At 60.2% G+C, this 57671-nt stretch carries 45 protein-coding genes and 1 other RNA gene (2 of these 46 running past the window's edge); 24 read left to right on the forward strand and 22 right to left on the reverse strand.

Features of this window, described 5'->3' with window-relative positions:
• The 6 genes from ccoG to hemN all read left to right on the forward strand — a co-directional run.
• Positions 1–458, forward strand: partial view of a cytochrome c oxidase accessory protein CcoG gene (gene ccoG / locus HUW52_RS21750; RefSeq protein WP_175554880.1) — the 3' end only. The gene continues 958 nt to the left of window position 1, outside the view; the window shows 458 of its 1416 coding nt (coding positions 959–1416); its start codon lies off the left edge, out of view; its stop codon occupies positions 456–458.
• Between the two features lie 11 nt (positions 459–469).
• A complete protein-coding gene (locus HUW52_RS21755) occupies positions 470–1009 on the forward strand; it encodes a FixH family protein (RefSeq protein ID WP_110719742.1) in 540 nt (179 codons plus the stop codon).
• Between the two features lie 191 nt (positions 1010–1200).
• Positions 1201–3651 (forward strand): heavy metal translocating P-type ATPase, encoded by a 2451-nt coding sequence (locus HUW52_RS21760; RefSeq protein ID WP_175554881.1) that lies wholly within the window; start codon positions 1201–1203, stop codon positions 3649–3651.
• A 24-nt stretch (positions 3652–3675) separates the two neighbouring features.
• Positions 3676–3888, forward strand: a complete 213-nt coding sequence (gene ccoS, locus HUW52_RS21765; RefSeq protein WP_016984738.1) for a cbb3-type cytochrome oxidase assembly protein CcoS — start codon at positions 3676–3678, stop codon at positions 3886–3888.
• Entirely contained in the window at positions 3881–4564 is a 684-nt protein-coding gene (locus HUW52_RS21770) for a sulfite exporter TauE/SafE family protein (protein ID WP_016984739.1), read from the forward strand. Before ccoS ends, HUW52_RS21770 begins: the two co-directional genes overlap by 8 nt.
• Before the next feature lie 197 nt (positions 4565–4761).
• On the forward strand, positions 4762–6144 hold the full coding sequence (gene hemN, locus HUW52_RS21775) for an oxygen-independent coproporphyrinogen III oxidase (RefSeq protein WP_175554882.1): 1383 nt from the start codon (positions 4762–4764) through the stop codon (positions 6142–6144).
• Here hemN and HUW52_RS21780 read toward each other — a convergent pair.
• Complete coding sequence (locus HUW52_RS21780; protein WP_175554883.1) at positions 6141–6623, reverse strand: hypothetical protein; 483 nt, start codon at positions 6621–6623, stop codon at positions 6141–6143. The genes hemN and HUW52_RS21780 overlap by 4 nt on opposite strands.
• Positions 6624–6777: 154 nt before the next feature.
• On the opposite strand from HUW52_RS21780, the gene fnr reads away from it, so the two are divergent.
• Complete coding sequence (gene fnr, locus HUW52_RS21785; RefSeq protein ID WP_016984742.1) at positions 6778–7512, forward strand: fumarate/nitrate reduction transcriptional regulator Fnr; 735 nt, start codon at positions 6778–6780, stop codon at positions 7510–7512.
• A gap of 78 nt (positions 7513–7590) precedes the next feature.
• Positions 7591–8139: an adenine phosphoribosyltransferase gene (locus tag HUW52_RS21790; RefSeq protein ID WP_016984743.1), complete on the forward strand. Its 549-nt coding sequence runs from the start codon at positions 7591–7593 to the stop codon at positions 8137–8139.
• Between the two features lie 110 nt (positions 8140–8249).
• Here the strand turns inward: HUW52_RS21790 and HUW52_RS21795 are convergent, their stop codons facing one another.
• The 5 genes from HUW52_RS21795 to dnaX all read right to left on the reverse strand — a co-directional run bounded on the left by HUW52_RS21795 (position 8250) and on the right by dnaX (position 14025).
• Positions 8250–9398, reverse strand: coding sequence for an acyl-CoA dehydrogenase family protein (locus tag HUW52_RS21795; RefSeq protein WP_016984744.1), 1149 nt, complete (start codon positions 9396–9398; stop codon positions 8250–8252).
• 157 nt (positions 9399–9555) lie between these two features.
• A complete protein-coding gene (recR, locus tag HUW52_RS21800) occupies positions 9556–10158 on the reverse strand; it encodes a recombination mediator RecR (RefSeq protein ID WP_007918335.1) in 603 nt (200 codons plus the stop codon).
• Between the two features lie 66 nt (positions 10159–10224).
• Positions 10225–11259 (reverse strand): NADP-dependent oxidoreductase, encoded by a 1035-nt coding sequence (locus HUW52_RS21805; protein WP_175554884.1) that lies wholly within the window; start codon positions 11257–11259, stop codon positions 10225–10227.
• Between the two features lie 264 nt (positions 11260–11523).
• Entirely contained in the window at positions 11524–11862 is a 339-nt protein-coding gene (locus HUW52_RS21810) for a YbaB/EbfC family nucleoid-associated protein (RefSeq protein WP_016984747.1), read from the reverse strand.
• A gap of 66 nt (positions 11863–11928) precedes the next feature.
• The gene (gene dnaX, locus HUW52_RS21815) at positions 11929–14025 is read right to left on the reverse strand and encodes a DNA polymerase III subunit gamma/tau (protein ID WP_016984748.1); all 2097 of its coding nucleotides are present in this window, start codon (positions 14023–14025) and stop codon (positions 11929–11931) included.
• A gap of 145 nt (positions 14026–14170) precedes the next feature.
• Between dnaX and HUW52_RS21820 the strand changes: the two genes are divergently transcribed.
• Positions 14171–14920: an ABC transporter substrate-binding protein gene (locus HUW52_RS21820; protein WP_175554885.1), complete on the forward strand. Its 750-nt coding sequence runs from the start codon at positions 14171–14173 to the stop codon at positions 14918–14920.
• Positions 14921–15116: 196 nt separating this feature from the next.
• On the opposite strand, the gene ffs is transcribed toward HUW52_RS21820, so the two are convergent.
• The 6 genes from ffs to HUW52_RS21850 form a co-directional block, all read right to left on the reverse strand.
• An RNA gene (gene ffs / locus HUW52_RS21825) (signal recognition particle sRNA small type) lies at positions 15117–15213 on the reverse strand.
• A 134-nt stretch (positions 15214–15347) separates the two neighbouring features.
• Positions 15348–16511 (reverse strand): putative zinc-binding metallopeptidase, encoded by a 1164-nt coding sequence (locus HUW52_RS21830; protein WP_175554886.1) that lies wholly within the window; start codon positions 16509–16511, stop codon positions 15348–15350.
• An 83-nt stretch (positions 16512–16594) separates the two neighbouring features.
• On the reverse strand, positions 16595–18952 hold the full coding sequence (gene ligA, locus HUW52_RS21835; protein ID WP_175554887.1) for an NAD-dependent DNA ligase LigA: 2358 nt from the start codon (positions 18950–18952) through the stop codon (positions 16595–16597).
• 88 nt (positions 18953–19040) lie between these two features.
• Positions 19041–19904 carry a cell division protein ZipA gene (gene zipA / locus HUW52_RS21840; protein ID WP_016985176.1) on the reverse strand — a complete coding sequence of 288 codons (864 nt, stop codon included), beginning with the start codon at positions 19902–19904 and terminating at the stop codon, positions 19041–19043.
• Positions 19905–20163: 259 nt separating this feature from the next.
• Entirely contained in the window at positions 20164–23652 is a 3489-nt protein-coding gene (gene smc, locus HUW52_RS21845; protein ID WP_175554888.1) for a chromosome segregation protein SMC, read from the reverse strand.
• A 2-nt stretch (positions 23653–23654) separates the two neighbouring features.
• Positions 23655–24314, reverse strand: a complete 660-nt coding sequence (locus HUW52_RS21850; RefSeq protein ID WP_016985174.1) for a GntR family transcriptional regulator — start codon at positions 24312–24314, stop codon at positions 23655–23657.
• A 268-nt stretch (positions 24315–24582) separates the two neighbouring features.
• On the opposite strand from HUW52_RS21850, the gene xdhA reads away from it, so the two are divergent.
• From xdhA to guaD, 4 genes are all read left to right on the forward strand, one after another.
• Positions 24583–26037 carry a xanthine dehydrogenase small subunit gene (gene xdhA / locus HUW52_RS21855; RefSeq protein WP_175554889.1) on the forward strand — a complete coding sequence of 485 codons (1455 nt, stop codon included), beginning with the start codon at positions 24583–24585 and terminating at the stop codon, positions 26035–26037.
• Positions 26030–28429, forward strand: a complete 2400-nt coding sequence (xdhB, locus tag HUW52_RS21860; protein WP_175554890.1) for a xanthine dehydrogenase molybdopterin binding subunit — start codon at positions 26030–26032, stop codon at positions 28427–28429. Before xdhA ends, xdhB begins: the two co-directional genes overlap by 8 nt.
• A 118-nt stretch (positions 28430–28547) precedes the next feature.
• Positions 28548–29405 carry a xanthine dehydrogenase accessory protein XdhC gene (xdhC, locus tag HUW52_RS21865; RefSeq protein WP_034152856.1) on the forward strand — a complete coding sequence of 286 codons (858 nt, stop codon included), beginning with the start codon at positions 28548–28550 and terminating at the stop codon, positions 29403–29405.
• A gap of 13 nt (positions 29406–29418) precedes the next feature.
• Positions 29419–30723, forward strand: a complete 1305-nt coding sequence (guaD, locus tag HUW52_RS21870) for a guanine deaminase (RefSeq protein WP_175554891.1) — start codon at positions 29419–29421, stop codon at positions 30721–30723.
• A gap of 158 nt (positions 30724–30881) precedes the next feature.
• On the opposite strand, the gene HUW52_RS21875 is transcribed toward guaD, so the two are convergent.
• Complete coding sequence (locus tag HUW52_RS21875; RefSeq protein ID WP_007918375.1) at positions 30882–31646, reverse strand: GntR family transcriptional regulator; 765 nt, start codon at positions 31644–31646, stop codon at positions 30882–30884.
• 341 nt (positions 31647–31987) lie between these two features.
• On the opposite strand from HUW52_RS21875, the gene HUW52_RS21880 reads away from it, so the two are divergent.
• A complete protein-coding gene (locus HUW52_RS21880) occupies positions 31988–33178 on the forward strand; it encodes a benzoate/H(+) symporter BenE family transporter (protein WP_175554892.1) in 1191 nt (396 codons plus the stop codon).
• Positions 33179–33435: 257 nt separating this feature from the next.
• Here the strand turns inward: HUW52_RS21880 and HUW52_RS21885 are convergent, their stop codons facing one another.
• Positions 33436–33780 carry a YggL family protein gene (locus HUW52_RS21885; RefSeq protein WP_007916365.1) on the reverse strand — a complete coding sequence of 115 codons (345 nt, stop codon included), beginning with the start codon at positions 33778–33780 and terminating at the stop codon, positions 33436–33438.
• 233 nt (positions 33781–34013) lie between these two features.
• Here HUW52_RS21885 and dacB point away from each other — a divergent pair, with 233 nt between their 5' ends.
• Positions 34014–35474, forward strand: a complete 1461-nt coding sequence (dacB, locus tag HUW52_RS21890; protein WP_160057069.1) for a D-alanyl-D-alanine carboxypeptidase/D-alanyl-D-alanine-endopeptidase — start codon at positions 34014–34016, stop codon at positions 35472–35474.
• A 135-nt stretch (positions 35475–35609) separates the two neighbouring features.
• On the opposite strand, the gene HUW52_RS21895 is transcribed toward dacB, so the two are convergent.
• Positions 35610–37991 carry a diguanylate cyclase gene (locus HUW52_RS21895; protein WP_175554893.1) on the reverse strand — a complete coding sequence of 794 codons (2382 nt, stop codon included), beginning with the start codon at positions 37989–37991 and terminating at the stop codon, positions 35610–35612.
• 145 nt (positions 37992–38136) lie between these two features.
• Positions 38137–40407: a bifunctional 23S rRNA (guanine(2069)-N(7))-methyltransferase RlmK/23S rRNA (guanine(2445)-N(2))-methyltransferase RlmL gene (gene rlmKL / locus HUW52_RS21900; protein WP_175554894.1), complete on the reverse strand. Its 2271-nt coding sequence runs from the start codon at positions 40405–40407 to the stop codon at positions 38137–38139.
• 532 nt (positions 40408–40939) lie between these two features.
• Here rlmKL and rmf point away from each other — a divergent pair.
• Complete coding sequence (gene rmf / locus HUW52_RS21905) at positions 40940–41155, forward strand: ribosome modulation factor (protein ID WP_003223300.1); 216 nt, start codon at positions 40940–40942, stop codon at positions 41153–41155.
• A gap of 241 nt (positions 41156–41396) precedes the next feature.
• On the opposite strand, the gene HUW52_RS21910 is transcribed toward rmf, so the two are convergent.
• The gene (locus HUW52_RS21910) at positions 41397–42416 is read right to left on the reverse strand and encodes a quinone-dependent dihydroorotate dehydrogenase (protein ID WP_016985598.1); all 1020 of its coding nucleotides are present in this window, start codon (positions 42414–42416) and stop codon (positions 41397–41399) included.
• A 224-nt stretch (positions 42417–42640) separates the two neighbouring features.
• Between HUW52_RS21910 and HUW52_RS21915 the strand changes: the two genes are divergently transcribed.
• From HUW52_RS21915 to cobA, 8 genes are all read left to right on the forward strand, one after another.
• A complete protein-coding gene (locus tag HUW52_RS21915; RefSeq protein ID WP_175554895.1) occupies positions 42641–43852 on the forward strand; it encodes a CmpA/NrtA family ABC transporter substrate-binding protein in 1212 nt (403 codons plus the stop codon).
• Positions 43853–43867: 15 nt separating this feature from the next.
• Complete coding sequence (locus HUW52_RS21920) at positions 43868–44443, forward strand: ANTAR domain-containing response regulator (RefSeq protein ID WP_007916390.1); 576 nt, start codon at positions 43868–43870, stop codon at positions 44441–44443.
• Between the two features lie 434 nt (positions 44444–44877).
• A complete protein-coding gene (locus tag HUW52_RS21925; RefSeq protein WP_175554896.1) occupies positions 44878–46089 on the forward strand; it encodes a NarK/NasA family nitrate transporter in 1212 nt (403 codons plus the stop codon).
• A 7-nt stretch (positions 46090–46096) separates the two neighbouring features.
• Positions 46097–47755 (forward strand): bifunctional protein-serine/threonine kinase/phosphatase, encoded by a 1659-nt coding sequence (locus HUW52_RS21930; RefSeq protein WP_175554897.1) that lies wholly within the window; start codon positions 46097–46099, stop codon positions 47753–47755.
• 414 nt (positions 47756–48169) lie between these two features.
• Positions 48170–50623, forward strand: a complete 2454-nt coding sequence (gene nirB / locus HUW52_RS21935; protein WP_175554898.1) for a nitrite reductase large subunit NirB — start codon at positions 48170–48172, stop codon at positions 50621–50623.
• Positions 50620–50937 carry a nitrite reductase small subunit NirD gene (gene nirD, locus HUW52_RS21940; RefSeq protein WP_175554899.1) on the forward strand — a complete coding sequence of 106 codons (318 nt, stop codon included), beginning with the start codon at positions 50620–50622 and terminating at the stop codon, positions 50935–50937. Before nirB ends, nirD begins: the two co-directional genes overlap by 4 nt.
• Positions 50937–53651 (forward strand): nitrate reductase, encoded by a 2715-nt coding sequence (locus HUW52_RS21945; RefSeq protein WP_175554900.1) that lies wholly within the window; start codon positions 50937–50939, stop codon positions 53649–53651. Before nirD ends, HUW52_RS21945 begins: the two co-directional genes overlap by 1 nt.
• Before the next feature lie 13 nt (positions 53652–53664).
• Entirely contained in the window at positions 53665–54423 is a 759-nt protein-coding gene (gene cobA, locus HUW52_RS21950; RefSeq protein WP_175554901.1) for a uroporphyrinogen-III C-methyltransferase, read from the forward strand.
• Positions 54424–54493: 70 nt separating this feature from the next.
• Here cobA and HUW52_RS21955 read toward each other — a convergent pair whose 3' ends face one another.
• The 5 genes from HUW52_RS21955 to HUW52_RS21975 form a co-directional block, all read right to left on the reverse strand.
• On the reverse strand, positions 54494–55528 hold the full coding sequence (locus HUW52_RS21955) for an OmpA family protein (protein ID WP_016985589.1): 1035 nt from the start codon (positions 55526–55528) through the stop codon (positions 54494–54496).
• Between the two features lie 107 nt (positions 55529–55635).
• Positions 55636–56226 (reverse strand): RNA polymerase sigma factor SigX, encoded by a 591-nt coding sequence (gene sigX / locus HUW52_RS21960; protein WP_011333251.1) that lies wholly within the window; start codon positions 56224–56226, stop codon positions 55636–55638.
• Positions 56227–56316: 90 nt separating this feature from the next.
• Positions 56317–57141 (reverse strand): mechanosensitive ion channel domain-containing protein, encoded by an 825-nt coding sequence (locus HUW52_RS21965; protein WP_007916401.1) that lies wholly within the window; start codon positions 57139–57141, stop codon positions 56317–56319.
• A 2-nt stretch (positions 57142–57143) separates the two neighbouring features.
• Complete coding sequence (locus HUW52_RS21970) at positions 57144–57392, reverse strand: hypothetical protein (protein WP_008076827.1); 249 nt, start codon at positions 57390–57392, stop codon at positions 57144–57146.
• A 63-nt stretch (positions 57393–57455) separates the two neighbouring features.
• On the reverse strand, positions 57456–57671 hold the 3' end of the coding sequence (locus HUW52_RS21975; protein ID WP_175554902.1) for a zinc transporter ZntB. 780 nt of this gene lie beyond the right edge of the window; the window shows 216 of its 996 coding nt (coding positions 781–996); the start codon falls outside the window, past its right edge; it ends in the stop codon at positions 57456–57458.

A 57671-nucleotide genomic window follows, 5' to 3' on the forward strand; every position in this document is an offset into this window, starting at 1 on the left:
ACACCACCGAGCACAACCTGTCCGGGCAGAAAACCCATAAACTGCGGCCGCGCCTGATCGGTTATGCCGTGGTGCTGCTGGCGATGATCAGCCTGTTGGTCACCGCGTTCGTCATGCGCTCGCTGGTCGGTTTCGACGTCAGCAAGGACCGCGTGCTGTACCGCGAAAACGCCGAAGGCCGGATCGAAAACGTCTACAGCCTGAAAATCATGAACAAGGATCAGCGCGACCACACTTACGTGCTGGAAGCCGCCGGCCTGCCCGACCTGCGCCTGCAAGGCAAACGCGAGATCAAAGTCGCGGCCGGCGACATCGTCAGCATGCCGGTCGAGTTGTCGAGCGCCCCGGAACAACTGCCGTCGAGCACCAACGAGGTGAAATTCATCCTCAAGGATGCCGATGACGACAGCGTCCACGTTGAAGCCAAGAGCCGATTCATCGGCCCACAAATCCGTTGAGAGAACTGAACATGCCCGCAGCAAACGCCGCAAGTCCTTGGTACAAGCACCTTTGGCCTTGGATCATCATCGGGATTCTGGCCTGTTCGGTGACCCTGACCCTGTCGATGGTGACCATCGCGGTGAACAACCCGGACAACCTGGTCAACGACAACTACTACGAGGCGGGCAAAGGCATCAACCGTTCGCTGGACCGTGAATTGTTGGCGCAGAATCTGAAGATGCGTGCGGCTGTGCATCTTGATGGCGTCACTGGCGAGGTCGATCTGCGCTTGAGCGGTGACAGCCAACCGAAGACGCTGGAATTGAACCTGATCTCGCCGACTCAGCCGGAGAAGGATCGCAAGATCGTCCTGACCCGCAGCGAAAGCGAAACCGGCCGTTATATTGGTCAGTTGGGTGACAAGGTTGAAGGCCGTCGTTTTGTTGAACTGCTCGGCAGTCAGGATGACCATGTGTGGCGCATGTTCGAAGAAGAACTGGTCAGCCATGACAAGGATTTGCTGCTGGGTGATGAGCCGCTGCAAGGTGCCGAAGATCTGAAGAAGTAAACAACTTCAAAAGCCCCCTCACCCTAGCCCTCTCCCCCAGGAGAGGGAACTGATCGCGAGCGTTTGCACGTTTTGTGTATGACAGTGAAAATCCAGGCTCACACCGATCGGCTCCCTCTCCCTCCGGGAGAGGGCTGGGGTGAGGGCAAGCGGACAACTCCAATGCAAGGGCTTACCCCCTCAACGATGCCATGACCACCCCACTCCCCTGTTACCACTGCGCCCTGCCCGTCCCGACCGGTAGCCGCTTCACCGCTGTCGTGCTCGGGGAGTCCCGCGAGTTCTGCTGCCCGGGTTGTCAGGCCGTGGCCGAAGCCATCGTTGCCGGCGGACTGGAAAGCTATTACCAACACCGCAGCGAAGCTTCAGCCAATCCGCAAGCGCTGCCGGTGCAACTGACCGACGAACTGGCGCTGTACGACCGCGTCGATGTGCAGCAACCCTTCGTCCGTCACGAAGGCGATCTGGCCGAAACCACCCTGTTGATGGAAGGCATCAGTTGCGCCGCCTGCGGCTGGCTGATCGAGAAACACTTGCGCACGCTGCCCGCCGTGGCCGAAGCGCGACTGAACCTGTCCAACCATCGCTTGCACGTGAGCTGGGCCGACGCGCAATTACCGCTGAGCCAGATCCTCGCCGAACTGCGCCACATCGGTTACGCCGCCCATCCGTATCAGGCGGATCGCGCCAGCGAACAACTGGCCAGCGAAAACCGCCTGGCCCTGCGCCAGCTCGGCGTCGCCGGCCTGCTGTGGTTCCAGGCAATGATGGCGACCATGGCCACCTGGCCGGAATTCAATATCGACCTCAGCCCCGAGCTGCACACGATCCTGCGCTGGGTCGCGCTGTTTCTGACTACGCCGATCGTGTTCTACAGCTGCGCGCCGTTCTTCAAAGGCGCGATGCGCGATCTGCGCACGCGTCACCTGACCATGGATGTCTCGGTGTCGCTGGCGATCGGCAGCGCCTACATCGCCGGGATCTGGACGTCGATCACCGGTGTCGGCGAGTTGTATTTCGATGCGGTCGGGATGTTTGCGCTGTTCCTGCTCGCCGGGCGCTATCTGGAACGCCGCGCCCGCGAACGCACCGCCGCCGCCACGGCCCAGTTAGTGAATCTGTTGCCCGCCTCATGTCTGCGTCTGGACAACAACGGCCAGAGCGAGCGCATCCTGCTCAGCGAATTGCGCCTGGGCGACAAGATTCTGGTGCAAGCCGGATCGATCCTCCCGGCCGACGGCAAAATCATCGACGGCCAGTCGAGCATCGATGAATCGCTGCTCACCGGCGAGTACCTGCCGCAACCGCGCACCCGGGGCGATACGGTCACCGCCGGTACGCTCAACGTCGAAGGCGCATTGACCGTGGAGGTTCAGGCGCTGGGACAAGACACACGCCTGTCGGCCATCGTCCGTCTGCTCGATCGCGCCCAGGCGGAAAAACCGCGCCTGGCGGAAATCGCCGACCGCGCTGCGCAATGGTTCCTCCTGCTGTCGCTGATCGCCGCAGCGGCCATTGGCCTGTTGTGGTGGGAACTGGATTCGTCGCGCGCGTTCTGGATTGTCCTCGCCATGCTCGTTGCGACCTGCCCTTGCGCGCTATCGCTGGCGACGCCGACCGCGCTGACGGCCGCCACCGGCACCCTGCACAAACTCGGGTTGCTGCTGACGCGCGGGCATGTGCTGGAAGGTTTGAATCAGATCGACACAGTGATCTTCGACAAGACCGGCACCCTTACCGAAGGTCGACTGGTGCTGCGCTCGATTCGCCCTCTCGGCGCACAGGACAGCGATCAATGCCTGAGCCTCGCCGCCGCGCTGGAAAACCGTTCGGAACACCCGATTGCCCGTGCCTTTGGCCGTGCGCCGCTGGCTGCCGAAGAAGTCCACAGCACACCGGGGCTTGGCCTCGACGGGCTGGTTGGCGGACAGCGCCTGCGCATCGGCCAGGCGGAATTTGTCTGCGCCCTCAGCGGCACTGCAACACTGTCGATGCCGGATGAGGCCGGCCAATGGCTGCTGCTCGGCGACATTCAAGGGCCACTGGCGTGGTTCGTCCTCGACGACCGCTTGCGTGATGACGCCCCCGCGCTGCTCGCCGCGTGCAAGGCACGTGGCTGGCGTACGTTGCTGCTGTCCGGCGACAGTTCGCCGATGGTCGCCAGCGTCGCCGCCGAACTGGGCATCGACGAGGCCCGTGGCGGCTTGCGCCCGGACGACAAACTGCAAGTGTTGCAACAACTGCACAAGGAAGGCCGCAAGGTGCTGATGCTCGGTGACGGCGTCAACGACGTGCCGGTGCTGGCTGCCGCTGATATCAGCGTGGCCATGGGTTCAGCCACCGATCTGGCGAAAACCAGCGCCGATGCAGTGCTGCTGTCCAATCGCCTCGACGCCCTGGTCCAAGCCTTCTCGCTCGCGCGGCGCACCCGCCGGGTAATCATCGAGAACCTGCTGTGGGCGGCGCTGTACAATGGCCTCATGTTGCCGTTCGCCGCCCTCGGCTGGATCACTCCGGTGTGGGCCGCCGTCGGCATGTCGATCAGTTCGTTGACCGTGGTGCTCAATGCCCTGCGCCTGACTCGCCTGCCGAGTTCGCCGCCCGTCAGCACCCGGTCAGAAACCCGTCCGCTGCCGGCCTGAGCCGCGCGGGCGTCTGGAGTACAGATGCCAGCTCTCTACGTGATGATCCCGGCCGCCCTGCTGATCGTGGCCATCGCCGTTTACATCTTCTTCTGGGCAGTGGACAGCGGCCAGTACGACGACCTCGACGGTCCGGCGCACAGCATCCTCTTCGACGATCAGGATCCGAACCACACCGCAGCGGTGGACGAAGCCAACCCCAACAAACCGGACGACAAGGCCCCACCCCATGCTTGAACTGGCGCCCTTGCTGGTATCGGCATTGATCCTCGGTCTGCTCGGTGGCGGGCATTGTCTGGGCATGTGCGGCGGCTTGATGGGCGCGCTGACCCTGGCGATTCCCAAGGAACAGCGCAGTCGACGCTTTCGTTTGCTGCTGGCGTACAACCTGGGACGGATCCTCAGTTATGCCACCGCCGGATTGCTGATTGGCCTTGCAGGCTGGGCGGTGGCTAACAGTCCAGCCGCATTGTTCATGCGTGTGCTGGCCGGGTTGCTGCTGATCGCCATGGGTTTGTATCTGGCCGGATGGTGGAGCGGGCTGACGCGCATTGAAAGCCTCGGGCGCGGTCTGTGGCGTTACATTCAACCGGTCGCCAACCGCTTGCTGCCGGTGTCGAGTCTGCCTCGGGCGCTATTGCTTGGCGCATTGTGGGGCTGGCTGCCCTGTGGGCTGGTTTACAGCACGTTGCTGTGGTCGGCGAGTCAGGGCAATGCGCTGGACAGTGCATTGTTGATGCTTGCGTTTGGCCTCGGCACCTGGCCGGTGCTGCTCGCCACGGGCCTCGCGGCAGAACGCGTCACCGCCATTTTGCGCAAACGAAGTGTGCGCATGGCCGGTGGGTTGCTGGTAATTCTGTTTGGCATCTGGACATTGCCCGGGCCGCATCAGCATTGGTTGATGGGGCATTAGATCGGCGGCGCGGCCTTCGCGAGCAAGCTCGCTCCCACAGGGGATTTAAGGCGTACACAAAATCTGTGGGAGCGAGCTTGCTCGCGAAGAGGCCTGCATGATCAACACACCTCTCCCCGTTGATGCAAATCAACAGCCCCACCACCGCACCCCGATAGACTCGCTCACACTGCCAGCCTATCCGGGGGAACGCCCGCATGCTCGACGCCATTCGTTGGGACTCTGATCTGATCCGCCGCTACGACCTGGCGGGGCCGCGCTACACCTCTTATCCGACGGCCGTGCAATTCCACAGTCAGGTCGGCACCTTCGACTTGTTCCATGCCCTGCGCGACAGCCGCAAAGCCCTGCGCCCCTTGTCGCTGTACGTGCATGTGCCGTTCTGCGCGAACATTTGCTACTACTGCGCCTGCAACAAAGTCATCACCAAGGATCGCGGCCGCGCGCTGCCGTACTTGCAGCGGCTGGAGCAGGAAATCCAGCTGATCGCCTGTCATCTCGACCCGGCACAGAAAGTCGAACAACTGCACTTTGGTGGCGGCACGCCGACCTTTCTCAGCCACGACGAACTACGGCAGTTGATGGCGCACCTGCGCAAACATTTCAATCTGCTGGATGACGACTCCGGCGACTACGGCATCGAGATCGACCCGCGCGAAGCCGACTGGTCGACCATGGGCCTGCTGCGCGAACTCGGTTTCAACCGGGTCAGCATCGGCCTGCAAGACCTCGATCCGGCGGTGCAGCGCGCGGTCAATCGTCTGCAAAGTCTGGAAGAAACCCGTGCGGTGATCGATGCCGCGCGCACCCTGCAATTTCGTTCAATCAATATCGACTTGATCTACGGCTTGCCCAAACAGACCCCGGAAAACTTCGCCCGCACCGTCGAGGAAGTGATCAGCCTGCAACCGGATCGACTCTCGGTGTTCAACTATGCGCACCTGCCGGAGCGTTTCATGCCGCAGCGGCGGATCAATGGCAATGAGTTGCCGGCGCCGGCGCAGAAGCTGGAAATGCTCGAGCGCACCATCGAACAGCTCACCGCCGCTGGCTATCGTTACATCGGCATGGATCACTTCGCCCTGCCCGATGATGAGCTGGCGATTGCCCAGGAAGAGCAGACCCTGCAACGCAACTTCCAGGGTTACACCACCCACGGTCATTGCGATTTGATTGGTCTGGGGGTGTCGGCCATTAGTCAGATCGGCGACCTTTACTGCCAGAACAGCAGCGACCTCAACGCCTATCAGAACACCCTCGCTGCCGCGCAACTGGCGACCAGCCGGGGTCTGGTGTGCAACGCCGATGATCGCTTGCGGCGTGCGGTGATCCAGCAACTGATCTGCAATTTCAGCCTGGAATTCGCCGAGATCGAGCAGCAGTTCAACATCGATTTTCAGGGTTATTTCGGCGCGCTGTGGCCGCAACTGCAAGGCATGGCCAGCGATGGCCTGATAGAGCTGGATCGCGAACGAATCGAGGTGTTGCCGGCGGGGCGTCTGCTGGTGCGCTCGGTATGCATGGTGTTTGATGCCTACCTTGAGCAGCAGAACCGCCAGCGTTTCTCGCGGGTGATTTAGTTTTTCATCAGCAGCGAGCCGACTTTCATATTCTGATCCGCAGTCAGGCCCGACTGCCCGACCACTTTGGACAGGGCAAGATTGGCCGTGATCAACCCGGTGTTCAACGCGGCAATGGCGCCGCGCAGACTGGCAACCTTGATGATTTTTTCTTCGTTGGAAAGACGCTTGTCGGCCATGATCGCTTCGATAAGCGCCTTTTTCTCGGCGATCTGTTTTTGCAGTTTGCGGATCATCTTCAGCAATTGCTGGATGTTCTCAGGCAATCCGCTATCGTCGATGTCGCTGTTTTCGCCACCGACACTGGCGGCTTTTTCAATCGATGCACCGGACAGCGACACTTTGACGCCCTCGACCAAGGTCGGGGTTGCCTCTTCGGTCGAGCTGGGGTCGTGTGCATTGCCTGACGAAGTTTTAAACGTGTCCGGCACTGCCACAACGTCGCTGTTACCGGGGCCCAGCGTGCCAATGGCGGCCATCGAATCGTTCCTTGTATGCACTTTGTTACCTGTTTATCGGCTGCTGGCCCTGTGGCTTTATGGCTGTAGGGCAAAGTCGCCCCAGACTGGCCTGAATGTCCTCCCGTGGGTTACCCTTACGTCTTATGTGTGTTTTCCCACAAGGATCTAAGAAATGTCCGAGCCAGTTAAACTGCGCGCTCACAACCAGGCCCATTGCAAGGATTGCAGCCTGGCCCCTCTCTGCCTGCCACTTTCTCTGAATCTGGAAGACATGGATGCGCTGGACGAAATCGTTAAACGCGGCCGCCCGCTGAAAAAGGGCGAGTTCCTGTTCCGCCAGGGCGACACGTTCGATTCCGTTTATGCAGTACGCTCCGGCGCCCTGAAGACCTTCAGCCTGAGTGACAGCGGCGAAGAACAGCTCACCGGTTTCCACTTGCCGAGCGAACTGGTCGGCCTGTCCGGCATGGACACCGAGAAACACCCGGTCTCCGCCCAGGCACTGGAAACCACCTCGGTCTGCGAAATCCCTTTTGAACGCCTCGACGAACTGGCCCTGCAATTGCCGCAGCTGCGCCGCCAGTTGATGCGCGTGATGAGCCGGGAAATCCGCGACGACCAGCAAATGATGTTGTTGTTGTCGAAAAAAACTGCAGACGAGCGCATCGCCACCTTTCTGGTCAACCTCTCGGCACGCTTCCGCGCTCGCGGTTTCTCCGCCAATCAGTTCCGCCTGAGCATGTCGCGCAACGAAATCGGCAATTACCTCGGCCTGGCGGTGGAAACCGTGTCCCGCGTCTTCACCCGTTTCCAGCAAAACGAACTGATCGCCGCCGAGGGCAAAGAGATTCATATCCTCGACCCGATCCAGCTCTGCGCACTGGCCGGCGGCTCGATCGACGGCTGATCTCGATCCGCGGTTGAGCGAAGCGTTTCAGCCGCGGGTATACTGCGCCGTTTGCAGCCCTGCCAGGACACCTCGACGATGGTCTTCGACTCCTTCGACATCAAATCGCTTATCCGCCCTGTGATCGACTTCCCGAAACCAGGCGTGATCTTTCGCGACATCACCCCGCTGTTTCAATCGCCCAAGGCCCTGCGCCTGGTGATGGACAGCTTCGCCCACCGCTACGTCGAAGCCGACTTCACCCACATCGGCGCGATGGACGCCCGTGGTTTCCTGATTGGTTCGGTGCTGGCCTATCAGTTGAACAAGCCGCTGGTGCTGTTTCGCAAACAAGGCAAACTGCCGGCGGACGTGCTGGCCGAGGGTTACGCAACCGAGTACGGCGAAGCGTTCCTCGAAGTGCACGCTGACAGCCTGTGTGAAGGCGACTCGGTGGTGATGTTCGATGACTTGATCGCCACGGGCGGCACGCTGATTGCGGCGGCCAACCTGATTCGCCGCATGGGCGCGCGGGTGCATGAGGCGGCGGCGATTATTGACTTGCCGGAGCTGCAAGGTTCGCAGCGCCTGCAGGACATGGGTATCCCTACTTTCTGCCTGACGCAGTTTGCACTGACTGATAAGTAAGCGGCGCCTGTTCCATCGCTTTCGCGAGCAAGCTCGCTCCCACAGGGGAACGCATTCCAACTGTGGGAGCGAGCTTGCTCGCGAAGGGGCCGGCAGCCTCACCGCAAAACCTAAAGCCCCATCTGCTTGCTGATGATCTCGTTCATCACCTCCCGCGTCCCGCCGCCAATCGACAAGATGCGGTTATCCCGATACAGCCGCTCCACCAGACTCTCGCGCATATAACCCAACCCACCAAGAATCTGCACCGCCTCGGTGGTAATCCGGTCGGAAGTATCCGTAGCAAAATTCTTCGCCATCGAAATCTCTTTGATCACGCTCTGCCCCGCCGCCATTTTCGCCGCTTGCCGGTAAGTGAATTCCCGCGAGACCTCCAGCGCGGTCGCCATCTCGGCGAGGCGATGCTTGATCACCTGAAATTTGCCGATCGGCTTGCCGAACGCCTCACGCTCGCGCGCCCATTTCAGGCTCTCTTCCAGTGCAAGCTGTGAGGTCATGTTGGCCATCAATGCCAACGCCAGCCGTTCGCTCTGAAAGTTGCCCATGATGCAGGCGAAGCCCATATTCTCGGCTCCGATCAGGTTGCCTACAGGTACACGACAATCGTCGAAGAACAATTCAGCCGTGTCCGACGCCCACCAGCCCATTTTCTTAAGCTGACGGCCAATGGTGAAGCCCGGCGTGCCCTTCTCGATCAACAACAGGCTGATGCCGCCGAATCCCGGCGCACCGGTACGCACCGCGACGGTGTAGAAATCGGCGCGTACGCCACTGGTGATAAAGGTTTTGCTGCCGCTTACCCGGTAGAACTCGCCGTCACGTACGGCGCGGGTTTGCAGGTTGGCAACGTCGGAGCCACCGCCGGGCTCGGTGACTGCCAAGGCACTGATCTTTTCGCCGCTGAGCACTTGTGGCACGACGCGGTCACGCACGTCGGGGCGAGCCCATTTGACGATCGGTGGCAGGCCGATATCCAGCGAGCCCAGCCCCGCTACCAGGCCGCCAGAGCCACAGCGCATCAATTCCTCACTGGCGGCGACCTTGGCGAACAAATCGCCTGCATGGCTGCCTCCCAGCGCTTCCGGGTAACCGATGCCAAGGATGCCCGCCGCGCCAGCCTTCAGGTACAACTCGCGGGGGAAGCTTTCGGCTTCTTCCCACTGATCGATGTCCGGCAGAATCTCGCGTTCGACGAAACGTCTGACGCTGTCGCGGACCAATTGGTGGCTGGGGTCGAAGTATTCCTGAAAGGCAGGCATGGGAGAGCTCCACGGAAGGGTTCGCCGAACTTAACCGAGCGCTTGCTTGGTTTACAAGATGCAGAAGATCAAAAGATCGCAGCCTTCGGCAGCTCCTACATTGGAAATACGCGTTTCCCTGTAGGAGCTGCCGAAGGCTGCGATCTTTTGATTTTTATCAGAGGGAAATCGGTTTACGCCCGGCAAACGAATGCGCCAGCGTGCCGCCATCAACCAGTTCCAGCTCACCACCCAACGGCACGCCGTGGGCAATCCGCGAAGCGATCAGGCCTTTATTGCTCAACAGCTGAGCAATGTAATGCGCCGTCGCTTCACCTTCCACCGTCGGGTTGGTCGCGAGGATGACTTCGGTAAACGTGCCCGCCTCTTCGATCCGCGTCATCAACTGCGGAATACCGATCGCCTCCGGCCCCAGGCCATCGAGCGGCGACAAATGCCCCTTGAGCACAAAGTAGCGGCCACGGAAACCGGTCTGCTCGACGGCATACACATCCATTGGCCCTTCCACCACACACAACAACGTGTCGTCACGGCGGGTATCGGCGCATTGCGGGCACAGATCGTCTTCGGTCAGCGTACGGCACTGGCGGCAGTGACCGACGCCTTCCATGGCCTGGCTGAGTGCCTGCGCCAGTCGCAAGCCGCCGCTGCGGTCACGCTCGAGCATCTGCAACGCCATGCGCTGGGCGGTCTTCTGACCCACGCCCGGCAAGGTGCGCAGCGCGTCGATCAGTTGGCGAATCAAAGGGCTGAAGCTCATGGGTAAAAAGTCCGACAAAACAACGAGACGCGGTTTATACCCGCGCCTCTGGCCAGCGTCAAATACTCAGTCCTGCGCAACCCGCACCACCAGTTTGCCGAAGTTGCGCCCCTCGAGCAGACCGATAAACGCCTCGGGCGCCTGCTCCAGGCCATCGACCACGTCTTCACGGAATTTCACCTTGCCGTCGCGCACCCACGGCACCATGTGGCTGATGAATTCCGGCTGACGATCACCGTAGTCGTCAAACACGATGAAGCCCTGAATCCGCACGCGTTTGGTCAGCAGCGTGCGTTGCAGCAGCGGCAGACGATCCGGGCCTTGCGGCGCTTCGGAGGCGTTGTAACCGGCGATCAGGCCACACAACGGGATTCGCGCCTTGGCATTAAGCAGCGGCACTACCGCGTCGAACACATGACCACCGACGTTCTCGTAATAGATGTCGATGCCATCGGGGCAGGCCTTGGCCAGTTGCTCGGCGAAATCGGCCGCCTTGTGATCGATGCAGGCGTCAAAGCCCAGTTCCTCAACCACGTATTTGCACTTTTCGGCACCGCCGGCCACGCCGACCGTACGCAGGCCTTTGATCTTCGCCACTTGGCCGACCACCGAGCCCACTGCACCGGATGCAGCGGCTACGACCAGCGTTTCGCCTTCTTTAGGCTGACCGATGTCCATCAAACCCATGTACGCGGTCATGCCCGGCATGCCCAACACACCCAGCGCCATCGACGGGCTCGGTAACCCGGCAGGGATCGGAATGATGTTGCGCCCGTCGCTGATGCTGTGGCTTTGCCAACCGGTGGCGCCGACCACCAGATCGCCTTTGTGGAATTTTGGATGACGCGAATCCTCGACACGGCTGACGGCACCGCCGGTCATCACTTCGCCGATTTGTACCGGCGCAGCGTAGGACGGTGCGTCGCTCATGCGTCCGCGCATGTAGGGATCGAGGGACAGATAGAGGGTTTTCAGCAGTACCTCGCCATCCGCAAGATCCGGCAGCGCTTCGCGTTCGAGGCGGAAGTTTTCCGGGGTCGGCGCGCCGACCGGGCGCGAGGCGAGGACGAAGCGTTGGTTGAGCGTGAGAGGATCGGACATGTCAGCATCTCCTGTGAATAGTGAATTCAGCGGGTATAGGGAGCAGACCGTTGTGGCTTTTGCGCGTTCGATGTTTATTCAGTTGTACTGAGGTGAGTTCATTCGCGGGCAGGCTCGCTCCCACATTTGGGAAGCATTCCCCTGTGGGAGCGAGCCTGCTCGCGAAGGCGGCCTCAAAGACACCGCACCTCCAAGGGCCAGAAACAAAAATGCCAGGCGCAATGCCTGGCATTTTGTGTAGCTCATCTGTCGCCGAATGGCGAATCAGAATGGCAGTTTCATACCCGCTGGCAGGTTCATGCCGGCGGTCATGTTGCCCATTTTGTCCTGGCTGTTCTTTTCAATCTTGCGCACGGCGTCGTTGACGGCGGAGGCGATGACCGCTTCCAGCATTTCTTTGTCATCTTCGCTCATGCCTTCAACCAGGCTCGGGTCAATGCTCACGCTTTTGACGTCGTGACGACCGGTCATCACCACGGTGACCATGTCGCCGCCGGCCTTACCGGTGACTTCGGCGTTGGCCAGTTCTTCCTGCATCTTGGCCATTTTTTCCTGCATCTGCTGCGCCTGCTTCATCAGGCCGGCCATGCCACCTTTCATCATGGGAATCACCTCAAAGTACTTGGATCAAAACAGCGCCCGGCCAATGAAGCCGAGCACCTTCAGTTATTAGCCTTGGGCGACCAAGGCATCGACAGGTTCAATAGTATCGTGTCGCACCACCGCACCGAACTGCTGAACCATCTGCTGGATGAACGGATCGCCGTGGATCGACTCCTCCGCCTCGCGCTGACGGTTGGCACGACGGCGGGACGCGGCCTGGGCCGGGGTTTCCTGCTCGGGCTTGATCAGCTCGATGGTCAGGCTCAGCGTGCGGCCGTGGAACTGGTTCAACGCATCGTTGAGACGTCGCTGCTGCGTGGCGTTGAACAGTGCGCTGTGCGCCGGGTCGAGGTGCATCAGCCAATGATCGCCATCGACCGCAATCAGCGTGCAGTTGGCGGCGATGCTGCCGGTCATGCCGGAGATCGGCAGTTTCGGGAACAGCTCCAGCCATTGCAGCGCAAGACCTGTGGCCGGTGCCGCAGCCGGTTCCGGTTCAGGTTCCGGGGCAGGCTCGGCGGCGTGTTCGCTGGCCAGCTCGTCGAGGTAGCTGTAGGCCGAGTCGATGTCCGGCTCGATGTAATCCTCGTCCAGCGGCGGTTCGTCGTCCATGTCCATGCCCGGGGTAGCGGCATCGACCTCGGCGACCGACGGCTCGGGAATCGGTGCGGCGGCCCATTCTGGCGCCTCCGGAACGACGCTGTCCGGGGTCGGCAACGGCATCGGCGGCAAATCAGGTTGCTCGGCGGTGGTTTCCAGCACCGGTTCGACCGCAGGTTGCTGCGCGGGTTCGGGCTCTGGCTCCGCCTCGGGCTCTACCGGGTCATTCCACGGCAGGTCGACGTCGGCTTCGGCGACGACGGGCGCAGGCTCAGGTTCTGGCGCGGCAACAGGAGCGACCGGCGCGGGCTCGGGAGCCGGTGCTGGTATTGCCACGGGTGCCGGAGCTGGGGCCGGCGCAACCGCCGCAGCGACTACCGGCGCAGGTTTAGGCGCGGCAGCCACTGAGTTTGCGGAATCAACTGTGGCCTGGCTGATCCCCACTGGCTTTAGCGGTTGCCTCGGGGCGTCCGCGGTATCGGCGGGTCTGAAGGCCAGCATCCGCAGCAAGACCATTTCGAAACCACCGCGCGGATCCGGCGCCAGCGGCAAATCGCGGCGGCCGATCAGGCCCATCTGGTAATAGAACTGCACGTCTTCGGCCGGCAAGGCCTGCGCCAGTGCCAACACGCGATCGCGGTCGCCATGCCCGTTGTCGACGCCTTCCGGCAACGCCTGAGCGATAGCCACGCGGTGCAGCACGTTGAGAATTTCCGAGAGCACGCCATTCCAGTCCGGGCCTTGTTCGGCCAAGTGACGCACGGCTTCGAGCAACGCCTTGGCGTCGCCTTCGATCAACGAATGCAGGACGTCATAGACCTGACCGTGATCCAGCGTACCGAGCATCGCCCGCACGTCGGTAGCCAGAACCTTGCCTTCACCGAAGGCAATCGCCTGATCGGTCAGGCTCATGGCGTCCCGCATCGAACCGTCAGCGGCGCGACCGAGCAGCCACAGTGCATCGTCTTCGAACGGCACGTTTTCGGCGGTCAGTACGTGGGTCAAATGCTCGACCACACGTTCCGGCGTCATGTTCTTCAGCGAGAACTGCAGGCAGCGCGACAAAATCGTTGCCGGAAGTTTCTGCGGGTCAGTGGTCGCGAGGATGAACTTGACGTACGGCGGCGGCTCTTCGAGGGTTTTCAGCAGCGCATTGAAGGAATGGCTGGAAAGCATGTGCACTTCGTCGATCAGGTAGACCTTGAAGCGCCCACGGCTTGGCGCGTACTGCACGTTATCGAGCAGTTCGCGGGTGTCTTCGACCTTGGTGCGGCTCGCGGCGTCGATCTCGATCAGGTCGACGAAGCGACCCTCGTCGATTTCCCGACACACCGAGCACTCGCCGCACGGGCTGGACGTGATACCTGTCTCACAGTTCAGGCATTTGGCAATGATCCGCGCAATCGTGGTTTTACCCACCCCGCGCGTACCGGTGAACAGGTACGCGTGGTGCAGCCGCTGGCTGTCCAAGGCATTGATCAGAGCTTTGAGCACATGGGTCTGGCCGACCATTTCGCGGAACGAGCGCGGACGCCATTTACGTGCAAGAACCTGATAACTCATCGAAAACCGTCGCAACGAAGGAAGCTGAAGCGGCTAATGCTAGCGGAGCAAGGGCAAAATTGCATCCGGTGTCCTCGTCTAATATGGCTAAGCTGCATGAGCAGAGGCTTTTATCGGCTCGGGATCGGGAATTACCGGAGCGTTTATGCGGTGGGCCGTGGGGGCGTTGCTGGGAATCAGCCTGAACGTGACGGCAGCGGAAACCCCGTTGCGCTTCGCCATGCCTGACAGCTGGGCGATGCCGATGGTGCAATACGAACGCGGCCGACCGACGCAAGGCATTCTTTACGACCTGATGCTCAGCCTGGCCACGCAGGTCGGCGTACCGGCCGAGTTTCACGTGCTGCCCCGCGCCCGCGTGCAAACGTCGATGGAACATGGAGAGATCGACGTGCGCTGCTATGCCGCGCAGTCGTGGCTGCCGAATCAGTCGGGGGATTACATCTGGAGTCTTCCGCTGCTGTTTCAACGTGATCTGCTGATCAGCCGCAAGGATCAGCCGGCCAGTGCCGATCCCGCTCACCTGCCCCGCCAATCCATCGGCACCGTTCTTGGCTACACCTACCCGACTCTGCAACCGCTGTTCGATGCCGATCACCTGCAACGCGAAGATGCGCGCAATCAGGAGCAGGTGTTGGAGAAACTGCTGGCCGGGCGTTATCGCTATGCGGTGAGCAATCAGTGGACGCTGGACTGGTTCAACCAGCGCCTGCTCCCTGAGCAACAGTTGCAAGGGGTGGCGGTTTTGCAGGAGCAGAAAGTGGGTTGCTATGTGAGGAATGATCCGAAGGTGCCGGTGCAACGGATATTGCGCACGTTGCTGCGGATGAAAATGTCCGGGGAGATTGATGAGATTATCCGGCTCTATACCGGGTCCTCTGAAGCCACCCCATAACCCCTGTAGGAGTGAGCCTGCTCGCGATGGCGTCCTGTCTCCCAAACATGAGTTGACTGACCCACCGCCATCGCGAGCAGGCTCACTCCTACAAGGGATTTGTGCCGACCTGACAAATCGCAGGCACAAAAAAACCGCAGTGGGCGAAACCCATGCAGTTCTGGTTGAAGCGTTCGATTGTTCGTTAAGGTGGTAACCCCACCAGCCACACCCCGGCACACAATGTTCCCGCTGTGGCTGCTGCCTTCCGGCTCTGACCAGGTTCACGGGTAATCGTTGCGGGGGGACCGATGGGGTCACCATAACGACGCTTGCCTGTCGGCGAGCCGCGCCATTGTACCTATCTGAGACGAAGTTACAACCGTTGGTTGCAGATTAAAAATATGAACAAGGTCAAAGACATAAAGATCGCAGCCTGCGGCAGCGCCTACAGGGCCAGCACCTCGTCCGCCCTGCCGCCCGCCTGCTGGATCACCAGATGAATGAAGTGCAGCTTGGCAATCGCTGGGGCCGGCAGCACGAACGGGTAGAAATCCGGTTGGCCCATGCTGCGAGACAGTTCATTGAGCATCCCCGCCAGTTCGATCCACGCATTGACGAACGACAGAAACGCCTCGCCACCGGGATGCTCCGGGTCATACAGCGTGCTGGTCGGAAACGGCTGGTAGTCGAAATCCATTTCCCGCGCGCTCATGCCAAAACCCAGCGCCGTATCCACGGCGTCCATCATGTGCAGGTAATGCGCCCAGGTTTCCGCCCAGTCTTCCCACGGGTGCATGGTTGCGTAGGCGCTGACGTAGTGCTGTGGCCAGTCCAGCGGTGCGCCTTGTTGATAGTGACGATCAAGCGCCTCGGCGTAACTGGCGCGTTCGTCGCCGAACAGGCTGCGGAATGAATCAAGCCAGGGGCCGTTGGCGATCAGGCGATCCCAGTAGTAATGCCCGACCTCATGACGAAAATGCCCGAGCAACGTGCGATAGGGTTCGTGCATCGCCGCCCTCACCTGCTCGCGGTGGGCGTCGTCGGCTTCTTTGATGTCGAGGGTGATCAGGCCGTTGGCGTGGCCGGTCATCGGTGCGTTGCCTTCGAGGTCGACTCCAATGAAGTCGAAGGCCAACCCAGTGTCTTCATCGACGGTTTTCGGGATGACTTGCAGGCCGAGGGTGATCAGTTGCGCGACCAGTCGACGCTTGGCAATTTCGACCTTGCGCCAGCGTTCGGGATTGTCCGGGGCGGACAGGTCGGGGATGGTGCGATTGAGGCTGCAGGCGACGCACAGGCTGTCGTGATCGTTGGCCGGCAGCAGCCAGTTGCACGCGGCAGCGGTGTCGAGGTTGGCGCAACGGCGGAACAGTCCGGCGTCGGGGTCGGCGTCAAGCGCCCAGGTGCCCTCATACGGCCCCGGCTGCAGCGAGGTCAGGCGACTTTCCTCCGGCTGATAACCGAGCAAGGCGTTGCACGCCAGGCACTGACTGTTGCGAAAGAACAGCGACTGGCCGCAGCGGCACGGCCAGACTTTGCTGTTGCGTGAGGATTCGCCCACGAACGGCGCGATGATGCGAGAACTGAGCTGTTCGAAAAAGCGGTGCATGGCGATCTCTCCCTGGGGCTTGCCAAGACTAGATCATTCCCGTGACAACATCGTTCCCGCGCTGTGTTTGCGATCTTTTGATCTTAAACGGCGACGCCGTGAGTTTTGAGGAAGGCGATGAAGGTTTCTTCGTCCATCACTTTCACGCCCAGCTCATTGGCTTTGGTCAATTTGGAACCGGCGCCGGGGCCCGCGACTACGCAATGAGTCTTCGCCGACACCGAACCCGCGACCTTGGCGCCGAGGCTTTCCAGATGTTCCTTGGCAACATCACGGCTCATCAACTCGACCTTGCCGGTCAGCACCCAGGTCTCGCCGGACAGCGGCAAGCCTTCGACGACTTTCCTCTCGCTCTGCCAGTGCATGCCGAAATCACGCAGTTGTTTCTCGGATTCCTTAGCCAGTTGCCAATTGTTCGCCCACTTGAAGAAATCACGCACCGAATTCGCCTGTTTCTCCGGCAAGGCCTGACGCATGTCCAGCCAGTCGGCATTCATCACCGCTTCGAGCGAACCAAACTTGTCCGCCAGTTTCTGCGCGCCACCCGGGCCGACCGAAGGAATGTGCAACTTGTCGAGAAAGCCCCCGAGCGTGGTGCTGGCAGCAAACTCGGCGCCCAACTCACCTTGATCCTGAATCTGCAAACCATGACCCAGCAATTCAGTAATCACCTGCTGGTTATGCGCATCTTCAAAGAAGCTGTGAATCTCGTGCGCCACTTCCAGACCGACATCCGGCAGGTAGGTCAGCACTTGCGGCAGCGCCTGCTGCACGCGCTCCAGCGAACCCAGCGAGCGCGCCAGCACCTTGGCGGTCTCCTCGCCGACATCGGGAATGCCCAGCGCATAGATGAAACGCGCCAGCCCCGGCTTCTTGCTGTCTTCGATGGCCGCGAGCAGCTTGTTGCTCGACACCTCGGCAAAACCTTCCAGATCAACGATGTCGTCAAACTTCAGCGCATACAGATCCGCCGGCGAACTGACCAGACCTTCATCGACCAGTTGCTCAACGCTCTTGTCACCCAGACCTTCGATGTCCATCGCCCGACGCGAGACGAAATGAATGATGGCCTGCTTGAGTTGCGCGCCACAGGCCAGACGTCCGACGCAGCGATACACCGCGCCTTCGCTGACCGTCTCCTTGCCTTTGCTGCGCTTGATCAGTTGCGTACGCTCGACGTGCGAACCGCACACCGGGCAACTCTCGGGAATCTGCACTGCGCGCGCGTTTTCCGGACGGCGATCCATGACCACCTGCACCACTTGCGGAATCACATCACCGGCACGGCGAATGATCACGGTATCGCCGATCATCAGGCCCAGACGCGCGACTTCGTCCATGTTGTGCAGCGTGGCGTTGGCCACGGTGACACCGGCAACCTTGACCGGTTTCAGACGCGCCACTGGCGTCACGGCGCCAGTGCGGCCCACCTGGAATTCCACGTCGAGCAACTCGGTGAGCTCTTCCATCGCCGGAAATTTGTGCGCGATCGCCCAACGCGGCTCACGAGCACGGAAGCCCAGTTCACGCTGATCGGCAATGCTGTTGACCTTGAACACCACGCCATCGATTTCATACGTCAGCGAGTTACGCCGCGCGCCGATGTCGCGGTAGTAATCCAGACACTCATCGATGCCTTTGGCCAATTTCAATTCATGGCTGATCGGCATGCCCCACTTCTGCAACTGCTTGAGGTTGCCGATGTGGGTGTCGGAAATATCGTGAGAAACCTGACCGATGCCATAGCAGCAGAATTCCAGCGGACGGTTAGCAGTGATCTTCGAATCGAGCTGACGCAAGCTGCCGGCCGCGGCGTTGCGCGGGTTGGCGAAGGTCTTGCCGCCAACTTCCAGTTGCGAGGCGTTGAGGCGTTCGAAACCGGCCTTGGACATGAACACTTCACCGCGCACCTCCAGCGTCGCCGGCCAGCCTTCGCCGTGCAGCTTCAGCGGAATATTGCGCACGGTGCGCACGTTGACGCTGATGTCTTCGCCGGTAGTGCCGTCGCCGCGTGTGGCGCCGCGTACCAGCACGCCGTCCTGATAGAGCAGACTGACCGCCAGGCCATCGAGTTTCGGCTCGCAGCTGTATTCCACCGCCGCACTGCCGCCGAACAGATCGCCGACCGGCAGATCCAGACCTTCAGTGACGCGGCGATCGAACTCGCGCATGTCAGTTTCTTCGAAGGCGTTGCCGAGGCTGAGCATCGGCACTTCGTGACGCACCTGAGTGAACGCGGTCAGCGCCACGCTGCCGACGCGCTGGGTCGGCGAGTCGCGGGTGATCAGTTCCGGGTTGGCCGCCTCCAGCGCCTTGAGCTCGTGGAACAACCGGTCGTACTCGGCGTCCGGAATGCTCGGCTCATCGAGGACGTGATAACGGTAGTTGTGCTGATCGAGTTCAGCGCGCAGTTCAAGAATGCGGTTTTTGGCGGCGGTCATGGGGTGTTCTCTCGTAAAGCAAAAGAGCAGCCGAGGCTGCTCAATCTATATTGCCGACTGCCTCTTTATAGCGAGGCAATCTTTTCAATCAGCGCTTCTGGGTCAGGGCGCGGCGTTCGAATTCAACGATGCGCTGACGGTAGTGCTCGATGGTCTGCGCGGTCAGAACACTGCGCTGGTCATCTTTCAGCTCGCCGTTCAATTCCTGCGACAGCTTGCGGGCTGCGGCCACCATCACGTCGAAAGCCTGCTTCGGATGACGCGGGCCGGGCAGGCCGAGGAAGAAGCTCACCGCCGGGGTGCTGAAATGGTCGATGTCGTCCAGATCGAAGATGCCCGGCTTGACCGCATTGGCCATGGAGAACAGCACTTCACCGTTGCCGGCCATGCTTTCGTGACGGTGGAAAATATCCATCTCGCCAAAACGCAGACCGCTTTCCAGGATGTTCTGCAACAGCGCCGGGCCTTTGAAGCCGGCAGCGTCGCGGCAGATCACACTGATGACCAAGACTTCTTCGGCTTGCGGCTGGTCTTTGTCGACCGGCGCCGGCGCTGGCTTGGTGCCTTCAACGAAATCGTCGTCACGGCTGCTGAAGCTCGGGCCGCCGTCCAGATCCAGGTCGAGGTTCAGGTCGCCCTGAGCCGGGCCGTTGCCGCCACGCTTGCCACGTTTCGAGCCGGACTCGCGAGGCTCGCGTGCTTCGCGGGCCGGCATGCTCACCGACGGCAGGTCGTGTTCATCCAGTTGCGGCTCTTGATGCGTATCCAGTACACGGGCCGGGCCCAACAGCTCAGCGCTGGTGTCCTCGTCCGGCAGGTTGGACAGACTTCGGTCAAGACGGAATTTCAGTTTTCCCTTGCCGCCGCGCATACGGCGCCAGCCATCGAAAAGAATACCGGCTATCACAATGATGCCGATGACGATCAGCCACTCGCGCAGACCGATTTCCATGTAATCCCGTGCCTCTATAAAAAATGCTGAAAAATAAGGGGTTTACATTGTGCAAACCGCTTTAAAACGTGGCGCCAACTCTATGTTCTGACAGGCGTTTTGCCCACGTATACGAAAAATTGACATTAAACTAGCACGACCAAAGACAACTTTACACCGTCTGTCTCATTGGCTTGCACGAATATGTCGATTGGCCAGCAAGTCGAACCCGGTAAAAAAGTCCTACAGCCCTCAATTACCTTTCCGACACCACGCTGGCTCAGGCGTCCACCATCGCCATCGCCTCCTCGACATCCACGGCTACCAGTCGCGAACAACCCGGTTCATGCATCGTCACGCCCATCAACTGCTCGGCCATTTCCATGGCAATCTTGTTGTGGGTGATATAGATGAACTGCACGGTCTGCGACATCTCTTTGACCAAGCGTGCGTAGCGTCCAACGTTAGCGTCATCCAGTGGCGCGTCAACCTCATCGAGCATGCAGAACGGCGCCGGGTTCAATTTGAAGATGGCAAAAACCAGTGCCAGTGCGGTCAGGGCTTTTTCCCCGCCGGAGAGCAAATGGATGGTGCTGTTCTTCTTCCCTGGCGGCTGCGCCATGATCGTTACCCCTGTATCGAGTAGATCTTCGCCCGTCAGTTCCAAATACGCCCGTCCACCACCGAAAACTTTTGGAAAAAGTGCCTGTAAACCGCCATTGATCTGATCAAAGGTATCTTTGAAGCGGTTGCGGGTTTCCTTGTCGATCTTGCGAATGACGTTCTCGAGGGTCTCCAGCGCTTCGACCAGATCGGCGTCCTGCGCATCCAGATAACGTTTACGCTCGGATTGTTGCGTGTATTCGTCGATGGCCGCGAGGTTGATCGCGCCCAGGCGCTGAATCCGCGCGTTGATGCGTTCGAGTTCTTCTTCGGCTTCGCGTTCACTGGCTTGCGCGGTTAATGTCGCGAGCACGCCATTCAGATCGTAGCCGTCCTCGAGCAGTTGATCCTGCAAGGCCTTGCGGCGCACGGTCAGCGCTTGCCATTCCATACGCTGCTGTTCGAGTTGGCCGCGAATCAGCTGCGATTGCTGCTCGGCCTGAGTCCGGCGTTTTTCCGCGTCGCGCAATTCGCGGTCGGCGTCTTCGAGGGCGATCTGCGCGGTCTTGAGTTCTTCGTCGACGGTCATGCGCTTGTCGAGCAGTTCTTCAAGTTTCAGGCGCAGCTCTTCCAGCGGTGCCTCGCCCTCCTCCAGATTCAGACTCAACTGTTCGCGTTTTTCCGTCAGGCGTTCTGCCTGCATTTCCAGGCGCTCAAGGGCCTGACGCGTGGAATCGTGCTGCGCGCGCAACGAGCCAAGACGCACGGCCAGTTGATGGGCGTGATCCTTGTGCTGGCGCGCTTCCTGGCGCACACGATCGAGGCGTTCGCGCAGGCTGTCGCGCTGGGCCAGCAGCAACTCGCGCTGCTCGGTGTCCAGCGCCATGGCATCCAGCGCTTCCTGCAATTGCATGCGCGCTTCGCCGACTTGTTCGTGCTCGAGTTCGCGTTGCTCGGCGAGCTCGACCAGTTCTTCATCGAGACGCGTGCGGCGCAAGGTCAGTTGCTCGGCCTTGGCTTTGCCGGCCGACAACTGCGCTTTCAATTCGCCCTGCTGACGTGCTTCGTCTTGCAGCAAACGACGCAAATGTTCGCGGCCGTTTTCCTGCTGACGCTGTTGCGCGCGCAGGGTTTGCAGACGGGTTTCCATGGCCTCGACCGTGGCTTCTTTCTCTTCGCGTTCGAGGTGCAGCGCTTCGATTTCCTGGCCACGGGCGAGCATGCCGCTTTCCGCTTCGCTGGCCCGTCGTACGCGTAAAAAGTGCCGACCGACCCAGTAACCGTCGCGGCTGATCAGGCTCTCGCCAGCGCTCAACTGTCCGCGCAAAGCCAAGGCCTGTTCAAGGCTATCGACCGGTTTGACCTGACCGAGCCACGGCGACAGATCGATCTGCGCGTCGACCTTGTCCAGCAAACTGCCGGCGACGCGCACGCCATCGCTGGCCGGGCTGAGCAGGCGTAGATCGCCCTGAGTGAACCCGGACAAATCGAAGCCGCTGAAGTCGTCGACCAGCACCGCTTGCAGATCGGCGCCGAGCACGGTCTCTACCGCCAGCTCCCAACCGGCCTCGACCTTCAGGCCTTCGGCCAGACGCGGGCGCTCGGCGAGGTTGTGTTCCTTCAGCCATTCGGCGGTGCCGGTGCCTGGGTCGAGCGCGGCTTGCTGCAGAGCTTCAAGGGAAGCCAGACGACCATTGAGGCGCTGCAAATCACCCTGCGCCTGTTGCTGCGCGGTCAGCGCTTGCTGCAATTCCTGGCGCAGCTGTTCGAGTTTTTCGACCTGCGCCTCTTCGCTGGTCTGCAAATCTTCGAGGGTCGCTTCGGACTCGGCGAGCTGCTCGTTGAGTTCCATGATCGCCGCGTCTTCCGGATCGGCCGAGAGCAACGCGCGCTCTTCGCCGAGACGCTTTTGCCGATCAGCGAGACGCTCCATGCTGGTTTCCAGCTGCTGGATGCGCGACTGCTGCACTTCGGCCTGACGACGCGGTTCGGCGGCGGTCAGGTTGAAGGCGTCCCACTGTTCTTGCCAGCCGTGCATGACGGATTCGGAATCTTCCAGCGCAGCGGCGGCTTCTTCGGCGGCGGCGCTGGTGACTTCCTGCTCGGGCACGAGCATGTCCAGCTCTTCGCCGAGGGTCAGCAGCAACGTGCGGTCGTGGCCCAGGTGCGACTCGGTTTCCAGGCGGGCGCGCTCGGCTTCTTTCAAGTCGTCCTGCAACTGCCGCAGACGTTGCTGGCCGTGCTGGATACTTTGCTCGACCCGGGCGATGTCGCCGCCGACCGAATAGAAGCGCCCCTGCACCAGATTGAAGCGTTCGGACAGGTCGTGGTGACCGTCGCGCAGGCGTTCGATAGCCGCGTCAGCGTTTCGCTGCTCGGCGACCAAGGCTTCGAAACTGATTTCCTGGGTGCCGATGATCGACTCGCGCTGGCCAACCTGATCGTTGAGATCCTGCCAGCGCAACGCCGACAGTTGCGCCTTGAGCTGACGCTCCTCGGCTTTGAATTCCTGATACTTCTTGGCGGCCTCGGCCTGGCGGTGCAGGCGTTCGAGTTGGCGTTCAAGCTCATCGCGCAGGTCAGTCAGACGCGCGAGGTTTTCGTGGGTGCGGCGGATACGGTTTTCAGTCTCGCGGCGGCGCTCTTTATATTTCGAGATGCCGGCCGCTTCTTCGATGAAGTTACGCAGGTCTTCGGGCTTGGATTCGATCAGCTTGGAGATCATCCCCTGCTCGATGATCGAATAGCTGCGCGGGCCCAGACCGGTGCCGAGGAAGATATCGGTGATATCGCGACGACGGCATTTGGTGCCGTTGAGGTAATACGTGGTCTGGCTGTCGCGGGTGACTTTGCGGCGAATGGAGATTTCCGCGTAGGCCGCGTACTCGCCTAGCAGCGTGCCGTCGGAGTTGTCGAAAACCAGCTCGATGCTGGCCTGACTCACCGGTTTGCGGCTGGTCGAGCCGTTGAAGATGACGTCCGTCATCGACTCGCCACGGAGGTTCTTCGCCGAACTCTCGCCCATCACCCAGCGTACGGCGTCGATGATGTTCGACTTGCCGCAACCGTTCGGCCCGACGACCGCCGCCATGTTACTGGGGAAGTTCACCGTGGTCGGGTCGACGAAGGATTTGAATCCCGCCAGTTTGATGCACTTGAGCCGCACGCTTAGGCAACCGTCAGGGCGGAGACCACCAGATCGCAACTGCGCTGGGCATACGCCGTCAGCACAATACGGATCTGCGGCAAATCACGGGCGAGCACGGCGGCCAGCAGGCGTTCGAACAGTTCGAGGAACTCGCTCATTTCCGCCTTGCGCTGTTCGAGGGCGAGGAAGTAGGCGCGGCTCATGGCCGGTTGCAGGTTCTCGACGGTCTCTTGCAGGTACGGATTGTTGGCGAACGGATAAGCGGCGCGCATCACGCTGAAGCTGTCGTCGACGAAGCTGCGAATGTCCTGACGCTCGTAGCTGGCGGTCAGGCGCTGCTGGATCTGCACGAACGGCGCCATGTCCGACTGCACTTGCCAGCCATTGGCCACCGAGTTGCCGAGCAAAATGTACAGCTCGCTCATCAGCGTGCACAGGCTCCGCACCTTGTGCGGCGTCAGTTCGGTGACATGCGCACCACGACGCGGCAGGATCGCGATCAGGTGGCGGCGTTCGAGGATCAGCAAGGCTTCGCGGACCGAGCCGCGGCTGACATTCAATGCCAGCGTGACCTTCTGTTCCTGGATGCGCTCTCCCGGCTTCATTTCGCCACGAATGATGCGTTCGGCGAGGTGGTGAGCGATTTGCTCGGCGAGGCTGTCCGGCGCCTTGAACGTCATGGTTGTCCTTCAAACTCTATCGATCTGCACAGGCGGCGCAGTGTAGCGCAAATGCACGGTCATGGCGGAGTGCCCACTCAGCGGTTTTTGGCACGAATCCCGCAAAAAAGCAGGGGATCCAATGAGGGTCAATACTGAATAGACACGTTGTTGATCGACGAAATGCTTTTTCCTGACCTTTAAGTCAGAAAACCATTGACCGAAAAGTCAGACCTGCTAAATTCGGTTCACGTCGGTTAACAACAATAATGAGTCTGCGAGGCCTTCCGTGATCCAGTTTTTACTTAACCAGGAACTCCGTAGCGAGCACGCCCTGGACCCGAATCTGACTGTGCTTAATTATCTGCGTGAACACGTGGGCAAGTCCGGCACCAAAGAAGGTTGCGCCAGCGGTGACTGCGGCGCCTGCACCGTGGTGGTCGGCGAGTTGCAAACGGATGACGCTGGCCGCGAACACATTCGCTATCGCAGCCTCAACTCATGCCTGACGTTTGTTTCGTCACTGCACGGCAAACAACTGATCAGCGTCGAAGACCTCAAACACAAAGGCGAACTGCACAGCGTGCAGAAAGCCATGGTCGAGTGCCACGGCTCGCAGTGCGGTTTCTGCACCCCCGGCTTCGTCATGTCACTTTTCGCCCTGCAAAAGAACAGCGATGCACCGGATCACGCCAAGGCTCACGAAGCGCTGGCCGGCAACCTCTGCCGCTGCACTGGCTACCGGCCGATTCTGGCGGCTGCCGAGCAATCCTGTTGCGGCAAGCAACCGGATCAGTTCGATGCCCGCGAAGCGGACACCATCGCCCGCCTGAAAGCCATCGCGCCGACCGATATCGGCGAACTCAACAGCGGCGACAAACGCTGCCTGGTGCCGCTGACTGTCGCTGATCTGGCCGATCTCTACGACGCGTATCCACAAGCGCGCCTGCTCGCTGGCGGCACCGATCTGGCACTGGAAGTCACCCAGTTCCACCGCACCCTGCCGGTGATGATCTACGTCGGCAACGTCGCGGAAATGAAGCGCATCGACACCTTCGAAGACCGCATCGAAATCGGTGCCGCCACCGCCCTCTCCGACTGCTATGAAGCGTTGAACGCCGAGTACCCGGACTTCGGCGAACTGCTGCATCGCTTCGCTTCCCTGCAAATCCGCAACCAGGGCACCCTCGGCGGCAACATCGGCAACGCCTCGCCGATCGGTGACTCGCCACCACTGCTGATCGCCCTCGGCGCGCAGGTGGTACTGTGCAAAGGTGAAACCCGCCGCACCCTGAACCTCGACGATTATTTCATCGATTACAAAGTCACCGCCCGTCAGGAAAGTGAATTCATCGAGAAGATCATCGTGCCGCGCGCCACGGCTGAACAGTTGTTCCGCGCCTACAAAGTCTCCAAGCGTCTGGACGACGACATCTCCGCCGTCTGCGCCGCGTTCAACCTGCGCGTCGAAAACGGCGTGATCACCGATGCGCGCATGGCCTTCGGTGGTATGGCTGCGATCCCGAAACGCGCCACCCATTGTGAAACCGCGCTGATCGGTGCGCCGTTCAACAACGCCGTGGTCGAACGCGCCTGCGCCGCACTGGCGGAAGATTTCACCCCGCTCTCGGACTTCCGCGCCAGCAAGGAATATCGCCTGCTCAGCGCGCAGAACCTGCTGCGCAAATACTTCATCGAACTGCAAACACCGCACATCGAGACTCGGGTGACCGCTTATGTCTAACCATCACGGCGTAGAGAAAACTCAAGCTGAACTGGCTGAATTGTTCGCCAAGGACCTGACTTCCGGTGTCGGCCGCAGCGTCAAGCACGACAGCGCCGCCAAGCACGTGTCCGGTGAAGCGCAGTACATCGATGACCGCCTGGAATTTCCGAATCAGCTGCACCTGTATGCACGCATGTCGGACCGCGCCCACGCGAAAATCATCAGCATCGACACCTCGCCGTGCTACGCCTTCGAAGGCGTGCGCATCGCCATCACCCACGAAGACGTGCCGGGCCTGAAAGACATTGGCCCGTTGATGCCGGGCGACCCGCTGCTGGCCATCGATAATGTGCAATTCGTCGGTCAACCGGTGCTCGCCGTCGCGGCGAAAGACCTGGAAACCGCGCGCAAAGCCGCGATGGCCGCGATCATCGAATACGAAGACCTCGAACCTGTGCTCGACGTGGTTGAAGCCTTGCGCAAACGCCACTTCGTGCTCGACAGCCACACTCACCAGCGCGGCGATTCGGTTTCCGCACTGGCAACCGCTGAACACCGCATTCAAGGCACGCTGCACATCGGCGGTCAGGAACACTTTTATCTGGAGACGCAAATCTCCTCGGTGATGCCCACCGAAGACGGCGGCATGATCGTCTACTGCTCGACGCAAAACCCGACCGAAGTGCAGAAACTGGTCGCCGAAGTGCTTGACGTGTCGATGAACAAAATCGTCGTCGACATGCGCCGCATGGGCGGTGGTTTCGGTGGCAAGGAAACTCAAGCCGCGAGCCCGGCGTGCCTGTGCGCAGTGGTCGCGCACCTCACCGGCCAGCCGACCAAGATGCGCCTGCCGCGCGTCGAAGACATGCTGATGACCGGCAAGCGTCACCCGTTCTACGTCGAATACGACGTCGGCTTCGACAGCACCGGCCGCCTGCACGGGATCAACATGGACCTGGCCGGCAACTGCGGCTGCTCGCCGGACTTGTCCGCGTCGATCGTGGACCGGGCGATGTTCCACTCGGACAACTCGTACTACCTCGGCGACGCGACCATCAATGGTCACCGCTGCAAGACCAACACCGCGTCGAACACCGCTTACCGGGGTTTCGGTGGCCCGCAAGGCATGGTCGCGATCGAAGAAGTGATGGATGCGATTGCCCGTCACCTGCAACTCGATCCGCTCGCCGTGCGCAAGGCCAACTATTACGGCAAGACCGAACGCAACGTCACCCATTACTACCAGACCGTCGAGCACAACATGCTCGAGGAAATGACCGCCGAACTGGAAGAAAGCAGCCAGTATCACGAGCGCCGCGAAGCGATCCGTCGCTACAACGCCAACAGCCCGATCCTGAAAAAAGGCCTGGCGCTGACCCCGGTGAAATTCGGTATTTCCTTCACCGCGAGCTTCTTGAACCAGGCAGGCGCCTTGATCCACATCTACACCGACGGCAGCATCCATCTGAACCACGGCGGCACGGAAATGGGTCAGGGCCTGAACACCAAAGTCGCGCAAGTCGTGGCCGAAGTGTTCCAGGTTGAAATCGATCGCGTGCAGATCACCGCGACCAACACCGACAAGGTGCCGAACACCTCGCCAACAGCGGCGTCCAGCGGTGCTGACCTTAACGGTAAAGCGGCGCAGAACGCGGCAGAAATCATCAAGAAACGTCTGATCGAATTCGCTGCGCGTCACTTCAAAGTCACTGAAGAAGACGTCGAGTTCCACAATGGCCACGTGCGTGTTCGCGACCATATCCTGACCTTTGAAGCGCTGATCCAGCAGGCGTATTTCAATCAGGTGTCGCTGTCGAGCACCGGCTTCTACAAGACGCCGAAAATCTACTACGACCGCAGTCAGGCGCGTGGCCGTCCGTTCTACTACTTCGCCTTCGGCGCGGCGTGCTGCGAAGTGATCGTCGACACCTTGACCGGCGAGTACAAGATGCTGCGGACCGACATTCTTCATGACGTCGGCGCCTCACTGAACCCGTCCATCGACATCGGTCAGGTCGAGGGTGGTTTCATCCAGGGCATGGGCTGGCTGACCATGGAAGAGCTGGTCTGGAACAACAAAGGCAAGCTGATGACCAACGGCCCGGCCAGCTACAAGATCCCGGCCGTGGCGGACATGCCGCTCGACCTGCGGGTGAAACTGGTGGAAAACCGCAAGAACCCGGAAGACACGGTGTTCCATTCCAAGGCTGTCGGTGAGCCGCCGTTCATGCTCGGGATTGCCTCGTGGTGCGCGATCAAGGATGCCGTGGCGAGCCTCGCTGATTACAAGCATCAGCCGCAGATCGATGCGCCGGCGACGCCGGAGCGGGTGTTGTGGGGTTGCGAGCAGATGCGTCAGTTGAAAGCGGTGAAAGCCGTTGAAGCTGAAACCGAGTTGGCTCCGCTCTAGGACCGAGGCGCGGCCATTCGCGAGCAGGCTCGCTTCCACATTTGGAATGCATTCCCCTGTGGGAGCGAGCCTGCTCGCGAAGAGGCCCGAACAGACAACGATGTTGTAGGGGTGAACTATGTACAACTGGATCGACGCCCTCGCCGACCTGCAGAATCAGGGCGAACCCTGCGTTCTGGTGACGATCATCGAAGAACTCGGCTCGACGCCACGCAACGCCGGCTCGAAAATGGTTATCAGCGCGAACCAGAGCTTCGACACCATCGGTGGCGGGCATCTGGAATACAAAGCCATGCAGATCGCCCGCGAGATGCTCGCCAGCGGTAAGCAGGACACCCACTTGGAGCGCTTCAGCCTCGGCGCCAGCCTGGGCCAGTGCTGCGGCGGCGCCACCGTGTTGCTGTTCGAACCGATGGGCCAGGTGCAGGCGCAAATCGCCGTGTTCGGTGCCGGCCACGTTGGCCGCGCCTTGGTGCCGCTGCTCGCCAGCCTGCCCTGCCGGGTGCGCTGGATCGATTCGCGCGAGGCCGAATTCCCCGAACACATCCCCCACGGCGTGCGTAAAATCGTCGCCGAAGAGCCTGTGGACGAAATCGATGAGCTGCCCGCCGGCAGTTATTGCATCGTCATGACCCACAACCATCAGCTCGACCTTGAACTCACTGCCGCGATCCTCAAGCGCAACGACTTCGCCTACTTCGGCCTGATCGGTTCGAAGACCAAACGCGCGAAGTTCGAACACCGTTTACGTGATCGCGGTTTCGACAGCGGCGTCGTGCAACGCATGCGCTGCCCGATGGGCATCGGCGAAGTCAAAGGCAAGCTGCCTGTGGAAATCGCCATCTCCATCGCCGGCGAAATCATCGCCACCTATAACGCCAACTTCGGCCAGCAGACTGCCAGCGCCGAACCGATTGCCAAACTGCTGCCGGTTTCGCGGCGCAGTCAGGCCACCAAACTCAAAGCCTCAAACTGATTAGAGAACCCTCATGCCTCTGACTCGCAAAGCCTACCGCGCCGCCATCCTGCACAGCATCGCCGACCCCGCCGAAGTCGGGATCGAAGCCTCCTACGAATATTTCGAGGATGGCCTGCTGGTGGTCGATGGCGGCAAGATCAGCGCCCTTGGCCACGCCAGTGAATTGCTGCCGACCCTGCCGGCGGACATCGAAATCGAGCATTACCAAGACGCGTTGATCACACCGGGCTTCATCGACACCCACATTCACTTTCCACAAACCGGCATGGTCGGCGCCTACGGCGAGCAACTGCTCGACTGGCTGAACACCTACACCTTCCCGTGCGAAAGCCAGTTCGGCGACAAGGCCCACGCCGACGAAGTCGCTGACATTTTCGTCAAGGAACTGCTGCGCAACGGCACCACCACCGCGCTGGTGTTCGGCAGCGTGCACCCGCAGTCGGTGAACTCGTTGTTCGAAGCGGCCGAGAAGCTCGACCTGCGCATGATCGCCGGCAAGGTGATGATGGATCGCAACGCCCCGGACTATCTGACCGATACCGCCGAATCCAGCTACGTCGAAAGCAAAGCGCTGATCGAGCGCTGGCACGGCAAGGGCCGCCTGCACTATGCGGTGACCCCGCGTTTCGCACCGACCAGCACCCCGGAACAACTGACCCTCGCCGGGCAACTGCTGACCGAATACCCGGATCTGTACATGCAGACCCACATCAGCGAAAACCTCAAGGAAATCGAGTGGGTCAAGGAGCTGTTCCCGGAGCGCAAGGGCTACCTCGACGTTTACGACCACTACAAATTGCTCGGCGAACGCTCGGTATTCGCTCACGGCGTGCACCTGTGCGACGACGAATGCGCGCGACTGGCGGAAACCGGTTCGGCAATCTCGTTCTGCCCGACCTCGAACTTCTTCTTGGGTAGTGGCCTGTTCAACCTGCCGATGGCCGAGAAGCACAAGCTCAATGTCGGTCTGGGCACTGACGTTGGCGGCGGCACCAGTTTCTCGCTGCTGCAGACGCTGAACGAAGCGTACAAAGTGATGCAACTGCAAGGGGCACGACTGAGCCCGTTCAAGTCGCTGTACCTGGCGACGCTGGGCGGTGCGCGGGCGCTGCGTCTGGAAGACAAGATCGGCAACCTGCAACCGGGTTCCGACGCTGACTTCCTGGTGCTCGATTACAACGCGACGCCGCTGCTGAGCTACCGTTTGAAGCAGGCCAACAATATTGCCGAGACGTTGTTTGTGTTGATGACGCTGGGTGATGACCGCACGGTGCAGCAGACGTATGCGGCGGGGGCGTTGGTGCATCAGCGCTGAGTTTTCACAGGCACAAAAAAATCCCCCGGAGGTGTTCAGCCCCGGGGGATTTTTTGTTGCCTGTCAGATCGCCTTCGCGAGCAAGCTCGCTCCCACATGGGAATGCATTTCAAATGTGGGAGCGAGCTTGCTCGCGAAGGGGTCGACTCGGTATCAGCTTAGAGCTTGGCCGCAGGACGCCCCGGCTTCTTGGTCTGCAACAAATGCGAGAACACTGCATGCAGATCATCCGACGCGCCTTCCTCGTCGAGGTTGAGCTTGCTGTCGATGTGATCCATGTGGTGCATCATCAGATTCACCGCCAGCTCGCCGTCGCGCTTCTCGATCGCGTCGATCAACTGGGTGTGCTCGTCGTACGAGCAGTGCGAGCGGTTGCCGCTTTCATACTGGGCAATGATCAGCGACGTCTGCGAAACCAGGCTGCGCTGAAAGCTGATCAACGGGGCGTTCATCGCCGCTTCCGCCAGTTTCAAGTGGAATTCGCCCGACAGACGAATACCGGCGCCGCGATCGCCACGGGAGAAGCTGTCGCGCTCGTCGTTGACCATCTGCCGCAGCTCGGCGATCTGCTCGGCGGTGGCGTGTTGCACCGCCAGCTCAGTGATCGCGCGTTCGACCAGGCGACGGGCAAGAAACACCTGACGGGCTTCTTCAACACTCGGGCTGGCAACCACGGCGCCACGGTTCGGCCGCAACAGCACCACGCCTTCATGGGCCAGACGCGAGAGCGCGCGGCGAATGATGGTGCGGCTGACCCCAAAGATTTCCCCCAGCGCTTCTTCGCTCAACTTGGTGCCGGGCGCCAGACGCTGTTCGAGGATGGCCTCGAAGATATGCGCGTAGACAATATCGTCCTGGGTTCCGCTGCGGCCGGCTTTGCCTGCTCGCGGTTGTTTCTTGAGGGGTTGCAACTGTTCGTTCATGGGCACTCGAGTCGGGAGAACTGCGGCGAATAGACCGTGACTGTAATACGGCACAGTAGGTCGCTGGCAAGTATCGCGTAAAAAACAGCGCGATTGTACACAATGAAAGGTGGCAACACGACTGTACGGCTGTTTGTGACTTCGGCTGTATTGCAACGATCCGTTACGTTTGAGTTTAGGCTTGATCACAGAATCCGCTGCTCGCCCACAATTCCCTGTGGGAGCGAGCTTGCTCGCGAAGGGCGGCATGACAGTCAATACAGATGTCGACTGACACACCGCTTTCGCGAGCAAGCTCGCTCCCACAAGGGATCTTCATTGGTATAAGGAACACCGCCGTCATGAACGACGCCACCCACACCCGACTCCGCCCTCTGACCGACACTTCGCCCTCGGCCATCGTCGCTGGCTTCATCGCAATGATGACCGGTTACACCAGCTCGCTGGTGCTGATGTTCCAGGCCGGGCAAGCGGCAGGTCTGACCAGCGGGCAGATTTCTTCGTGGATCTGGGCGATCTCGATCGGCATGGCGGTGTGCTCGATCGGCCTGTCGTTGCGTTATCGCACACCGATCACCATCGCCTGGTCGACGCCCGGCGCCGCGTTGCTGATCACCAGTCTTGGCGGTGTCAGCTATGGCGAGGCCATTGGCGCCTACATCACCTGCGCAGTGCTGGTGACGATCTGCGGGCTGACCGGCAGCTTCGAACGGCTGGTAAAAAAGATCCCGGCCTCCTTGGCGGCGGCATTGCTGGCAGGGATTCTGTTCAAGATCGGCAGCGAAATCTTCGTCGCCGCGCAGCACCGTACCGGGCTGGTGCTGGGGATGTTCTTCACCTATTTAGTAGTCAAACGCCTATCGCCGCGTTATGCCGTGCTCGCCGCATTACTGATCGGCACCGCGCTGTCGGGGTTCATGGGTTTGCTGGATTTCAGCGGTTTCCATCTGGAAGTGGCGACGCCGGTGTGGACCACGCCGCACTTTTCGCTGGCGGCGACGATCAGCATCGGCATTCCATTGTTTGTGGTGGCGATGACCTCGCAGAACATGCCCGGCATCGCCGTCCTGCGCGCCGACGGTTACAACGTCCCGGCTTCGCCGCTGATCACCACCACCGGCATCGCTTCACTATTGCTGGCGCCGTTCGGCTCCCACGGCATCAACCTCGCCGCCATCAGCGCAGCGATCTGCACCGGGCCGCACGCCCATGAAGATCGCAACAAGCGCTACACCGCGGCGGTCTGGTGCGGGATTTTCTACGGGATTGCCGGGGTGTTCGGCGCCACATTGGCGGCGTTGTTTGCCGCGCTGCCGAAGGAACTGGTGCTGTCGATTGCCGCGCTGGCGCTGTTTGGTTCGATCATTAATGGCTTGAGCATCGCCATGGCCGAGGTGAAGGAACGGGAGGCGGCGTTGATTACCTTTATGGTCACGGCGTCGGGGCTGACGCTGTTTTCCATTGGTTCGGCATTTTGGGGGATTGTCGCGGGAGTTTTGACTTTACTGATTTTGAATTGGCGTAAAGCTTAAGGTCAAAAGCCCCTCACCCTAGCCCTCTCCCGGAGGGAGAGGGGACTGACCGAGGTGTTTGGAAGACATACGCCGACGTGGGATACCGAGTTGAACTCAGGCTTTGAAAAGCCCACAAGTCGGCTCCCTCTCCAGGGGCAGAGGGCTGGGCGGGCGGCGTTCCGATGAGGGGTAGACTCACCACAAATCCCAAACCGAAACACCCAAACCCCAGACGAAAAAAAACGGCGACCCTCAGGTCGCCGTTTTTTTCAGTATCACTTAGCCGCGTTGATCGGCTTTTCCGGATACCAAACGTCCAGCAACGGGCTGACTTCATACTTGGTCAGCTCGGAGCGGGTTTTCAGCCAGGCTTCAACGGCAGCACGCTGCTCTTCGTTGACCGAGCCACGCTTCTGCAGGCAAACCAGACCGAAGTCGTCGCCGCCAACATAACCCAGACCATTGGCTTCCATGGCTTCTTTGATGAAGGCTTCGAGGAAAGCGTCAATGGCTTCTTCGGACAAGTCTTCTTTGAAGTCCAGGTTCAGTTCGAAACCCAGCTCTTGAAATTCATCAACGCACAGTTTTTTGCGCAGACGCTGGGAACGGTTAGTCGCCATTGGAACAATCCTCTTAAGTATTAACGGCCGGCACTTTACCAGTTTAAGCCGCCGATTGCCCGACTCTCTGGCCCCTGTAGCCGACCGCCTGTAAAAAAATAACGTATTGGCCGGCCCAGACAAGGCACAAGCTGTAACACCTTGGGGCATAATGCCGACACTTTCATGACCGCTGAGGGCTTTTTCATCCATGTCCTCGTTATTTTCCCCTCGACTGTAGGGTTTTATTTCATATGATCAAATCGTTGCGTCCCCTGCTTCTCGCCGGCCTTCTTCTGCCGCTGGCCCTGCCTGTTTCTGCCGCCACCATCAATACTTCCCTGACTCCCAACGTTGAAAAAGCACTCAAGGCCAGCAAATTGCAGCCCAGCGCCCTGTCGTTGGTGATGGTGCCGCTGGATGGCCCGGGCACGCCGACCGTGTTCAACGCCGACGTGTCGGTCAACCCGGCCTCGACGATGAAACTGGTGACCACTTACGCGGCACTGGAAATGCTCGGCCCCAATCATCAGTGGAAAACCGAGTTCTACACCGATGGCGACCTGAACGGCGGCATCCTCAATGGCAACCTCTACCTCAAGGGCGGCGGCGATCCAAAGCTGAACATGGAAAAGCTCTGGCTGTTGATGCGCGACCTGCGCGCCAACGGTGTGACGCAAATCACCGGTGATCTGATCCTCGACCGTAACTTTTTTGTGCAGCCAGTGCTGCCAGAATTCAACGATGACGGTAATGACGAGAACAAGCCGTTCCTGGTCAAACCCGACTCGTTGCTGGTCAACCTCAAGGCCCTGCGTTTCGTTGCCCGTAACGATAATGGCCGGGTGCTGATTTCGGTTGAGCCGCCGATTGCCAGCATCCACATCGCCAACACCGTCAAAGCCCTGCCCTCCAAACAATGCACCGGCGGCGTGCGCTACAACCCGGTGCCAGAAGCGGATGGCAGCGTGACCGTGACCGTGGCCGGCCAGTTGGGCGAAGGTTGCAGTTCGCAGACTTATCTGTCGCTGCTCGATCACGCGACCTACACCGCCGGCGCCGTGCGCGCGATCTGGAAGGAACTGGGGGGCAGCATTCAGGGCAAGGACCGTCTGGCCTCGACACCGGGCAACGCCAAACTGCTGGCTCGCGCCTACTCGCCGGACCTCGCGGAGATCATCCGCGACATCAACAAATACAGTAACAACACCATGGCCCAGCAACTGTTCCTCAGCCTTGGCCAGAAATTCCGCAATGATGCCGACGGTGACGACGCCAAGGCTGCACAGCGCGTAGTGCGTCAGTGGATGGCGAAGAAAGGCATCACTGCGCCGCATCTGGTGATGGAGAACGGCTCCGGCCTGTCCCGTGCTGAACGGGTCAGCGCCCGTGAAATGGCGAGCATGCTGCAAGCCGCCTGGCACAGCCCGTATGCCGCCGAGTACATCAGCTCGCTGCCGATTGCCGGTACCGACGGCACCATGCGCAAGCGTCTGAAAACCACGGCGATGCGCGGTGAAGCCCACGTCAAGACCGGCACCCTGAACACCGTGCGGGCAATTGCCGGTTTTAGCCGTGATGTGAATGGCAACACTTGGGCAGTGGTGGCGATCCTCAACGACAAAGCGCCGTTCGGGGCGTCGTCGGTGCTGGATCAGGTGCTGCTGGACCTGTACAAGCAGCCGAAACTGGCGCAGACCGCTTCGGTCCTCTAACGCCGTTCAGGCAACACCACAAAAACCTGTGGGAGCGAGCTTGCTCGCGAAGGCGGAGTATCAGTCGACGCATTTATTGACTGACCTGACGCCTTCGCGAGCAAGCTCGCTCCCACAGGGGAACCGCTTCGCGGCCTAGCTCATCTGCTCGACCCGATCACGCCCGCGCTGCTTTGCCATATACACACCCGAATCCGCCCGCAACAACAGCGCATCCGCGCCCTCCCCCAGTCGCCAACTGGCGATCCCGAAACTCGCCGTGACCACGCCGACCACATCCACCGGCGCGCCACGCAAACCCTGCCACAACTCAACCGCCAGCATGTACGCATGCTCGCCGTCGATGTCCGGGCACAACACCATGAACTCCTCGCCGCCCAAGCGACAGAACACATCGGTACGGCGCAAACGATGGCCGATGCGTTCGCACACCGCTTGCAGCACCCGATCGCCCACGGCGTGACCGTACTGATCGTTGATACGTTTGAAATGGTCGATATCGAGCATGATCACCGACAACTCACCGCCGCCGCGCTCGACCCGGGCCATTTCCGTGGTCAGGCGTTCCTGGAAATAGCGACGGTTATGAATGCCGGTCAGCGAGTCGGTCACCGACAGCGCACGCAATTCTTCTTCCACGCGTTTCAGGTCAGAAATATCCGAGATATAGCCATGCCAGAGCACACCGCCGCCCGGCAGTTCTTCCGGCGTCGCCTCGCCGCGCACCCAGCGCAAGCCGCGTTCGGGCAGCTGTACGCGATACTCCTCGCGCCACGGGCTGAGGCTGTCCGCCGAGGCACGAATCGAAGAGCGCACGCGGGTAACGTCCTGTGGATGAATGCGCGTGAAAATCGCCTCGGCGTTGAACAACAGCACGTCCGGTTCCAGTTCGTAGATCTCGCGGATGCCGTCGCTGGCGTAGATCACACTGAAGCGCCCGTCGAATTCCATCTTGAATTGATAGATGCCGCCGGGCACGTGCGCGCTGAGTTTCTTCAGCAACACATCCCGCGCCGCCAGCACCTCGTGCACACGCTTGCGTTCGGTGATGTCGATGCAGATCGCCAGATGCCCGACCCACAGCCCTTGTTCATCGAGTACCGGCGTGGCGAGCATGTTCACCGGAATATGGCTGCCATCGCTGCGCACCAGCGTCCACTCGCGGGCCTCGTGGCCGCCGACTTCGCCGCCCTCGACCAGCATCGCGTGGCAGGTCGGGATGCTTTTGCCGTAACGCGCACTCAACTCGGAGGCGCGGGCCGTCAACTCGCGGGGCAGGTGCAGGTTTTCCAGAGTCATGTGGCCGACGACATCGGCGCTGCTGTAGCCGAGCATTTGTTCGGCGCCGGGGTTGAAGGTGTTGATCACCCCGCGCAGGTCGGTGGCGATGATCGCCACCTGCGTTGCGGCATTCAGCACGCCGCGCAACTGCCCGTGGGTACCACGCAATTCCTGTTCGCTGGCGTGCAATTCCTGTGTGCGCAATTCGACCATGCGCAAGGCGCGCTGGCGCTGACTGACCAACACATAGAGCAAGGCACTGAGCAGCAAACTGAGCAAGCTGCCCAGAATGATCACGCTGCCGACCGACGAATGATTGGCCTGAACGAACGCCTCGCTCGGCAGAATATCGACCTGATAGTCGTGATCGGCCATGCGCACCAGACGCGTGGCCGTGAGGTCGCTCGGCGCCGGTTCGTTGGTCGACTCGAACAACACTTCGTGCTGATCATTGGTCGACATGTCGAGAATGCGCACCGACAGATAGTCATGGAAGGCATCCGGCAAACCGTCGGCCAGCAACTGACGCATGCTGATCACCGCCATCACGTAGCCAAACGATTGGCGCTCGCCATTGTGGCTCACGGGTGCGACGAGCAGCACACCGCGCGCATACGATGGTTCGATGCTGACCAGGTGCATGGGTTGCGACACCGCCAGCCCGCCGAGCTTGTCGGCACGTTGCAGCGTGTCGCGCCGCAGCGGTTGTGCGAGCAGGTCATAACCCAATGGTGAGCCGAGCCGACTTTGCGTCTGGCTGTAGAGCACCGGCACGTATTCATCGCGCACGCCAGCCAGTTGCAGCTCGCCCTGGGCATTCAGTTCACGCAGGGTGAAGTTGCTCAGGCCTTCGTCACGCACGCGCTGTTCGAATGCCGCGCGCTCGGCCCCCTTGATCTTGAGGGCAAACGAATAGGCCTGGGTACGCATTAATAAGGGGTGGGTGTACCCGTCGAACTCGGCGCGGGACACCGATTCAGAGTTGGCGAAGAAACGACGCAGGCCGTCGAGGCGTTGCTCCTGGTCCTGAAAGCGTTCTTCGATGCGACTGTAACGTTCATTGGCCAACAGTTGAAAACGCTGACGGGTCTGTTGCTGAAACTGATTGAGGGTGGCCCAGGCGAGCAGCCCCGTGAGAATCCCACCGGCGAGCAATACCAGCAGCGCGACCAGCCAGGCCGAGACGTCTTCGCTGATAAAACCCAGAATCTTTGGGCGCACGGGGTGCAACGACATAAAGACAACTCACTACGCCAGCATTTACGGGAAAACCCCATTGACCGTGTGTGAGTTATAGCTATTAGCCACTAATTTAGCTAGCGCGGGCGGATCCACGGAGCCTTTAAAAATCAAGGCTCTGTGGATCCAATTGCGCAAAGCGTCAACGAGCCGTGATTTTCCAGGCGCGGTGGATCTTGGTGTTACGGGCAAAATCCGGGTCGATGGTCTGCGCGCTGATTTCCTCGACCGCGTAACGCTCGGCGAGGTTTTCTTCCAACTGGAACTTGCGGAAGTTGTTGGAGAAATACAGCACACCGCCGGGCGCCAGACGGGCCATGGCCAGGTCGATCAACTGCACCTGATCACGTTGCACGTCGAAGATGCCTTCCATGCGCTTGGAGTTGGAGAAGGTCGGCGGATCGATAAAGATCAGGTCGTACTCGTCACGGCAGCTTTCCAGCCACACCATCACATCGCCCTGCTCCAGACGGTTCTTGTCCGAGTAGCCGTTCAGCGACAGGTTGCGGCGTGCCCAGTCGAGGTAAGTCTTCGACAGATCGACGCTGGTGGTGCTGCGCGCGCCGCCCTTGGCCGCGTGCACGCTGGCGGTCGCGGTGTAGCAGAACAGATTGAGGAAGCGCTTGCCGGCGGCCTCTTTCTGAATGCGCATGCGCATCGGGCGGTGGTCGAGGAACAGACCGGTGTCAAGGTAGTCGGTGAGGTTGACCAGCAACTTCACGCCGCCCTCGCTGACTTCATTGAACTTGCCCTGTGCAGCCTGACGCTCGTACTGCTTGGTGCCGCTCTGGCGCTCGCGGCGTTTGACCACCACGCGGCTCTTGTCGACGTTGAGTGCCTGCGGAATCGCCGCCAGGGCATCGAACATGCGCGCCGAGGCTTTTTCCGGGTCGATCGACTTCGGCGCGGCGTATTCCTGAACGTGCACCCAATCGTGGTACAGGTCGATGGCCATCGCATATTCAGGCATGTCGGCATCGTAGACACGGTAGCAATCAATGCCTTCGCGCTTGACCCACTTGCCCATCGCCTTGAGGTTTTTCTGCAGACGGTTGGCAAACATCTGCCCGCCTTCGCTCAAGCGCGGTTGCTCGATCACCGGTGCCGGGGCTGGCGTCGGTTTGATCGGGTTGCCGTTCTTGTTGAACTTGCGCTCTTGCGGCTCGTCCGGGGTCTGGTCGTAAGCCGCTTGCTCGCGCTCGGCCTGACGCTGTTCCGGGGTACGCCGCTCGCCGGTGACGAACTGATCCGGCAGCACTTTGATCAACAGCAGCTTGCACGGCAACGCGCCGTTCCAGAACGAATACTGTTTGTGGCTGCGAATGCCCATGCGCTTGCCCAGATCCGGTGCGCCGGTGAATACCGCCGCTTCCCAGTTCAGACAGGCCTGACGCAGACGCTCGCCGAGGTTCTGGTAGAGATACAGCAGGCTGGCTTCGTCACCGAGACGCTCGCCGTACGGTGGATTGCAGATCACCAGACCTTTCTGGTTCTGATCCGGACGCGGTTCGAAGGTCGCGACCTCGCCCTGGTAGATTTTGATCCACTCGCTCAGGCCTGCGCGCTCAACGTTGTTGCGGCCCGGCTGAATCAGTCGTGGGTCAGCTTCATAACCGCGAATCCACAGCGGTGGCTTGGCCAGACCGGCAGCGGCGCGCTCGACGGCTTCTTCGTGGAGTTTTTTCCACAGCGCCGGGACGTGACCGAGCCATGCGGTAAAGCCCCACTGCTCACGACGCAGGTTCGGCGCCATGTCGGCGGCGATCATGCCCGCCTCGACGAGGAACGTGCCGACACCGCACATCGGGTCAGCCAGCGCGCCGCCTTCGGCAGCAATGCGTGGCCAGCCGGAACGGATCAGGATTGCCGCTGCGAGGTTTTCCTTCAGCGGTGCAGCGCCCTGCTGCAAGCGATAACCGCGCTGGTGCAGGCTGTGGCCGGAGAGGTCGAGGGAGAGAATCGCTTCGCCGCGATCCAGACGCAGGTGAATGCGCAGATCCGGGTTGAGCTTGTCGATCGACGGACGGTCGCCCTGCGGCGTGCGCAGTTTGTCGACGATGGCGTCTTTGACTTTCAAAGCGCCGAAGTGAGTGTTGTCGATGCCTGAGCCGTGGCCGCTGAATTCAACGGCCAGAGTGCCGTCGCTGAGCATGTGATCCTGCCACTCGATGTCGAGCACACCGTGGTAGAGGTCTTCAGCGTCCTTCATCGGGAAACGCTTGAGCACCAGCAACACGCGGTTGGCGAGACGCGACCAGAGGCACAGGCGATAAGCGGTTTCCATGGTCGCCATGCCACGCACGGCGGAAGTGTGCTCGCGCGCTTCTTCAAGGCCAAGCCCGACGGCTTCCTCGATGAGCAGGCCTTCAAGGCCTTTAGGGCAAGTGAGGAAGAGTTCGAAACGGTCGGACATGGTATTTCCAGAGCCTTTGGCTAGTGAATCGGCAACGCATTGCCGATCCGTTTTTCAATCAGGCGCTTTTCTAAAAGAACGCCCGCGTGGCACGAAGGTGTGCCGTTCCATCCCCGCTGCTCGGGTTAAAAGAGCTTAGATGCCGGGACAGATAAAAAAGTTGATGAAACAAAAAGTCTTAAAGCGACCCTTCGTCGCTTTATACCCCAGCGCAAACGTGGGTCATTCTCACTAAAGAATTAACCCCATCATGCAGCGCGGGGCCGATCATACCGGGGTTTGCTGAAAAACCGTGCATGAAACCCGTCGTTACTTATGGCTGTAGCACTAATTTCGTTACGTCCTTATGACAAAACGATCATTCCCTCGGTGTGACTCATTGGTTAGAACTGAACACAGGTTGACGTCGCAACGGCGTCAACACCTTGGCTCGCCACGCCGGCAGCGAGCCGCACCATGGCAGGTTTTTTCTGCCAGACCTCAGTTGAGGTCAACGCGACACAAAACAGTCAACAAGTGAGGGAAACACCCTATGAGAAGACTTAAGCGTGATCCGTTGGAAAGAGCATTTTTGCGCGGATATCAATATGGCGTTGGTGGCAAATCCCGTGAGCTTTGCCCATTTACTCTACCGTCGGTACGTCAAGCCTGGATTAACGGCTGGCGAGAAGGACGCGGCGACAACTGGGACGGTATGACCGGCACTGCGGGAATCCACAGACTCAACGAACTTCACGCCGTCGGCTGACACAGGGCATTAATTCCGACACGACAATCTGAATTTGTAACGACTTACCATGCACGTCCTTCCCGGACGGCGGGCTGCGGCCCAGGGGCTCCTTCGAGGAGCCCTTTTTTATGCCTGTCACATTATTTGTGCCATATACAAAACCTGTAGGAGTGAGCCTGCTCGCGATAGCGTCAGTTCAGCCAACATCTTCAGTGACTGATACACCGCTATCGCGAGCAGGCTCGCTCCCACAATTGGATCAGCGCAGGGCGGCGATCGCGTCTACGGATTCTCGGATCAGTGCCGGGCCCTTATAGATGAAGCCGGAGTAGATCTGCACCAGGCTCGCACCTGCCGTGATCTTCTCGGCCGCATGCTTGCCTTCAGTAATCCCGCCCGCCGCAATGATCGGCAACCGCCCAGCCAACTCACCCGCCAGCACCTTCACGGTATTGGTGCTCTTCTCCCGCACTGGTGCACCGGACAAACCGCCCGCCTCGTCGCCATGCTCCATGCCTTCGACGCCAACACGGCTCAGGGTGGTATTGGTCGCGATCACCGCGTCCATGCCCGTTTCGATCAACGCCTGAGCCACCTGCGCGGTTTCTTCGTCGGTCATGTCCGGTGCAATCTTGATCGCCAGCGGCACATGTTTGCCGTGACGCAACGCCAGTTCGGCGCGGCGGGTAGCCAGATCCGCGAGCAACTGCTTCAGCGAATCACCAAATTGCAGGCTGCGCAGGCCCGGGGTGTTCGGCGAGCTGACGTTGACCGTCACGTAGCTGGCGTGGGCGTAAACCTTGTCGAGGCAGATCAGGTAATCGTCGACCGCGCGCTCAACCGGCGTATCGAAATTCTTGCCGATGTTGATGCCCAGCACGCCCTTGTATTTCGCAGCGGCCACGCGCGCCAGCAGGTTATCCACACCGAGGTTGTTGAAACCCATGCGGTTGATGATCGCCTCGGCTTCCGGCAGGCGGAAAATCCGTGGTTTCGGATTGCCCGGCTGCGGACGCGGGGTCACGGTGCCGATTTCAACAAAACCGAAACCCAATTGCGCGAAGCCGTCGATGGCCGCGCCGTTCTTGTCCAGACCCGCCGCCAGACCCACCGGGTTCGGGAATTCGAGGCCCATGACCGTCACCGGCTTCTTTGCCGGCGCCTTGCACAGCAAGCCGTTTAAGCCCAAACGCCCACCCGCGCCGATCAGATCCAGCGACAGATCGTGGGAGGTTTCCGGGGAAAGTTTGAACAACAGCTGACGGGCCAGGGTGTACATGGGCGGCGATGACTCGGGCGGCGAAAAGAGGCGGCGATTATAGCCGGGCATCGACCTGCCGCGCGAGGCGCACGCGCAAATCACTGCCGGTGGCATATGCCTTGCACCCTCCTTGACTATCAGCGCGCAGGCCAATGACGGCTTGCGGGCAAGGACAATGGCGTCGTCCCGGATTTTGCCTGCGCAAAGTCCGTGGCGGCGCTTTTTTTTCGAGGTGGCGGTGTATGAATGAACCTTCGGTAGGGCCACTGGCCTGGGTCAATGGCAGCGATGCCCCGGAAAAGACTGCGATCAACCTCGGCTTCATGGCCCTGAGCGACTGCGCCTCGGTCGTCGTTGCTGCCACACAGGGCTTTGCCCAGCCTTACGGGCTGACCCTGAATCTCAAGCGCCAAAGCTCTTGGGCCAACCTTCGCGACAAACTGGTCAGCGGCGAACTGGATGCCGCCCACAGTCTGTACGGTCTGATCTACGCCGTGCATCTGGGCATCGGCGGCGTCGCTCCGACCGATATGGCCGTGCTGATGGGCCTGAATCAGAACGGCCAGAGTCTCAACCTCTCCCACGGCCTGCAAAGCCTCGGCGTGAGCAGTCCTGAAGCGCTGGATCGGCATGTGCACCAAAGCCGCGCAAAACTCACCTTCGCCCAGACTTTTCCCACTGGCACTCATGCGATGTGGCTGTATTACTGGCTGGCGAGTCAGGGCATTCATCCGTTGCAGGATGTCGACAGCGTCGTCGTCCCGCCGCCGCAAATGGTCGCGCACTTGCAAGCCGGGCGCATCGATGGCTTTTGCGTCGGCGAACCATGGGCGGCCAGTGCGGTGCAGCAGGATCTCGGTTTTACCCTGGCGACCAGCCAGACCATCTGGCCCGATCACCCGGAAAAAGTCCTTGGTTGCACCCGTGAATTTGTCGAGCAGTATCCGAACACCGCAAGAGCGCTGGTAATGGCGATCCTTGAGGCCAGCCGCTTTATCGAAGAGAGCCCGGAAAATCGTCGCAGCACCGCGCAGTTGCTCAGCGCGCCGGAATATCTGGACGCGCCGCTTTCGTGCATCGAACCGCGTTTTCTCGGTGATTATGCCGATGGCCTCGGCAATCGCTGGCAGGATCCACACGCGCTGCGCTTCCACGGCAATGGCCAAGTGAATTTGCCGTACTTGTCCGATGGCATGTGGTTCATGACCCAGTTCCGCCGCTGGGGTTTGCTGCGCGAAGACCCGGATTACCTCGCCGTTGCCCGACAGGTCCAGCGGCTGGACGTCTACCGCGACGCCGCCACCGCTGTCGGCGTCGCCGCGTGGGGTACCGATATGCGCAGCAGCCAGTTGCTCGACGGTAAAGTCTGGGACGGCAGCGACCCGGCCGGCTACGCGCGCAGTTTCAAGCTGCATGCGTTGAACGACGACGCTCCCCTTCTCGCCCGCCGCTGACAGGAGACCGCGAATATGTTGCGCATTCTGCTGATCAATGACACAGCGAAAAAAGTCGGGCGCCTGAAGGCTGCGTTGACCGAGGCCGGTTTCGAGGTGATCGACGAGTCCGGTCTGACCATCGATCTGCCCGCGCGCGTCGAAACGGTGCGCCCGGACGTGATTCTGATCGATACCGAGTCACCGAGCCGCGATGTCATGGAGCAAGTGGTGCTGGTCAGCCGCGACCAGCCACGGCCAATCGTGATGTTTACCGATGAGCATGATCCGGGGGTGATGCGCCAGGCGATCAAGTCCGGGGTCAGTGCCTACATCGTCGAAGGCATTCACGCCCAGCGGTTGCAGCCGATTCTCGATGTGGCGATGGCGCGTTTCGAGAGTGATCAGGCTTTGCGTGCGCAGCTTCAGGCTCGCGATCAGCAATTGGCTGAGCGTAAGCGCATCGAACTGGCCAAGGGGTTGTTGATGAAGATGAAGGACTGCAACGAGGAAGAGGCTTACACCTTGATGCGGCGGCAGGCGATGAGCCGGCAGCAGAAGCTGATTCAGGTGGCGGAGCAGATTATTGCGATGAGTGAGTTGCTTGGCTGAAAGGCGCTGACCGCTTGAAAAGCCCCTCACCCTAGCCCTCTCCCGGAGGGAGAGGGGACTGATCGGGGGATGCTCGCGAAGTACGCCGAGCTGTGATTTCTGCTGTGAATCCATAATCGACACGGTCTTTCAGGTCGATGTTTGATGTCAGACACCTCGGTCAGTCCCCTCTCCCTCTGGGAGAGGGCTAGGGTGAGGGGCTTTTGATTTTCCGGCTGTTGGCACAAATCTCGCTATGTAAAACGCACAGGTAACCAACGGCGGTTGCCCCACCTACGACAAAGACGTCGCTCACCCGTTCGCCCAACCGGCGCATCAGGTAGCGGCGTTTTTGCGTTTTGGCCCCACAGCCCGGGGCCGGTGGTGCGGCCGTGGCGGCGCCCCACCTGCTGTTGCATGACTCCTTTCGAGACTCTTTTCAGCTGAGGTGCGCGATGAATTCAAGCTTCTGGAAATCCGGCCACACCCCGACCCTGTTCGCGGCCTTCCTCTATTTCGACCTGAGCTTCATGGTCTGGTACCTGCTCGGCCCGTTGGCGGTGCAGATTGCCGCTGATTTGCACCTGACCACCCAACAACGCGGCCTGGTCGTTGCCACGCCGATCCTCGCCGGCGCCGTACTGCGCTTCGTGATGGGCATGCTCGCCGATCGGTTGTCGCCGAAAACCGCCGGTCTGATCGGTCAGGTCATTGTGATTTGCGCGCTGTTCGGCGCCTGGAAAATCGGCATTCATAGCTACGAGCAGGCGTTGATACTCGGCCTGTTCCTCGGTATGGCTGGCGCTTCGTTCGCCGTCGCCCTGCCCTTGGCCTCGCAATGGTATCCACCGCAGCATCAGGGCAAAGCCATGGGCATTGCCGGTGCGGGCAACTCCGGCACCGTGTTCGCCGCGCTGCTCGCGCCGGTACTCGCCGCCGCGTTCGGCTGGAGCAATGTTTTCGGTTTCGCCCTGATCCCATTGATCCTGACGCTGGTGCTGTTTGCCTGGCTGGCGAAAAACGCGCCACAACGGCCGAAAGCCAAAGCCATGGCCGACTACTTCAAGGCGCTGGGCGACCGTGACAGCTGGTGGTTCATGTTTTTCTACAGCGTGACCTTCGGCGGCTTCATCGGGCTGGCCAGCGCCCTGCCCGGCTACTTCAACGATCAATACGGTTTGAGCCCGGTGACTGCCGGTTACTACACCGCTGCGTGCGTGTTCGGCGGCAGTCTGATGCGGCCGCTGGGTGGCGCGCTGGCTGATCGCTTCGGTGGCATTCGCACACTGCTGGCGATGTATACCGTTGCTGCCGTATGCATCGCCGCGGTCGGTTTCAACTTGCCGAGTTCCTACGCGGCGCTGGCACTTTTCGTCTGCACCATGCTCGGTTTAGGGGCAGGCAACGGCGCGGTTTTCCAACTGGTACCGCAGCGTTTTCGTCTGGAGATCGGCGTGATGACCGGACTGATCGGCATGGCCGGCGGCATCGGCGGTTTTGCCTTGGCGGCCGGCATGGGCGCGATCAAACAGAGCACCGGCAGCTATCAACTGGCCCTGTGGTTGTTTGCCAGCCTCGGCGTGTTGGCGTGGTTTGGCCTGCACGGCGTCAAGCGTCGCTGGAGAACCACCTGGGGCTCGGCAGCGGTGACGGCGGCGCGGGTCTGAACCGTCGATGGCCCTGCAATTGAGTTTTGCCGAAGCCAGCACCACCGGCCCGCGTGCAGAAAATCAGGACGCTTTGCGTTCGGTGACACCGGCTCCGGCGCTGGCGGCGAGCAAAGGTTATCTGTTCGCCATCGCCGACGGCGTCAGCCAGTGCGCCGATGGCGGGCTGGCGGCGCGTTCGACCTTGCAGGCCTTGGCGCTCGACTACTACGCCACGCCGGAAACCTGGAGCGTGGCGCAGGCGCTGGATCGTCTGCTGCTCGCGCAAAACCGCTGGTTGCAGGCCAACGGTGGCGGGCAACCGCTGCTCACCACGGTCAGCGCTTTGGTCATGCGTGGTCGGCGTTTTACCCTCGCCCACGTCGGCGATTGCCGGGTGTATCGCTGGCATGCCGACAGCTTGCAGCGGATCTCTGAGGATCATGTCTGGGATCAACCGGGCATGCAGCATGTGCTCAAACGCGCGCTGGGGCTGGATCAGCATCTGGTGTTGGATTTTCTCGACGGAGAGCTGCGTGACGGTGAAAGCTTTGTGCTGCTCAGTGACGGTGTCTGGTCGACGTTGGGTGACACCGCGATTGCGGCAATTCTGCGTGACCAGCCGGATCTGAGCAGTGCTGCGCAAACGCTGGTCAACGCGGCGCATCTGGCGGGGAGTCAGGACAATGCCAGTGCATTGCTGGTGCGGGTCGATGCGCTGGGTGAAGCGAATATCGGCGATGCATTGATTCATTTGCAGCAATGGCCCCTGCCGCCGCCGCTGAAACCCGGCCAGTCTTTCGAGGGCTGGCAGGTTCAGAGGATTGTCGCTCAGAGTCAGCAATCGCTGCTGTATCGGGTTGTCGATGGGCAAGGTCAGACATGGTTGCTGAAAACCCTGCCGTCGCGCAGCGCCGATAATCCTCACGCCGGGCAGGCGCTGCTGTCCGAGGAATGGTTCCTCAAACGCGTGGCCGGTCGGCATTTTCCTGAAGTCCATGGCTGCAATCAGCGTCAGCATTTGTACTACGTGATGCGGGAATATTCTGGGAAGACGCTGGCACAACTCGGGCCTCTATCTTTGACGCAATGGCAGGACATCGCCGAGCGCCTGCTGCGCGCGGTCGGGCTGCTGCATCGGCGGCAGATTCTGCATCGGGATATCAAACCGGAAAATCTGCACGTGGGTGACGATGGCGAACTGCGCCTGCTGGATTTTGGCCTGGCGTATTGTCCTGGCCTGTCCGAAGACGCGCCGTCGACGCTGCCCGGAACCCCTAGTTACATCGCCCCGGAAGCGTTTCGCGGCGATCCGCCGAGTGCGCAGCAGGATTTGTACGCGGTGGGCGTGACCTTGTATTTCTTGCTCACCGGGCATTTTCCCTATGGCGAGATCGAAGCATTTCAGCGACCCCGCTTTGGTCTGCCGGTAAGTGCCAGCCGTTATCGGCCGGACCTGCCGGAATGGCTGACACAAAGTCTGGAGCGCGGGGTGGCGGCGGATCCGCAGCAGCGTTTTGAAACGGCGGAAGAATGGTTGTTGGTGCTGGAACAGGGTGAGCGGCGCAGTTTGAGTGTGCGTCCTCGGCCCTTGTTGGAGCGAGAGCCTTTGAAGGTCTGGCGGACGATGGCGGTGGTGGCTCTGTTGGGAAATCTGGTGCTGCTGATTTTGTTATTTCATCACTGACACCGCGTCGCGGCCATCGCGAGCAGGCTCACTCCTATAATTTGAAATGCGTTCCCCTGTAGGAGTGAGCCTGCTCGCGATGACGTCAGCCCAATCACCACAAATCCACCTTCCTGAATGCCCCACGAACGAGCAACCCGCTTCGAATCAGTGCAAAAAATACATCCTCAAAATCCGTCACCCCCAATAAAACCGCCACCGCACCCACTTGGCACAACCACTGCATTACCCCACTCAACACACACATAAAGCCCAACCTTCAACGACGAAGGCTGCGCTTCCCGAGAGAACGGGACCAGGACAAAGGCGTCCTCGCTAGGCAACTAGCGGGACGCCTTTTTTTGTTTGCGCAAAATTTCTCGAGCAAGGCCTGACTGCCCACAAGAGGCCAGCCGCAGCTCCCCGGAGAACCTGATGAAAAAACTCAAACTGGTGATGATCGGCAATGGCATGGCCGGAGTCCGCACCCTCGAAGAACTGCTCAAGCTGAGCAACGAGCTGTACGACATCACCGTCTTCGGCGCCGAACCGCACACCAACTACAATCGCATCCTGCTTTCGCCGGTGCTGGCCGGTGAGCAGACCTTCGAAGAGATCGTGCTCAACGACCTCGACTGGTACCTGGAAAACAACATCAAGTTGCTGCTCAACCGCAAAGTGGTGGAGATCGACCGGGTCAAACGCCGGGTGATCGCCGAGGACGGCACCGAAGCCGAATACGATCGCCTGCTGATCGCCACCGGCTCGACGCCGTTCATCCTGCCAATCCCCGGCAACACCTTGCAGGGTGTGATCGGTTATCGCGACATCGCCGACACCCAAGCGATGATCGACACCGCCAAAACCCACAAGCACGCGGTGGTCATCGGTGGCGGTCTGCTCGGTCTCGAAGCCGCCAATGGCCTGATGCTGCGCGGCATGCACGTCACCGTGGTGCACATCGGTGAGTGGTTACTGGAACGTCAACTCGACAAAACCAGCGGCCAACTGCTGCAAAACGCCCTTGAATCCCGTGGCCTGCACTTCCGTCTGTGCGAACAGACTCAGGCGCTGCACGACGCAGGCAATGGCCGGGTCGGCTCGGTGCAGTTCAAGAACGGCGACATCATCCCCGCCGATCTGGTGGTAATGGCTGCCGGTATTCGTCCCAACACAGAATTGGCGGAAAAGGCCGGCATCCCGTGCAATCGCGGGATTCTGGTCAACGACACCCTGCAAACCTACGACCCACGTATTTATGCCATCGGTGAATGCGCCAGTCATCGCGGCATTGCCTACGGGCTGGTCGCGCCATTGTTCGAACAGGCCAAAGTCTGCGCCAATCACCTCGCACAACTGGGCTTCGCCCGTTATCAGGGGTCGGTGACGTCAACCAAATTGAAAGTCACCGGCATCGATCTGTTTTCCGCGGGCGACTTCATGGGCGGCGAAGGCACGGAAACCATCACCCTCTCCGACCCGATTGGCGGCGTGTACAAAAAACTGGTGATCAAGGATGACGTGCTGGTCGGCGCCTGTCTGTACGGCGATACGGCAGATGGCGGTTGGTATTTCCGCCAGATTCGTGAGAATCACGCCATCGGCGAGATCCGCGATCACCTGATGTTTGGCGAAAATGCATTAGGCGACGTAGGACATCAGGGCCAGGACAAAGCCATGGTCATGGCCGACACCGCCGAAGTCTGCGGTTGCAACGGCGTGTGCAAAGGCACCATCGTCAAAGCGATTCAGGAACATGGCCTGTTCAGCGTCGACGAGGTGAAGAAACACACCAAAGCGGCCAGCTCCTGCGGCTCCTGCGCCGGACTGGTCGAACAGATCCTGATCAACACCGTGGGTGGCGCAGCCGACGTCAAACCGAAAAGCGAAAAAGCCATTTGCGGTTGCAGCGACCTCAATCACGGGCAGATCCGCCAAGCCATTCGCGAGCAGCATCTGCTGACCATCGCCGGCACCATGAGTTACCTCAACTGGCGCACGCCGAACGGCTGCGCAACGTGCCGCCCAGCTCTCAACTATTACCTGATTTCCACCTGGCCCGGCGAAGCCAAGGACGATCCGCAATCGCGCCTGATCAATGAACGCGCACACGCCAACATCCAGAAGGACGGCACGTATTCGGTGGTGCCACGCATGTGGGGCGGCGTGACCAATCCTTCGGAACTGCGGCGGATTGCCGATGTGGCCGACAAGTACAACGTGCCGATGGTCAAGGTCACCGGCGGTCAGCGTATCGATTTGCTCGGCATCAAGAAGCAGGATCTGCCCGGCGTGTGGAAGGATCTCGACATGCCGTCCGGCCACGCTTACGGCAAATCCATCCGCACGGTAAAAACCTGCGTCGGCAGTGAGTTCTGCCGCTTCGGCACGCAGAACTCGACACAACTGGGCATCGAGCTTGAGCACGATCTGTTCAACATGTGGTCGCCGCACAAAGTGAAACTCGCGGTCTCCGGATGCCCACGCAACTGCTCGGAAGCGGGGATTAAAGACGTAGGAATTATCGGCGTCGACTCCGGCTGGGAGATGTACATCGGCGGTAACGGCGGGATCAAGACCGAAGTCGCCGAGTTCTTCGTCAAGCTGAAAACCGCCGAAGAAGTGCGCGAGTACAACGGCGCGTTCCTGCAGCTATATCGCGAAGAAGCCTTCTACCTCGAACGCACCGTGCACTACCTGCAACGGGTCGGCATGGAACACATCAAGAAAGCCGTGCTGGAAGACCCCGAGCGCCGCAAAGCGCTTAACGAGCGCCTGCAATTCTCCCTGTCGTTCGAACAAGACCCGTGGAAAGAACGTCTGGCGCAGCCGCAATTGAAGAAAGAATTCGACGTAATCCCCGTGAAAAATCTGGAGGTGCTGGCATGAACTGGCTGGATATCTGTGCCCTCGACGAGATCAATGCCCTCGGTTCGCGAATCATTGCCGGGCCGAGAGGTGACATTGCGATTTTTCGTACGAGCGACGACGAAGTTTTCGCCCTCGACGACCGCTGCCCGCACAAGGGTGGACCGTTGTCGCAAGGCTTGATCTACGGCAAACGCGTGGCCTGTCCGCTGCACAACTGGCAAATCGACCTCGAATCTGGCGAGGCGCAGGCGCCAGACATCGGTTGCGCGCACCATCACCCGGCGCGGGTCGAAAACGGTCGGGTGCAGTTGGCTCTGCGGGACGCCATCTGATGAACCGCCAGACGACCGCCTCGACCTGCTGTTATTGCGGGGTCGGCTGCGGCGTGCTGATCGAGCATGACGGCGAGCGCATTCTCGGCGTCAGCGGCGATCCGGCGCATCCGGCCAACTTCGGCAAACTGTGCAGCAAAGGCTCGACCCTGCACCTGACTGGCGACCTTGCCGCTCGCGCGCTGTACCCGGAACTGCGTCTGGGCAAAGGCCTGGCGCGCAGCCGCACGGACTGGGACACCGCGCTGGAGCATGCCGCCAACGTGTTCGCCGAGACCATCGCCGAGCACGGCCCCGACAGCGTGGCGTTCTATATCTCCGGACAGTTGCTGACCGAGGACTACTACGCCTTCAACAAGCTGGCACGGGCATTGGTCGGGACCAACAACATCGACAGCAATTCGCGCCTGTGCATGTCCTCAGCCGTGGTCGGCTACAAGCGCAGCCTCGGCGCCGACGCCCCGCCGTGCAGCTATGAGGATCTGGAACTCAGCGATTGCGTGATGATCGTCGGCAGTAACATGGCCTACGCCCATCCGGTACTTTTTCGTCGGCTGGAAGAGGCAAAGTCCCGCCGGCCACAGATGAAAGTCATCGTTATTGATCCACGGCGCACCGACACTTGCGACCTCGCCGATCTGCACCTGACGATTCTGCCCGGTACCGATGTCGCGTTGTTCCATGGGATTTTGCATCTGCTGTTGTGGGAAGACTGGATTGATCGCGACTTCGTCAAGGCGCACACCGATGGACTCGCCGAACTGAAGAACCTAGTGCGCGATTACACCCCGCAAATGGTTTCGCAGCTGTGCGGGATCAGTGTCGAGCAATTACAGCAATGCGCCGAATGGGTCGGCACTTCGCCGAGTTTTCTGTCGCTGTGGTGCATGGGTTTGAACCAGTCCACGGCTGGCAGCGCGAAGAACAGTGCACTGATCAATCTGCACTTGGCCACCGGACAAATCGGCCGTCCGGGCGCAGGACCTTTCTCCCTCACTGGTCAGCCAAATGCCATGGGCGGGCGCGAAACCGGAAGCTTATCGAATCTGTTGCCGGGACATCGTGAGGCGGCCAACCCTGAACACCGAGCTGAAGTGGCGGCTTATTGGGGTGTTGACCGCTTACCAGGTAGCACCGGGCTCAGCGCAATCGAACTGTTCGACCAGGTACGCAGCGGCAAGATCAAGGCGTTGTGGATTGCCTGTACCAACCCGGCGCAGTCGATGCCGGATCAGAGTGCGGTGCGCGCGGCGCTGGAAGCTTGCCCGTTTGTGGTTCTGCAAGAAGCCTTTCGCACCACCGAAACCGCAGCATTCGCCGATCTCCTGCTACCCGCCGCCAGTTGGGGCGAGAAAGAAGGCTGCGTGACCAATTCCGAACGACGCATTTCCCACGTGCGCAAAGCCATCCTCCCACCGGGTGAAGCGCGAGCCGACTGGGCGATCACGGTAGATTTCGCACAGCGTCTGGAAAAACGTCTGCGCCCCGCAGCACCGAGCCTGTTTACCTTCAGCCAACCTGCGCAGTTGTTCGATGAATTCAAAGGACTAACGCACGGGCGGGATCTGGATATGTCCGGTATCAGTTATGCGCTGATCGACGAGATCGGGCCACAGCAATGGCCCTTCCCTGTCGGCGCGCGGCAAGGAACGCCACGCCTGTACGAGGACGGGATTTTCCCAACTGCCAACGGACACGCTCAGTTCATCGCAGACCCTTATCGCGCCGCCAAAGAACAGCGTGATGCACGCTTTCCACTGACATTGATCACTGGCCGCCTGCGCGATCAATGGCACGGTATGAGCCGCACCGGTACGGCGGCGCAGCTGTTCGGGCATGTCAGCGAAGCGGTGTTGAGTCTGCATCCAGACGAATTGCGCCGTCATCGCTTGCAACCAGGCGATCTGGTCAATCTGAAAAGTCGTCGCGGCGCGGTGATCGTTGCAGTCGGCAGCGATGACAGCGTGCGTCCAGGGCAAGCGTTTCTACCGATGCACTGGGGCGACCGCTTTCTCAAGGGCGGCGTGAACAGCCTGACCCTGCCGGCCTTTGATCCACTGTCGAAACAACCGGAACTCAAACACAGCGGTGTGCGCCTGGAAGCGGTGAATCTGCCGTGGCAACTGTTCGCACTGATCGAGGGCGATGTTCAACGGCATTTCGAGGCCCTACGGCCGCTTTGCGAGGCATTTTCCTACGTGAGTCTCAGCCTTGTCGGACGTGAACGATCGGCATTGCTGATACGCGCTGCCAGCAACGAGGCGCCGAATCCACAATTATTGGCTCAGATCGACCAATGCCTGTCACTCATCGAAGGCCCGGTACTCGCTTATGACGATCCCCGTCGGGCTGTCGGCAAGCGCGTACGCATTGAAAACGGCCGGATCACCGCGATCCGACTGGCCGGCGAAACCCTCGCCCGGCATTGGTTGCAAAGTTTGTGGCTGGAAGGCCGTGCGGACGAACAACTGCGGCGCTGGTTACTTGCACCGATGAGTGCGCCGCCGGGCAGTGCCGGGGCGCAGATCGCTGCAGATAAAACCCTGTGCAACTGCAAGAACGTCAGCCTCAACGCGGTCTGCGCCGGCATTCGCCAAGGGCTGGATCTGCAAGGTTTGAAAAACAATTTGGGCTGCGGCACGCAATGCGGCTCGTGTGTCCCGGAAATAAAACGTTTGCTGGCTGCCGATGTGCAGCCAGTCGCCGTCATCTGATGAGGAAAACACCATGAATGCAAAAGTCTGGCTGGTGGGCGCAGGTCCTGGTGATCCCGAACTGCTGACCCTCAAAGCGGTACGCGCCTTACGCGAAGCCGATGTGGTGCTGATCGATGATCTGGTCAACGACGCGGTTCTGGAGCACTGCCCCGCCGCGCGCATTATTGCGGTAGGTAAACGCGGCGGCTGCCGCTCAACACCGCAGGCGTTTATCCATCGACTGATGCTGCGTTACGCCCGCCAAGGCAAGTGTGTGGTGCGGCTCAAGGGCGGCGATCCGTGCATTTTCGGCCGCGGGGGTGAAGAAGCGCAGTGGCTGCGGGAGCGTGGGGTCGAGGTGGAGTTGGTCAATGGCATCACCGCCGGGCTGGCCGGGGCGACGCAGTGCGATATTCCGCTGACCTTGCGCGGTGTGGCGCGAGGCGTGACGCTGGTGACCGCGCACACGCAGGATGACAGCCAATTGAACTGGCAGGCGCTGGCGCAGGGCGGTACGACGCTGGTGGTTTATATGGGTGTGGCCAAGCTGGGCGAGATTCGCGATCAGTTGCTGGCGGGCGGGATGGCGGCGGATACGCCGGTGGCGATGATCGAAAATGCGTCGTTGCCAGAGCAACGCGAATGCCGCAGTGATCTGACGGCAATGAGTAACGACGCTTATGCGTTTGGATTGAAAAGCCCGGCGATTCTGGTGATCGGGGCGGTGGCGGCTGTTGTTGAAGATCAACGGATTGCAGCCTGCGGCAGCGCCTGCACAGGGGCTGCGTAGTCTTCGAAAGCCAAATCGCAGGCAAAGAAAAGCCCGGCCTAAGCCGGGCTTTTCTCAGAGCGGCAGCTAATTACTTAGCTTGAGCTTCAACCTGCGCTTCTACGCGACGGTTTACAGCGCGGCCAGCTTCAGTTTTGTTGTCAGCAACTGGGCGGGATTCGCCGTAGCCAACAGACTGAACGCGGGACGATTCAACACCGTACTGGTTGGTCAGAACTTGCTTAACGGCGTTTGCACGACGCTCGGACAGTTTCTGGTTGTAAGCGTCAGGACCGACGGAGTCAGTGTGACCTTCAACAGTAGTGGTGGTGGATGGGTACTGCTTCATGAAGTCAGCCAGGTTCTTGATGTCGCCGTAGCTGTTTGGCTTCACAACCGACTTGTCGAAGTCGAACTTAACGTCCAACTCAACACGAACAACTTCAGCAACTGCTGGGCAGCCGTCAGCGTCAACAGTTACGTTGGCTGGGGTGTCCGGGCACTTGTCAACGTTGTCGCAAACGCCATCGTTGTCGCTGTCGGAGCAGACTTCAGCTGGTGCTGGAACTGGAGCAGCAGCAGGCTTGGAGCCGCCACCGAAGTTCACACCGATACCAACGCTAGGAGCCCACTCGGTGTCGCCCTGGTCGATGTTGTACTGAGCTTCAACGCCGGCACGGGCGTAGAAGTTCTCGGTGAAGTACAGCTTGGCACCAGCGCCCAGGTTGGCGAAGGTGGAGCGGTCACGACCGCCGGAACCGTTCTGACCGATGCTCTGATCGGAGAAACCAGCCGATACGTATGGACGCAGCATGTCGCCTGGGTTGTTGAAGTGGTACAGAGCGTCCAGAGCGGTGTTAGCGCCCTTGATGTTACGACCGTCGTCGGAACGCACGTTGTGCACTTCGTCGTAGCCCAGACGCAGTTCAACGTCGTCGGTCAGGAAGTAACCGATCGAACCGCCGAACAGGTTGCCGTTGTTCTTGAAGTTACGAGCGCTGTCGAATTGTTCTTTCTTTGCGAAGCCTTCGATTTCAACTGCGCCTTGGCCTTGTGCCAGAGCGCCGAACGAAGTGGCGGCAATCAGAGAACCAATGGCCAAGCCCAAGGTGTTTTTCAGTTTCATCCGTTAAATCCCCATCTGGTGATTGTGAAGCAGTCCCGCAAACCGGGGGACAACTCGGCGGCAAGTCTATCAGAACTTGCCTACACGTAAGAGATATTTGCGCTGAACTAAGTTTCAGCAATGCCTGCAAATTTCTCACGCAATTTATCTAGAGCACGTTTGTAACGCATTTTTGTCGCACTCAAACCCATGTGCATGATGTCTGCGATCTCCTGAAATTCCAGCTCTGCGACAAATCGTAGCACCAGAATTTCACGGTCAATCGGGTTCACATACACCAGCCAGCGATCAAGCCCGCCCTTCTCCTCGGGTTTCGGCGCCTTTTCTTCGGACGCTTCCTCGAGGGGGTCAAGACTCAATGCGTCCATCAAGCGACGCTTTCGCCGTTCCTTCCGATACTGCGTAATACATTCGTTGTACGTGATGCTGTAGAGCCACGTTTTGAACTTCGATTTCCCCTCGAAGTTCTTCAGGCCATACAGCACCTTCAACATGACTTCCTGACAGACATCGTCTGCGTCGCGATCGTTCCCAAGATATCTCGCACAAACGTTAAATAATGTTCGCTGGTAACGCCGCATCAGTTCTTCATAGGCGCGCGTTACGTGAAAAAGCTCGGTATGCGAGCGCGCGACCAACTCCTCATCAGAGAGCTCGCGGGGGTCGTAGCGCGTGGATAGCGTTTGGGCTTTATTCAAAACAAGGCGTGCCGACAGTCAGGTCAATGTCCACCGCAACCAGCATCAGCTGGCATTTTGCGGCGGCATACATTAGCAGGGTTTGCCGGATTAGCGGCTACTCACATGCTGTTCCAGCAGGATCCGATTGGAAAGAGAGACTAGCTCACCCTCATCGGTCAGCAATGTGGTTTTAACCGTGCCGATCTCCTCGATCTGCCCTTCGACCTCGCCAACACGCACTTGTTGCCCAACCTGATACAACTCACGCACATAGATTCCCGCAAGAATCTGACCGGCAATTTCCCGGCTTCCCAAACCCATGGCCAGCGCAACCGCCAGACCAACGGTAATCAATACAATGACAATCACATGGTTCAGCAGGTCGGTTTTGACTTCGAGCTGACTGATTGCCACCGAGATACTGATGATGATCACCAGCCCCTGAGCTATCCGTCCAAGTCCCGAAGCGTAGTCCAGGCCCACACCTTCTGCCGCCCCGCGCACCAGCCCGTTGGCCAGTTGCGCCAGCAAAACACCTACCAGCAACACCAAGGCTGCGCCGAATACTTTCGGCAAATAGAGCGCCAACATATCCAGCGTAGCTGAAACTCGCTCAAGGCCAAGGGATTCTGCTGCCGAAACCAGAAAAATCAGCAGAACGAACCAGTAAACGATTTTGCCGATCAGGGTCGAGATCGGCACTTGCAGCCCGGCTCGCGACATCAATTTGGTCAGGCCGGTGCCACCCATCAGGCGATCAAGGCCCAGTTTGGCAAGCAGCTTGGACAGCAAGGTATCGAGCAGCTTGGCCACGACGAAACCCAACAGCAGCACGACCAGTGCGCCGAACAGGTTCGGAATGAAGTTGGCTACTTTGGTCCACAACGCAGTCATTGCAGTGACGAGGCTCTGAGTCCAGAGGTCGAGTTCCATATTCAATCAGCCTTATCAGCAGTGCGAGCGGTAGGTTTACGAAGACGGGAAACCGGCGAGACATGGGCCGATCCGTTATTCAGGGCGATCATCAGCGCGGGCAGCCAGCGGCCCAGCAGGCTGAACAGATCACCGGCGCCAACCTGGCGGTTGGCGGTTTTGAGTACGCGGCCCAGACAGGCATCGTCGTCGCGGCTGGACGGCGAAGCGTTGAGCATGTCGCGCAAAGACTGTTCAAACGGATCGTGCATACGCACCTCTCGTGATGTCTGTGAAAGACGCGGGCAGATTTGGTCGGGTCACATGCGCCATGTTCAGACCCAGCGCAAACGACGGAATAACCACCACTGACCGAAGGCCAGGGCGAGCACCGTCAAACAGGCAATCAGGAAACCATAAGGACTGCTGGAGAATGGAATTCCGCCAACATTGATGCCCAACAAGCCGGTGATGAAACTCATCGGCAAAAAGATGCAGGTGATGATGCCGAAGCGGTACATCGTGCGATTCATACGCTCGCTGAGGCGCCG

The organism is Pseudomonas sp. 43A, from assembly GCF_013363935.1.
Lineage (GTDB): Bacteria > Pseudomonadota > Gammaproteobacteria > Pseudomonadales > Pseudomonadaceae > Aquipseudomonas > Aquipseudomonas crudilactis.

Bases quoted from the DNA above. Each gene is read 5' to 3' on its own strand.
- HUW52_RS21790 (WP_016984743.1), top strand. From the start codon at position 7,591: ATGGTCTTCGACTCCTTCGACATCAAATCGCTTATCCGCCCTGTGATC.
- rmf (WP_003223300.1), top strand. From the start codon at position 40,940: ATGAGAAGACTTAAGCGTGATCCGTTGGAAAGAGCATTTTTGCGCGGA.
- HUW52_RS21885 (WP_007916365.1), bottom strand. From the start codon at position 33,780: ATGGCGACTAACCGTTCCCAGCGTCTGCGCAAAAAACTGTGCGTTGAT.
- HUW52_RS21820 (WP_175554885.1), top strand. From the start codon at position 14,171: ATGCGGTGGGCCGTGGGGGCGTTGCTGGGAATCAGCCTGAACGTGACG.
- zipA (WP_016985176.1), bottom strand. From the start codon at position 19,904: ATGGAAATCGGTCTGCGCGAGTGGCTGATCGTCATCGGCATCATTGTG.
- HUW52_RS21945 (WP_175554900.1), top strand. From the start codon at position 50,937: ATGAACCGCCAGACGACCGCCTCGACCTGCTGTTATTGCGGGGTCGGC.
- cobA (WP_175554901.1), top strand. From the start codon at position 53,665: ATGAATGCAAAAGTCTGGCTGGTGGGCGCAGGTCCTGGTGATCCCGAA.
- HUW52_RS21795 (WP_016984744.1), bottom strand. From the start codon at position 9,398: ATGCCTGCCTTTCAGGAATACTTCGACCCCAGCCACCAATTGGTCCGC.
- fnr (WP_016984742.1), top strand. From the start codon at position 6,778: ATGTCCGAGCCAGTTAAACTGCGCGCTCACAACCAGGCCCATTGCAAG.
- nirD (WP_175554899.1), top strand. From the start codon at position 50,620: ATGAACTGGCTGGATATCTGTGCCCTCGACGAGATCAATGCCCTCGGT.
- HUW52_RS21970 (WP_008076827.1), bottom strand. From the start codon at position 57,392: ATGCACGATCCGTTTGAACAGTCTTTGCGCGACATGCTCAACGCTTCG.
- nirB (WP_175554898.1), top strand. From the start codon at position 48,170: ATGAAAAAACTCAAACTGGTGATGATCGGCAATGGCATGGCCGGAGTC.
- HUW52_RS21880 (WP_175554892.1), top strand. From the start codon at position 31,988: ATGAACGACGCCACCCACACCCGACTCCGCCCTCTGACCGACACTTCG.
- HUW52_RS21830 (WP_175554886.1), bottom strand. From the start codon at position 16,511: ATGCACCGCTTTTTCGAACAGCTCAGTTCTCGCATCATCGCGCCGTTC.
- HUW52_RS21955 (WP_016985589.1), bottom strand. From the start codon at position 55,528: ATGAAACTGAAAAACACCTTGGGCTTGGCCATTGGTTCTCTGATTGCC.
- dnaX (WP_016984748.1), bottom strand. From the start codon at position 14,025: ATGAGTTATCAGGTTCTTGCACGTAAATGGCGTCCGCGCTCGTTCCGC.
- HUW52_RS21920 (WP_007916390.1), top strand. From the start codon at position 43,868: ATGTTGCGCATTCTGCTGATCAATGACACAGCGAAAAAAGTCGGGCGC.
- HUW52_RS21850 (WP_016985174.1), bottom strand. From the start codon at position 24,314: ATGACGTTCAAGGCGCCGGACAGCCTCGCCGAGCAAATCGCTCACCAC.
- HUW52_RS21805 (WP_175554884.1), bottom strand. From the start codon at position 11,259: ATGTCCGATCCTCTCACGCTCAACCAACGCTTCGTCCTCGCCTCGCGC.
- guaD (WP_175554891.1), top strand. From the start codon at position 29,419: ATGCCTCTGACTCGCAAAGCCTACCGCGCCGCCATCCTGCACAGCATC.
- HUW52_RS21760 (WP_175554881.1), top strand. From the start codon at position 1,201: ATGACCACCCCACTCCCCTGTTACCACTGCGCCCTGCCCGTCCCGACC.
- xdhC (WP_034152856.1), top strand. From the start codon at position 28,548: ATGTACAACTGGATCGACGCCCTCGCCGACCTGCAGAATCAGGGCGAA.
- ligA (WP_175554887.1), bottom strand. From the start codon at position 18,952: ATGACCGCCGCCAAAAACCGCATTCTTGAACTGCGCGCTGAACTCGAT.
- HUW52_RS21910 (WP_016985598.1), bottom strand. From the start codon at position 42,416: ATGTACACCCTGGCCCGTCAGCTGTTGTTCAAACTTTCCCCGGAAACC.
- ccoS (WP_016984738.1), top strand. From the start codon at position 3,676: ATGCCAGCTCTCTACGTGATGATCCCGGCCGCCCTGCTGATCGTGGCC.
- HUW52_RS21965 (WP_007916401.1), bottom strand. From the start codon at position 57,141: ATGGAACTCGACCTCTGGACTCAGAGCCTCGTCACTGCAATGACTGCG.
- hemN (WP_175554882.1), top strand. From the start codon at position 4,762: ATGCTCGACGCCATTCGTTGGGACTCTGATCTGATCCGCCGCTACGAC.
- HUW52_RS21770 (WP_016984739.1), top strand. From the start codon at position 3,881: ATGCTTGAACTGGCGCCCTTGCTGGTATCGGCATTGATCCTCGGTCTG.
- HUW52_RS21925 (WP_175554896.1), top strand. From the start codon at position 44,878: ATGAATTCAAGCTTCTGGAAATCCGGCCACACCCCGACCCTGTTCGCG.
- HUW52_RS21915 (WP_175554895.1), top strand. From the start codon at position 42,641: ATGAATGAACCTTCGGTAGGGCCACTGGCCTGGGTCAATGGCAGCGAT.
- HUW52_RS21875 (WP_007918375.1), bottom strand. From the start codon at position 31,646: ATGAACGAACAGTTGCAACCCCTCAAGAAACAACCGCGAGCAGGCAAA.
- xdhB (WP_175554890.1), top strand. From the start codon at position 26,030: ATGTCTAACCATCACGGCGTAGAGAAAACTCAAGCTGAACTGGCTGAA.
- HUW52_RS21780 (WP_175554883.1), bottom strand. From the start codon at position 6,623: ATGGCCGCCATTGGCACGCTGGGCCCCGGTAACAGCGACGTTGTGGCA.
- recR (WP_007918335.1), bottom strand. From the start codon at position 10,158: ATGAGCTTCAGCCCTTTGATTCGCCAACTGATCGACGCGCTGCGCACC.
- HUW52_RS21895 (WP_175554893.1), bottom strand. From the start codon at position 37,991: ATGTCGTTGCACCCCGTGCGCCCAAAGATTCTGGGTTTTATCAGCGAA.
- HUW52_RS21755 (WP_110719742.1), top strand. From the start codon at position 470: ATGCCCGCAGCAAACGCCGCAAGTCCTTGGTACAAGCACCTTTGGCCT.
- dacB (WP_160057069.1), top strand. From the start codon at position 34,014: ATGATCAAATCGTTGCGTCCCCTGCTTCTCGCCGGCCTTCTTCTGCCG.
- HUW52_RS21810 (WP_016984747.1), bottom strand. From the start codon at position 11,862: ATGATGAAAGGTGGCATGGCCGGCCTGATGAAGCAGGCGCAGCAGATG.
- rlmKL (WP_175554894.1), bottom strand. From the start codon at position 40,407: ATGTCCGACCGTTTCGAACTCTTCCTCACTTGCCCTAAAGGCCTTGAA.
- HUW52_RS21930 (WP_175554897.1), top strand. From the start codon at position 46,097: ATGGCCCTGCAATTGAGTTTTGCCGAAGCCAGCACCACCGGCCCGCGT.